The organism is Luteimonas sp. A482, from assembly GCF_054072655.1.
In genome coordinates this window covers 286,982-344,080 of sequence record NZ_JBSVRO010000002.1, presented here as the reverse complement: position 1 = coordinate 344,080, position 57,099 = coordinate 286,982, and the positions used below count along the sequence as shown (strand labels likewise).

The 57,099-nt window shown below is 67.8% G+C and carries 49 protein-coding genes and 3 tRNA genes (2 of these 52 only partly in view); 14 read left to right on the top strand and 38 right to left on the bottom strand.

The genetic code is table 11. From position 1 onward, the window contains the following. Both ACW5DW_RS10180 and dxs read left to right on the top strand, forming a co-directional pair. A protein-coding gene (locus tag ACW5DW_RS10180) for a hypothetical protein (RefSeq protein WP_457018725.1) crosses the window boundary here: on the top strand, positions 1-661 show its 3' portion. The gene continues 431 nt to the left of window position 1, outside the view; 661 of the gene's 1,092 nt are visible here — the last part of the coding sequence; the start codon falls outside the window, past its left edge; its stop codon occupies positions 659-661. A gap of 52 nt (positions 662-713) precedes the next feature. After that, entirely contained in the window at positions 714-2,618 is a 1,905-nt protein-coding gene (dxs, locus tag ACW5DW_RS10175) for a 1-deoxy-D-xylulose-5-phosphate synthase (RefSeq protein WP_457018724.1), read from the top strand. Between the two features lie 48 nt (positions 2,619-2,666). Here the strand turns inward: dxs and ACW5DW_RS10170 are convergent, their stop codons facing one another. The 11 genes from ACW5DW_RS10170 to thrS form a co-directional block, all read right to left on the bottom strand. Next, a complete protein-coding gene (locus ACW5DW_RS10170) occupies positions 2,667-3,761 on the bottom strand; it encodes a TraB/GumN family protein (RefSeq protein ID WP_457018723.1) in 1,095 nt (364 codons plus the stop codon). A 194-nt stretch (positions 3,762-3,955) separates the two neighbouring features. Beyond that, complete coding sequence (locus ACW5DW_RS10165) at positions 3,956-4,153, bottom strand: hypothetical protein (RefSeq protein ID WP_457018722.1); 198 nt, start codon at positions 4,151-4,153, stop codon at positions 3,956-3,958. A 181-nt stretch (positions 4,154-4,334) separates the two neighbouring features. Then, positions 4,335-4,411: transfer RNA gene (locus tag ACW5DW_RS10160), tRNA-Pro, on the bottom strand. Between the two features lie 83 nt (positions 4,412-4,494). After that, positions 4,495-4,851 carry a MerR family transcriptional regulator gene (locus ACW5DW_RS10155; RefSeq protein ID WP_457018721.1) on the bottom strand — a complete coding sequence of 119 codons (357 nt, stop codon included), beginning with the start codon at positions 4,849-4,851 and terminating at the stop codon, positions 4,495-4,497. Then, positions 4,844-5,146 (bottom strand): integration host factor subunit alpha, encoded by a 303-nt coding sequence (locus tag ACW5DW_RS10150; RefSeq protein WP_457018720.1) that lies wholly within the window; start codon positions 5,144-5,146, stop codon positions 4,844-4,846. The genes ACW5DW_RS10155 and ACW5DW_RS10150 overlap by 8 nt, the downstream gene beginning before the upstream one ends. 21 nt (positions 5,147-5,167) lie before the next feature. Next, complete coding sequence (pheT, locus tag ACW5DW_RS10145; protein WP_457018719.1) at positions 5,168-7,555, bottom strand: phenylalanine--tRNA ligase subunit beta; 2,388 nt, start codon at positions 7,553-7,555, stop codon at positions 5,168-5,170. A 113-nt stretch (positions 7,556-7,668) separates the two neighbouring features. After that, positions 7,669-8,664 (bottom strand): phenylalanine--tRNA ligase subunit alpha, encoded by a 996-nt coding sequence (gene pheS / locus ACW5DW_RS10140; RefSeq protein WP_457018718.1) that lies wholly within the window; start codon positions 8,662-8,664, stop codon positions 7,669-7,671. A 273-nt stretch (positions 8,665-8,937) separates the two neighbouring features. Continuing rightward, positions 8,938-9,297 (bottom strand): 50S ribosomal protein L20, encoded by a 360-nt coding sequence (gene rplT, locus ACW5DW_RS10135; protein WP_457018717.1) that lies wholly within the window; start codon positions 9,295-9,297, stop codon positions 8,938-8,940. 13 nt (positions 9,298-9,310) lie between these two features. Further along, positions 9,311-9,508: a 50S ribosomal protein L35 gene (gene rpmI / locus ACW5DW_RS10130; protein WP_141622780.1), complete on the bottom strand. Its 198-nt coding sequence runs from the start codon at positions 9,506-9,508 to the stop codon at positions 9,311-9,313. A 266-nt stretch (positions 9,509-9,774) separates the two neighbouring features. Continuing rightward, positions 9,775-10,296 (bottom strand): translation initiation factor IF-3, encoded by a 522-nt coding sequence (infC, locus tag ACW5DW_RS10125; protein WP_457018864.1) that lies wholly within the window; start codon positions 10,294-10,296, stop codon positions 9,775-9,777. Positions 10,297-10,390: 94 nt separating this feature from the next. After that, positions 10,391-12,295, bottom strand: a complete 1,905-nt coding sequence (gene thrS, locus ACW5DW_RS10120) for a threonine--tRNA ligase (RefSeq protein WP_457018863.1) — start codon at positions 12,293-12,295, stop codon at positions 10,391-10,393. Positions 12,296-12,630: 335 nt separating this feature from the next. Between thrS and ACW5DW_RS10115 the strand changes: the two genes are divergently transcribed. Next, positions 12,631-13,671, top strand: coding sequence for a LacI family DNA-binding transcriptional regulator (locus ACW5DW_RS10115; RefSeq protein WP_457018716.1), 1,041 nt, complete (start codon positions 12,631-12,633; stop codon positions 13,669-13,671). 33 nt (positions 13,672-13,704) lie between these two features. Here the strand turns inward: ACW5DW_RS10115 and ACW5DW_RS10110 are convergent, their stop codons facing one another. Then, entirely contained in the window at positions 13,705-15,477 is a 1,773-nt protein-coding gene (locus tag ACW5DW_RS10110) for an alpha-amylase family glycosyl hydrolase (RefSeq protein WP_457018715.1), read from the bottom strand. Positions 15,478-15,479: 2 nt separating this feature from the next. Continuing rightward, positions 15,480-16,982, bottom strand: coding sequence for an MFS transporter (locus ACW5DW_RS10105; RefSeq protein WP_457018714.1), 1,503 nt, complete (start codon positions 16,980-16,982; stop codon positions 15,480-15,482). Positions 16,983-17,258: 276 nt separating this feature from the next. Here ACW5DW_RS10105 and ACW5DW_RS10100 point away from each other — a divergent pair, with 276 nt between their 5' ends. Together ACW5DW_RS10100 and ACW5DW_RS10095 are read left to right on the top strand one after the other, a co-directional pair. Further along, positions 17,259-18,911 (top strand): alpha-glucosidase family protein, encoded by a 1,653-nt coding sequence (locus ACW5DW_RS10100; protein WP_457018713.1) that lies wholly within the window; start codon positions 17,259-17,261, stop codon positions 18,909-18,911. Positions 18,912-19,067: 156 nt separating this feature from the next. Continuing rightward, on the top strand, positions 19,068-21,833 hold the full coding sequence (locus tag ACW5DW_RS10095) for a TonB-dependent receptor (RefSeq protein WP_457018712.1): 2,766 nt from the start codon (positions 19,068-19,070) through the stop codon (positions 21,831-21,833). Positions 21,834-22,167: 334 nt separating this feature from the next. Here ACW5DW_RS10095 and ACW5DW_RS10090 read toward each other — a convergent pair. Together ACW5DW_RS10090 and uvrB are read right to left on the bottom strand one after the other, a co-directional pair. Further along, a tRNA-Val gene (locus ACW5DW_RS10090) sits at positions 22,168-22,242 on the bottom strand. 395 nt (positions 22,243-22,637) lie between these two features. Next, entirely contained in the window at positions 22,638-24,671 is a 2,034-nt protein-coding gene (uvrB, locus tag ACW5DW_RS10085; protein ID WP_457018711.1) for an excinuclease ABC subunit UvrB, read from the bottom strand. Positions 24,672-24,979: 308 nt separating this feature from the next. On the opposite strand from uvrB, the gene ACW5DW_RS10080 reads away from it, so the two are divergent. Beyond that, complete coding sequence (locus ACW5DW_RS10080; RefSeq protein ID WP_457018710.1) at positions 24,980-25,543, top strand: GspH/FimT family pseudopilin; 564 nt, start codon at positions 24,980-24,982, stop codon at positions 25,541-25,543. A 34-nt stretch (positions 25,544-25,577) separates the two neighbouring features. Next, positions 25,578-25,654 (top strand) — tRNA-Asn (locus tag ACW5DW_RS10075). An 81-nt stretch (positions 25,655-25,735) separates the two neighbouring features. Here the strand turns inward: ACW5DW_RS10075 and ACW5DW_RS10070 are convergent. From ACW5DW_RS10070 to ACW5DW_RS10045, 6 genes are read right to left on the bottom strand one after another with little or no spacing between them, the layout of a single operon-like run. Continuing rightward, a complete protein-coding gene (locus ACW5DW_RS10070) occupies positions 25,736-26,179 on the bottom strand; it encodes a type IV pilin protein (RefSeq protein WP_457018709.1) in 444 nt (147 codons plus the stop codon). After that, complete coding sequence (locus tag ACW5DW_RS10065; protein WP_457018708.1) at positions 26,169-30,497, bottom strand: pilus assembly protein; 4,329 nt, start codon at positions 30,495-30,497, stop codon at positions 26,169-26,171. The genes ACW5DW_RS10070 and ACW5DW_RS10065 overlap by 11 nt, the downstream gene beginning before the upstream one ends. Positions 30,498-30,533: 36 nt before the next feature. Further along, complete coding sequence (locus ACW5DW_RS10060; RefSeq protein ID WP_457018707.1) at positions 30,534-31,184, bottom strand: pilus assembly PilX family protein; 651 nt, start codon at positions 31,182-31,184, stop codon at positions 30,534-30,536. Further along, entirely contained in the window at positions 31,181-32,182 is a 1,002-nt protein-coding gene (locus ACW5DW_RS10055; RefSeq protein ID WP_457018706.1) for a PilW family protein, read from the bottom strand. Before ACW5DW_RS10055 ends, ACW5DW_RS10060 begins: the two co-directional genes overlap by 4 nt. Beyond that, positions 32,179-32,724, bottom strand: a complete 546-nt coding sequence (gene pilV / locus ACW5DW_RS10050; RefSeq protein WP_457018705.1) for a type IV pilus modification protein PilV — start codon at positions 32,722-32,724, stop codon at positions 32,179-32,181. Before pilV ends, ACW5DW_RS10055 begins: the two co-directional genes overlap by 4 nt. 14 nt (positions 32,725-32,738) lie before the next feature. Beyond that, positions 32,739-33,269 carry a GspH/FimT family pseudopilin gene (locus ACW5DW_RS10045; RefSeq protein ID WP_457018704.1) on the bottom strand — a complete coding sequence of 177 codons (531 nt, stop codon included), beginning with the start codon at positions 33,267-33,269 and terminating at the stop codon, positions 32,739-32,741. A 145-nt stretch (positions 33,270-33,414) separates the two neighbouring features. Here ACW5DW_RS10045 and ACW5DW_RS10040 point away from each other — a divergent pair, with 145 nt between their 5' ends. Then, entirely contained in the window at positions 33,415-34,458 is a 1,044-nt protein-coding gene (locus tag ACW5DW_RS10040; protein WP_457018703.1) for a sensor histidine kinase, read from the top strand. Positions 34,459-34,473: 15 nt separating this feature from the next. On the opposite strand, the gene ppnN is transcribed toward ACW5DW_RS10040, so the two are convergent. The 5 genes from ppnN to grxD all read right to left on the bottom strand — a co-directional run bounded on the left by ppnN (position 34,474) and on the right by grxD (position 41,153). After that, on the bottom strand, positions 34,474-35,874 hold the full coding sequence (ppnN, locus tag ACW5DW_RS10035) for a nucleotide 5'-monophosphate nucleosidase PpnN (RefSeq protein ID WP_457018702.1): 1,401 nt from the start codon (positions 35,872-35,874) through the stop codon (positions 34,474-34,476). 100 nt (positions 35,875-35,974) lie between these two features. Further along, positions 35,975-39,289 carry a TonB-dependent receptor gene (locus tag ACW5DW_RS10030; RefSeq protein WP_457018701.1) on the bottom strand — a complete coding sequence of 1,105 codons (3,315 nt, stop codon included), beginning with the start codon at positions 39,287-39,289 and terminating at the stop codon, positions 35,975-35,977. A 234-nt stretch (positions 39,290-39,523) separates the two neighbouring features. After that, on the bottom strand, positions 39,524-40,123 hold the full coding sequence (locus ACW5DW_RS10025; protein WP_457018700.1) for a YhgN family NAAT transporter: 600 nt from the start codon (positions 40,121-40,123) through the stop codon (positions 39,524-39,526). After that, the gene (locus ACW5DW_RS10020; RefSeq protein WP_457018699.1) at positions 40,120-40,836 is read right to left on the bottom strand and encodes an SDR family NAD(P)-dependent oxidoreductase; all 717 of its coding nucleotides are present in this window, start codon (positions 40,834-40,836) and stop codon (positions 40,120-40,122) included. The genes ACW5DW_RS10025 and ACW5DW_RS10020 overlap by 4 nt, the downstream gene beginning before the upstream one ends. Then, positions 40,833-41,153: a Grx4 family monothiol glutaredoxin gene (gene grxD / locus ACW5DW_RS10015; protein ID WP_457018698.1), complete on the bottom strand. Its 321-nt coding sequence runs from the start codon at positions 41,151-41,153 to the stop codon at positions 40,833-40,835. The genes ACW5DW_RS10020 and grxD overlap by 4 nt, the downstream gene beginning before the upstream one ends. 105 nt (positions 41,154-41,258) lie before the next feature. Here grxD and ACW5DW_RS10010 point away from each other — a divergent pair, with 105 nt between their 5' ends. Continuing rightward, a complete protein-coding gene (locus ACW5DW_RS10010) occupies positions 41,259-41,846 on the top strand; it encodes a Fe-Mn family superoxide dismutase (RefSeq protein WP_457018697.1) in 588 nt (195 codons plus the stop codon). 120 nt (positions 41,847-41,966) lie between these two features. On the opposite strand, the gene ACW5DW_RS10005 is transcribed toward ACW5DW_RS10010, so the two are convergent. Further along, complete coding sequence (locus ACW5DW_RS10005; protein WP_457018696.1) at positions 41,967-43,118, bottom strand: 5-(carboxyamino)imidazole ribonucleotide synthase; 1,152 nt, start codon at positions 43,116-43,118, stop codon at positions 41,967-41,969. A gap of 7 nt (positions 43,119-43,125) precedes the next feature. Beyond that, the gene (purE, locus tag ACW5DW_RS10000) at positions 43,126-43,629 is read right to left on the bottom strand and encodes a 5-(carboxyamino)imidazole ribonucleotide mutase (protein ID WP_457018695.1); all 504 of its coding nucleotides are present in this window, start codon (positions 43,627-43,629) and stop codon (positions 43,126-43,128) included. A 57-nt stretch (positions 43,630-43,686) separates the two neighbouring features. Here purE and ACW5DW_RS09995 point away from each other — a divergent pair, with 57 nt between their 5' ends. From ACW5DW_RS09995 to ACW5DW_RS09985, 3 genes are all read left to right on the top strand, one after another. After that, positions 43,687-43,956 carry a Trm112 family protein gene (locus ACW5DW_RS09995; protein WP_457018694.1) on the top strand — a complete coding sequence of 90 codons (270 nt, stop codon included), beginning with the start codon at positions 43,687-43,689 and terminating at the stop codon, positions 43,954-43,956. Beyond that, a complete protein-coding gene (nadC, locus tag ACW5DW_RS09990; RefSeq protein ID WP_457018693.1) occupies positions 43,953-44,825 on the top strand; it encodes a carboxylating nicotinate-nucleotide diphosphorylase in 873 nt (290 codons plus the stop codon). The genes ACW5DW_RS09995 and nadC overlap by 4 nt, the downstream gene beginning before the upstream one ends. Positions 44,826-45,022: 197 nt before the next feature. Continuing rightward, positions 45,023-45,358: a DUF3301 domain-containing protein gene (locus ACW5DW_RS09985; protein WP_457018692.1), complete on the top strand. Its 336-nt coding sequence runs from the start codon at positions 45,023-45,025 to the stop codon at positions 45,356-45,358. Positions 45,359-45,549: 191 nt separating this feature from the next. Here the strand turns inward: ACW5DW_RS09985 and ACW5DW_RS09980 are convergent, their stop codons facing one another. The 6 genes from ACW5DW_RS09980 to ACW5DW_RS09955 form a co-directional block, all read right to left on the bottom strand. After that, a complete protein-coding gene (locus tag ACW5DW_RS09980) occupies positions 45,550-45,960 on the bottom strand; it encodes a ClpXP protease specificity-enhancing factor (RefSeq protein WP_457018691.1) in 411 nt (136 codons plus the stop codon). Positions 45,961-46,052: 92 nt separating this feature from the next. Continuing rightward, complete coding sequence (locus ACW5DW_RS09975) at positions 46,053-46,688, bottom strand: glutathione S-transferase N-terminal domain-containing protein (protein WP_457018690.1); 636 nt, start codon at positions 46,686-46,688, stop codon at positions 46,053-46,055. 148 nt (positions 46,689-46,836) lie between these two features. Next, the gene (locus ACW5DW_RS09970) at positions 46,837-47,583 is read right to left on the bottom strand and encodes a cytochrome c1 (RefSeq protein WP_457018689.1); all 747 of its coding nucleotides are present in this window, start codon (positions 47,581-47,583) and stop codon (positions 46,837-46,839) included. Further along, positions 47,576-48,835, bottom strand: a complete 1,260-nt coding sequence (locus tag ACW5DW_RS09965; protein WP_457018688.1) for a cytochrome b — start codon at positions 48,833-48,835, stop codon at positions 47,576-47,578. The genes ACW5DW_RS09970 and ACW5DW_RS09965 overlap by 8 nt, the downstream gene beginning before the upstream one ends. Position 48,836: 1 nt before the next feature. Next, positions 48,837-49,469, bottom strand: a complete 633-nt coding sequence (gene petA / locus ACW5DW_RS09960) for a ubiquinol-cytochrome c reductase iron-sulfur subunit (RefSeq protein ID WP_457018687.1) — start codon at positions 49,467-49,469, stop codon at positions 48,837-48,839. 326 nt (positions 49,470-49,795) lie between these two features. Further along, a complete protein-coding gene (locus ACW5DW_RS09955) occupies positions 49,796-50,746 on the bottom strand; it encodes a lytic transglycosylase domain-containing protein (protein ID WP_457018686.1) in 951 nt (316 codons plus the stop codon). Positions 50,747-51,011: 265 nt separating this feature from the next. On the opposite strand from ACW5DW_RS09955, the gene miaB reads away from it, so the two are divergent. Then, entirely contained in the window at positions 51,012-52,424 is a 1,413-nt protein-coding gene (gene miaB / locus ACW5DW_RS09950) for a tRNA (N6-isopentenyl adenosine(37)-C2)-methylthiotransferase MiaB (protein WP_457018685.1), read from the top strand. A 155-nt stretch (positions 52,425-52,579) separates the two neighbouring features. On the opposite strand, the gene ACW5DW_RS09945 is transcribed toward miaB, so the two are convergent. The 4 genes from ACW5DW_RS09945 to ACW5DW_RS09930 are packed head-to-tail and all read right to left on the bottom strand — an operon-like array spanning position 52,580 to position 56,299. Further along, entirely contained in the window at positions 52,580-53,677 is a 1,098-nt protein-coding gene (locus ACW5DW_RS09945; RefSeq protein ID WP_457018684.1) for an ABC transporter permease, read from the bottom strand. Continuing rightward, a complete protein-coding gene (locus ACW5DW_RS09940; RefSeq protein ID WP_457018862.1) occupies positions 53,674-54,600 on the bottom strand; it encodes an ABC transporter ATP-binding protein in 927 nt (308 codons plus the stop codon). The genes ACW5DW_RS09945 and ACW5DW_RS09940 overlap by 4 nt, the downstream gene beginning before the upstream one ends. A gap of 47 nt (positions 54,601-54,647) precedes the next feature. Then, a complete protein-coding gene (locus tag ACW5DW_RS09935) occupies positions 54,648-55,622 on the bottom strand; it encodes an HlyD family secretion protein (protein ID WP_457018683.1) in 975 nt (324 codons plus the stop codon). Further along, a complete protein-coding gene (locus ACW5DW_RS09930) occupies positions 55,619-56,299 on the bottom strand; it encodes a TetR/AcrR family transcriptional regulator (RefSeq protein WP_457018682.1) in 681 nt (226 codons plus the stop codon). The genes ACW5DW_RS09935 and ACW5DW_RS09930 overlap by 4 nt, the downstream gene beginning before the upstream one ends. Before the next feature lie 102 nt (positions 56,300-56,401). Here ACW5DW_RS09930 and ACW5DW_RS09925 point away from each other — a divergent pair, with 102 nt between their 5' ends. Next, positions 56,402-57,099: the 5' portion of a PhoH family protein gene (locus ACW5DW_RS09925; protein WP_457018681.1), read on the top strand. It continues 280 nt past the right edge of the window; the window shows 698 of its 978 coding nt (coding positions 1-698); its start codon is at positions 56,402-56,404; its stop codon lies off the right edge, out of view.

The window sequence follows — 57,099 nt, the reverse complement described above, 5'->3', positions numbered from 1 at the left end:
CGGACCGATCCCGTCTCCGGCACCCGAGCCCATCGACACGCAGCCCGTCGCCGAGCCTGCTCCGGCATCCGCAGAGCCCGCGACCCAGCCCCCGCAGGGCGCCACCCTGTTCGTGCGGCTCACGTCAGGCGAGCTCGCCGGCCTGCGTCGTTATCGTCGACCCAGCGGCCCCACCCTGCTGATCGATGCCGGCGCACGCACCTATCACGGGCCGGCCGCCCTCAAGCCGCTGATGCCCTACTTCGAAGGCGAGGTCTCCGAGGCCGCGCTGGAAGTCGTGGACGCGGCGACCTTCGAGCGCGAGGCGGCCGCTGCCGGCCCGCCGCAGCCGCTGGCGCGCCTGGTCTGGGTGGGGGCGCTGGCCAGCGGCCAGGGCAGCCTGCTGCCCGGCCATGATCCGGGCGCCAAGTACCGGCTCAACCGCTGGCCGCAGACCGAACGCGAGTTTCCGCGCCATTTCCGCATCGCCACCGCGATGATGAGGGCGCCGGCCACGCTGGCCGAAATTGCCGCAACCAGCGACATCGCGCTGGAGGAAATCGTCGACTTCGTGAACGCCAACCTCGCCACGGGCGCGGCCGAGGCGGTCGCCGAGGCGGCGCCCGAACCCGTGCCGCAGGCGCGCTCTGGCGGGCTGCTGGGCCGCCTGCGCGGTCGCTGACCCGTCGCAGCGCCTGCACGTCGCGCAGGCGGTGCAGGATTACAATGTGCAGATGATCGATTCCAAGCGCTATCCGCGCCTCGCGCGCGTCGGCAATCCCGCCGAACTGCGCGCATTCGACGAGGCGGAACTGCCCGCCGTCGCCGACGAGCTGCGCAACTACCTGATCGAATCCGTCGGCAAGTCCGGCGGCCACTTCGGCGCGGGCCTGGGCGTGGTCGAACTGACCACCGCCCTGCACTGGATCTACGACACGCCCGAGGACCGCATCGTCTGGGACGTCGGCCACCAGTGCTATCCGCACAAGATCCTGACCGGCCGCCGCGACAGCATCCACACCGTCAAGCAGGCCGGCGGCGTGGCGCCGTTCCCCAAGCGCGAGGAAAGCGGTTACGACACCTTCGGCGTCGGCCACTCCAGCACCTCGATCTCGGCCGCGCTGGGCATGGCGATCGCCAACGCCCGCGCCGGCAACGAGCGCAAGGTGGTGGCGGTGATCGGCGACGGCGCGATGACCGCGGGCATGGCCTACGAGGCGCTCAACCACGCCGGCGGCATGGACCCGGAGCCGGACATCCTGGTGATCCTCAACGACAACCGCATGTCGATCAGCGAGGCGGTCGGCGGCATGACCCGCATGCTCGGCCGCATGACCGGCAGCCGCACCCTCAACGCGCTGCGCGAAGGCGGCAAGAAGCTGCTGGGCGACAAGAACAAGCCGCCGGCGAAGTTCGTGCGCCGCTGGGAAGAGCACTGGAAGGGCATGTTCGTGCCGTCCACGCTGTTCGAGGAAATGGGCTTCCACTACACCGGCCCGATCGACGGCCACGACGTGAAGGCGCTGGTCGGCGCGCTGAAGACGCTCAAGGGCATGAAAGGCCCCCAGCTGCTGCACGTCATCACCACCAAGGGCAAGGGCTACGAACTGGCCGAAGGCGACCAGATCGGCTACCACGCGGTTTCGCCATTCGACCCGACCACCGGCGTGGTGGCCAAGGGTGGCGCGAAGAAGCCGACGTATACCGACGTTTTCAGCGACTGGCTGTGCGACATGGCCGCCGACGACGAGCGCCTGCTGGGCATCACCCCGGCGATGCGCGAGGGCTCGGGCCTGGTGCGCTTCTCGAAGGAGTACCCCGATCGCTACTTCGACGTCGCCATCGCCGAGCAGCACGCGGTGACGCTGGCGGCCGGCATGGCCTGCGAGGGTGCCAAGCCCGTGGTCGCGATCTACTCGACCTTCCTGCAGCGTGGCTACGACCAGCTGGTGCACGACGTGGCGATCCAGAAGCTCGACGTGCTGTTCGCGATCGATCGCGGCGGCGTGGTCGGCCCCGATGGCGCCACCCACGCCGGCAACCTCGACCTGAGCTACCTGCGCTGCGTGCCCAACATGGTGGTGATGGCGCCGGCCGACGAGCGCGAATGCCGGCAGATGCTGTCGACCGGCTTCCGCCACGAAGGCCCGGCGGCGGTGCGCTACCCGCGCGGCACCGGCCCCGGGATTGCCGTGGGCGAGGCCCTGGACACCCTGCCGATCGGCAAGGCCGATCTGCGCCGCCGCGGCGCGCACGTCGCCCTGCTCGCCTTCGGCGCGCTGGTGCCCGCGGCCGACGCTGTGGCCGCCGAACTGGGCCTGACCGTGGTCAACATGCGCTTCATCAAGCCGCTCGACCGCGCCCTGCTGGTGGAGCTGGCGAAGACCCATGCGGGCTTCGTCACGCTCGAGGACAACGTGGTGATGGGCGGCGCCGGCTCGGGCGTGCTCGAGCTGCTGCAGGCCGAGGGCATCACCCTGCCGGTGCTGCAGCTGGGCCTGCCCGACGCGTTCCAGCACCACGCCAGCCGCGAGGACCTGCTGGCCGAGGCCGGGCTGGACGAAGCCGGCATCCGCACCGCCGTGCTGCGCCGCTGGCCTGCGCTGGGTGAACCTGCGCGCAGCGCGGCGACCGGCTGAGGCACGACAAACAAGGGGCGCCGACCGCGTGGCGGCGCCTGGTTCGCCTCAGCCTGACGCGTCGCCGTCGGCTGGCGGTGCCTGCTCCGGCACGGCGACCACCTGCGGCGCCTCGACTTCGTAACCCTTTGCGGCGAGCTGTGCGAGGTAGCCGTCGGGCGCGGTCACCAGCGACAGCGGCAGCATGGCCAAGCTGGTGGCGTGTTCCGCCAGCGCTTCCTCGGCCGCACCCAGCCACATCGCAGCCAGCCGCGGACGCACGTCATCGATGCCCAGCCGCTGCGCGAGCCCACTGCCGGTGACCGCATCGATGCAGGCCCTGTACTGGTTCTCCACCGGCAGCGCACGCAGGGTGTGGATATCGCCGGTGGCCCATGCGTTGGCCCGCTGGCGCATTGCCTCCAGGTCGGTCTCGATGCGCGCCAGCGTGCGGGCGAAACAGTCGGTGTCGGCCAGCGTGGTCGACTGGAACTCACGGATCGCCGCCTTCGGATCCTCGACCTCGACCTTCAAGTTCACCGCGCGCAGCGTGATGCCATAGCGCTTGGCCATGCGCCGTACCTCCTTGTCGACGACATCCTCGCGCGCCAGTCCCGAGCGGCGCATCGCCGCCTCGTACAGCTCCTGCGCGGCGAAGATCGGACGCCAGCGTTCCACGCCGCGATCGCCGCCGAGATAGCGCTGCTTGAGCGGCGACCAGCGCGCGTAGAGTTCGGCCGGCACCACCTCCTGCAGGCTGCGCCCGTCCGGATTGCGTCGTGCCTTGAGCAGGGACGGAACCAGCATCAATCCGCGGAACATGCCTACGCCGGCATCGAGCGTGAACGAGGGCGGCAGCAGCACCTGCTGCGAGCGCGCCACCACCGATTCAACCCCGGCCGACTCCCACTCCATGCGTTTGGGCAGCGGCGACAGCGTGGCCAAGACGTACAGCGTGTGCCCGTCCTTGCGCACCTTCCACAGGCCGGGACCCGGCAGCGCGCCGGAGACGACTATGGTCTGGTGGTCGACGATGTCCGGACCGGTATCGGGCCCAGCTGCGCCCGCTGCTTCCACCTCCACCGGCGGCACGGGCTGCGCCTGCGCTAACACGATCGGCGGAAACAACAGCAGGGCGAGGCACAGCATCCTGATCGGTCGCATCGAACATCCCTGTTGCAGTGGCAAGCGGCCAACGGCGCTCAGCGCTGGACCACCGCCAGGCGCTGCAGTTCCCGCGTCAGGGGATCCAGTAGTTCCAGGTTCCCGATGCAATGACATACGCAGCTTCGTCCACGGCCGCGATACGGCCATGGACGGCACCGCAGTTGCCTGGATCCCTCCGGTGGCGCGCGAAGTCAGCGCTTGCGATCCCCGCGGTCGCCCTGTCCGGACTTGACTGTGGTCTTGGCCGGCTTCCTGACATCCTGGGACAGGGAGCGCCCGAGGTCGTCGCTTTCCTTGAACCTGCCTTCCGCGTCGCGTCGCACCAGCCGCTTGTCGCCATTGGGTGCGATCAGTTCACGCTTGCCGCTGCCGCTCTTCTTGGTCGCCACTGCCCGTCTCCGTGATCAACGACGGCGGCAGCGTACGCACGCACCGCTTGGCGCCGTGTGAAGCCATGCCTGCACGGCGCAGTGCCGTGGCAGGTAGACCCTTGCAGCCGCGCAGGAACGAAAAAACCCCCGACAGGATCGGGGGTTATTCGTATCGTCCGGACGTTGCCGGACGGTGTGTTGGTCGGGGTAGCCGGATTTGAACCGACGACCACTTGTCCCCCAGACAAGTGCGCTACCAGGCTGCGCTATACCCCGGATTGGCTGGCGATTATACGCGACGCAAGGGCCCGCGGGTCCGCCGGCGCCTGATCATTGTGTGGCGTCCGGCCGCAGTGCGGCTACCGCTTCAGCAGGACCAGGACTTCCTCCAGCTCCATGCGCACCTGGCGCACGATCTGGCTGCTCATCGCCGATTCCTGCTTGGCGTCCTCGCCCTCCAGCCGCAGGCGGGCGCCGCCGATGGTGTAGCCCTGCTCGTACAGCAGGCCGCGGATCTGGCGCACCATCAGCACGTCGTGGCGCTGGTAATAGCGGCGGTTGCCGCGGCGCTTGACCGGCTTGAGGCTCGGGAACTCGGTTTCCCAGTAGCGCAGCACGTGCGGCTTGACGTCGCACAGCTCGCTGACTTCGCCAATAGTGAAGTAGCGCTTGGCCGGGATCGCCGGGAGTTCGCGGTTGCTGCCGGGGTCAAGCATCGCGCGGCCCGATATAGGTTTCCACGCGTTCCTTGAGCTTCTGGCCCGGGCGGAAGGTGACGACGGTGCGCGCGGAGATCGGGATCTCCTCGCCGGTCTTGGGGTTGCGACCCGGGCGCTCGTTCTTGCGGCGGAGGTCGAAGTTGCCGAAGCCGGACAGCTTCACCTGCCGCCCCTTTTCCAGGCCCTCGCGCAGCACGCCGAAAAACGCGTCGACGAACTCCTTCGCCTCGCGCTTGTTGAGCCCGACTTCTTCGTAGAGCTTTTCGGCCATTTCCGCCTTCGTCAACGCCACGCCATCCCCCCGAGTGCCACGTCAGCTCCTGATCCTGGCGCCGTGCTCGTGCTGCAGCGCTGCGATGACCGCAGCGACCGCAACATCCACGTCACCCTCGGTGAGAGTGCGCGAATTATCTTGGAGAATCAAGCCAGTTGCGAGACTTCTGAATCCTGGATCGACCCCTTTGCCTACATAACGGTCGAACAGACGGAGCTCGGCCAACAGCGGGCCGGCGGCCTGGCGGACGGTGGCTTCCAGCGCCGACCAGGGCACGCCCTCCGGGGCGACGAACGCGAGATCCCGGCGTACCGACGGGAACCGGGACAGCGCGGTGGCGCGCGGCACGGCGCGCATGCGCAGCGGCTCCAGGTCTAGCTCGAAGGCCAGCACCGTGCCTTCCAGGTCCAGCGCCCGCAGCAGCCGCGGATGCAGTTCGCCGATCCAGCCCAGCCGCCGGGGCGCGTCGCCGTCGACGCGTACGACCTCGGCGCTGCGGCCCGGATGCCCATGCGGCGCATCCGAGGGGCGGTAATCCAGGCGCGCGCCGGTGCAGGCGGCAAGTGCCTCCAGGTCGCCCTTCAGGTCATGGAAATCCACGCCACGGACCGCCGCGCCCCATTGCTCGGCTTGCGCGCCGCCCTGGATCACCGCGGCAATGCGCGGCGTCTCGATCGGCGCCTCGCCATCTGCCGACGCGGCAAACACCTTGCCCAGCTCGAACAGGCGCACGCGCGACTGCTGGCGCGACAGGTTGCGCGCCGCGGCGGCCACCAGGCCGGGCAGCAGCCGGGTGCGCATCACGCCCAGTTCGGCGCTGAGCGGATTGGCCAGTGGCACCCCGCCCGCCTGCGCCTGCCAGGTGTGCAGCAGCCCCTCGTCGACGAAGGCGAAGTTCACCGCCTCGAAGTAGCCGCGCGCCGCCATCTGCGCGCGCAGCTCGTCCTCGCCCGCACGGGTTTCGCTCGGCACGGCGATGCGGGCCGCGCCCGCGGGCAGCGTGGTGGGGATCGCGTCGTAGCCGTGGATGCGGGCCACTTCCTCGATCAGGTCTTCCTCGATGGCGATGTCGAAGCGGCGGCTTGGCGCCACGACGTCCCAGCCCTCGTTGGTCGTCTTCACGTCCATGCCCAGCGCGCGCAGGATCCGGGCCACCTCGGCATCGGCGACGTCCAGGCCCAGCACGCGGGCCAGGCGGGCGCGACGCAGCGTGATCGCCTGCGGCTGCGGCAGGTGCGCCTCGAGCGCCGCCTCGACCACCGGGCCAGGCTGGCCGCCGGCGATGTCGAGGATCAGCCGCGTCGCCACTTCCATCGCATCGCGCGGCAGTTGCGGATCCACGCCACGTTCGAAGCGGTGCGCGGCATCGGTGTGCATGCCCAGGCGGCGGCTGCGGCCGATGATCGCGGCCGGCGCGAAATGCGCGGCCTCCAGGAACACGTTGCGCGTGGCATCGGTGACGCGGGTATCGAAGCCACCCATCACGCCGGCCAGCGCGACCACGCGATCGGCGTCGGTGATGGCGAGGAACTCGCCGTCCAGCACCGCATCACGGCCATCGAGCAGCTTGAGCGTTTCGCCCGTGCGGGCGCGGCGCACGCCCACCGGTCCCTTGAGCAGGTCGCGGTCGAAGGCGTGCATCGGCTGTCCGAGTTCGAGCATCACGTACTGGGTGACGTCGACCAGGAAGCTGACCGGGCGGATGCCGCTGCGGCGCAGGCGCTCGGCCATCCACGACGGCGTTGCCGCGGTCGCGTCCACGCCTTCGATCACGCGGCCGAGATAGCGCGGCGCATCGGCCTGGGCGCCGAGTTCGATCGGCAGCGTGGCCGCGATCGTGGCCGGCACCGGCTCGGCGTCGAAGGGGGCCACCTCGCCGCCGAGCGCCGCTGCGACATCGAAGGCGATACCGCGCAGGCTGAAGCAGTCGGCGCGGTTGGGGGTGAGCTTGATCTCGATGCTGGCGTCGGGGAGGCCGAGGTAGTCGGCGAGCGGCGTGCCGACCGGCGCGTCGTCGGGCAGCTCCAGCAGGCCGGCGGCGTCGACGTCGATGCCCAGCTCCCTGGCCGAGCACAGCATGCCGTTGGAGGCGACGCCGCGCAGCTTCGCGGCCTTGATGGTGAGCTCGCCGACCGTCGTGCCGATGGTGGCCAACGGCGCGACCAGGCCGGCACGCGCGTTGGGCGCGCCGCAGACGATCTGCAGCGGCTCGCCGGTGCCGGCGTCGACCTGGCAAACCTGCAGGCGGTCCGCTTCCGGATGCTTTTCCACAGAGACGATACGCGCAACCACCACGCCATCCAGCGCCTCGCCCAGCACCGTCACGTCCTCGACCTCCAGGCCGATCGCGGTGAGCACCTCGACCATGCGCGCACGCGTGGCGTCGGTGGGGACGTGTTGCCGGAGCCAGTTTTCGGAGAACTTCATTCCGTCACTCTCTCATTCTGTCATTCCGGGCGAAGCGAGGAATCTCCGCCGGCTTGCTGAAAAACAGATCCCTCCCCCGGATCGGGTCCGGGGTCGGGATGACAACCTGTGGGTCAGGCGAACTGCCTGAGGAAGCGCAAGTCGTTGTCGAAGAACGCGCGCAGGTCGTCGACGCCATAGCGCAGCATCGCCAGGCGCTCCACGCCCATGCCGAAGGCGAAACCGGTGTAGCGCTCGGGGTCGATGCCAACCGCACGCAGGACGTTGGGATGCACCATGCCGCAGCCCAGCACTTCCAGCCAGCGGGTGCTGCCGTCGGGGCGCTGCCAGGCGATGTCGACCTCGGCGCCGGGCTCGACGAAGGGGAAATAGCTGGGCCGGAAGCGCATCTCGAAATCGCGCTCGAAGAAGGCGCGCACGAACTCGGCGAGCGTGCCCTTGAGGTCGGCGAAGGTGGAATGCTCGTCGACCAGCAGGCCTTCGCACTGGTGGAACATCGGCGAGTGGGTCTGGTCGGAGTCGGAGCGGTAGACCTTGCCCAGCGCGATCATCCGCAGCGGCGGCGCATGCTGGCCCATGTAGCGCACCTGCACGCCCGAGGTGTGGGTGCGCAGCAGGCGGCCGTCGCCGAAGTAGAAGGTGTCGTGCATGGCGCGCGCCGGGTGGTGCGGCGGGAAGTTCAGCGCCTCGAAGTTGTGCCAGTCGTCCTCGATCTCCGGGCCATCGGCGAGGTCGTAGCCGAGGCGGCCGAAGATGTCGGCCATGCGCTGCATGGTGCGGCTGATCGGGTGGATGCCGCCGCGGCCGGCGTCGCGCCCGGGCAGGGTCACGTCGATCGATTCGCCGGCCAGGCGCGCATCGAGCTCTGCATCCTCAAGCGCCACCTTGCGCGCCGACAGCGCCTGCCCCACCGCATCTCGCACGCGGTTGATCGCCTCGCCCACCGCCTTGCGCTGTTCGGCGGGCAGCGCGCCCAGCGACTTGAGCTGGGCGGTGATGCTGCCGCTCTTGCCCAACAGCGCCACACGCAGCGACTCGAGCGCGTCGGCGCTGGGTGCGGCGGCGATATCGGCCAGCGCCTGTTTCGACAGTGATTCGATGTCGCTCATCGAGCTTCCTCAGTTCCGGACCCGGTCCGGTCTTGCCGACGATCGAGCCATCTGCCCCCTGTCATCCCCGATCCCGGACTTGCTCCGGGAGAGCGATCCGGCGTTGGCTGGACGGCAGCACCGTGGGGTGACAACACGGGAATGACGAGCGCGCAGTGCCCGGACCCTGAAAAAACGAATGGGGAAGGACTTGCGCCCTTCCCCATGCGTGTACAGCTTGTCTCCCGGCCACCGCCCGCGCCAAGCGCCGACGGCCGCGACGGGACACGTGCATTACGCCGCGAGCGCGCCCTTCGCCTTTTCGGTCAGCGCGGCAAACCCGGCCGCGTCGTGCACGGCGATGTCCGCCAGCACCTTGCGATCCAGGGTGATGCCGGCCTTCAGCAGCCCGTTCATGAAGCGGCTGTAGCTCAGGCCATTGATGCGGGCCGCCGCGTTGATGCGGACGATCCACAGCGAGCGGAAATTGCGCTTCTTCAGCTTGCGGCCGATGTAGGCGTACTGCTCGGCCTTGATGACCGCCTGCTTGGCGACGCGGAAGACCTTGCGACGGGCGTTGTAATAGCCCTTGGCACGGCCGATCACCTTCTTGTGGCGACGACGCGCCTGCACACCACGCTTTACTCTTGCCATTATTCAGCCCTCCTCAAAGGTACGGAAGCATGCGGTTCAGACGGCCCGCGTCCTCGGCACGAACATGGTTCGTCTGCCGGAGGTTGCGCTTCCGCTTGGTCGCTTTCTTGGTGAGGATGTGGCTGCGGTTGGCGTGGCCTGCCTTGTACTTGCCGGAAGCAGTCTTCCGGAAGCGTTTGGCCGCGCCCCGATGCGTCTTGATCTTGGGCATTGCGATTCCTTGGGGTCGTTTCTAGTACTGGCCCGGGCGGCGTCCGCGATTGCGGAAGCTCTTTCCGTCCTGCCTGGCCGGTGTGTAAGCCGCTGATTCCCGAAGGAAGCAGGGCAGGTCCAAAGTGTTGCGTACAGCGCCCCGGAGAACCGGGCCGGCCATTATGCCTGCTGGCGAGCGGGCCTGCAATTCCGGGGTTCGCCGCTTGCCGTTGCCCTCCCCGCAGCCGGGGAGAGACGGTCGGTATCGCGGGGCTTCGCCCGGGACTACTTCTTCTTCGGGGCGATCATCATGACCATCTGCCGGCCTTCCAGGCGCGGGCGCGATTCGATGACGATGTCCTCGCCGAGGTCGGCCTCGATCCGGGCGGCCATCTCGCGGCCGAGTTCCTGGTGGCTCATCTCGCGGCCACGGAAGCGGATGTTGACCTTGATCTTGTCGCCTTCCTCGATGAAACCGCGCATCTTGCGCAGCTTGATCTGGTAGTCGCCGTCGTCGGTGACCGGGCGGAACTTCACTTCCTTGATCTCGACCTGTTTGGACTTCTTCTTGGCCTCGTTGGCCTTCTTCTGCAAGTCGAACTTGAACTTGCCGAAGTCCATGATCTTGCACACCGGCGGATCCGCATTGGGCTGGATCTCCACCAGATCGAGGCCCTCTTCCTGGGCCTTCTGCAATGCTTCGTCGCGCGACAACACGCCGACCATCTCTCCGTCGGAACCGATCACGCGTACGCGCGGTACGCGGATCTCGTTGTTACGGCGATTCTGCTTGTCCTGGGTGCTAATACTGCGTCTCCGGAATGGGGGTGGCGGGCGGCTCGGGGCACCCGCCGGGGGTGTAGGTACGGATTTTTAACGGATTCGGGCCACGATACAACCGTCAGTCGCGGGTTTCCGACAACAGGCGCGCGGCGAAGTCCTCGACCGGCATGCTGCCCAGGTCCTCGCCCGCGCGGGTCCGGACCGCGACCGCCCCGACCTCCTTCTCGCGATCGCCCACCACCAGCAGGTAGGGCACCCGCTGCATGGTGTGCTCGCGGATCTTGTAGCCGACCTTTTCGTTGCGCAGGTCGGATTCGACCCTGAATCCTTTGGAATTCAGCAGCTTGGCGACATCGGCCGCAGCATCCGCCTGGGCGTCGGTGATGTTCATCACCACCGCCTGGACCGGCGCCAGCCAGGCCGGGAACGAGCCTGCGTGGTGCTCGATCAGGATGCCGATGAAGCGCTCCATCGAGCCGACGATGGCCCGGTGCAGCATCACCGGGGTCTGCCGCTGGCTCTGTTCATCCACGTATTCAGCGTCCAGCCGGCCCGGCATCATGAAGTCGACCTGCATGGTCCCGAGCTGCCAGGTGCGCCCGATCGCGTCCTTGAGGTGGTATTCGATCTTGGGGCCGTAGAACGCGCCCTCGCCCGGCAGCTCCTGCCACTCCACGCCCGAGGCACGCAGCGCGTTGCGCAACGCATCCTCGGCCGTGTCCCAGGTGGCGTCGTCGCCCAGGCGCGGTTCGGGGCGCAGCGCGATCTTGATCTGGATGTCTTCGAAGCCGAAGTCGGCGTAGACACGCAGCGCCTGCGCGTGGAAGGCGCGTACTTCGTCCTCGACCTGCGCGGCCGTGCAGAACACGTGGCCATCGTCCTGGGTGAAGCCGCGCACGCGCAGGATGCCGTGCAGCGCGCCGGAGGGTTCGTTGCGATGGCAGGCGCCGAATTCGCCGTAGCGGATCGGCAGGTCGCGATAGCTGTGCAGGCCCTGGTTGAACACCTGCACATGGCCCGGGCAGTTCATCGGCTTGAGCGCATAGGTGCGCTTCTCCGATTCGGTGAAGAACATGTTGTCCTGGTAGTTGTCCCAGTGGCCGGACTTCTTCCACAGCTCCACGTCCAGGATCTGCGGGCAGCGCACCTCGCCGTAGCCGGTCTCGCGATAGACGCGGCGCATGTATTGCTCCACGACCTGCCAGATCGCCCAGCCCTTCGGGTGCCAGAACACCAGGCCCGGCGCCTCTTCCTGCAGGTGGAACAGGCCCTGCGCCTTGGCGATGCGGCGATGGTCGCGCTTTTCGGCTTCCTCGATGCGCTGGATATAGGCCTTGAGCTGCTTCTCGTCGGCCCAGGCGGTGCCGTAGATGCGCTGCAGCTGCTCGTTCTTCGAATCGCCGCGCCAGTAGGCGCCAGAGATGCGGGTGAGCTTGAAGGCCTTGAGGAACCGCGTGTTGGGCACGTGCGGGCCGCGGCACATGTCCACGTATTCCTGGTGGTGGTACAGGCCCATCGCGGTGATCTCCGGCGCCATGTCCTCGATCAGGCGCAGCTTGTAGTCTTCGCCGCGGGACTTGAACACCTCGATCACTTCGGCGCGCGGCGTCATCTTCTTGATGACGTCGTAGTCCTGCGCGATCAGCTCGCGCATGCGCTGCTCGATCGCCGCCAGATCATCAGGCGTGAACGGGCGCTCGGAGTGGATGTCGTAGTAGAAGCCTTCCTCGATCACCGGCCCGATCACCATCTTCGCGTCCGGATACAGCTGCTTGACCGCGTGGCCGACCAGGTGCGCGGCGGAGTGGCGGATGATCTCCAGGCCTTCCGCGTCCTTCGGGGTCAGGATCTGCAGCGTCGCGTCGCGGTCGATGAGGTCGCTTGCGTCCGCCTGGCGGCCATCGACCTTGCCGGCCACGGTGGCCTTGGCCAGGCCCGGACCGATCGACTGGGCGACGTCCATGACCGTGACGGGATGTTCGAACTCGCGGCGGCTGCCGTCTGGGAGGGTGATGGTGATCATGTCGGGCATCTGGAATCGGGAGTCTTGAACCGGCAGAACGGCAGCATCGCTGGACCGGATGGGGAAGCCGGTGCTACGGCCTCGCACGTCGCTGTTCGCGATGTCCGCGGCCGCCGGCCACAAAAAAAGCGCCACAAGGGCGCCCTGCGGGTGGCCTAGGGGGTACTCAGCGCTGGGCGGTGGTAGTGCTCATGTCGCACGCTCGGCCCGCGTTTCCGCAGGCCACCTCGTGGCGGATCTCCCGCGATTCTACCCCGTATCGGCGATTGTTGCGCTGCACCGCGGGGTGCGCGTGGTCGGTGGCATGATGCTGCGAGCCATCTGCAGCGGGCCGCATGAACATCCGGGGAAAAGCCACTTCGCTCGATATCGCGCACCTGGCGGGCGTGTCCCAGCCAACGGTTTCGCGCGCCCTGCGTGGCAGCCCGATGGTGAACGAGGAGACCCGGCGGCGGATCATGGCGATCGCCGAGGAACTCAATTACAAGGTCGACAAGAACGCCTCCAACCTGCGTGCGCAGCAGTCGGGCACGCTGGCGCTGCTGCTGTTCGAGGACCCGACCTCGGACGAATCGCACATCAATCCCTTCTTCCTGCCGATGCTGGGTTCGATCACGCGCGCCTGCGCACGTCGCGGCAAGGACCTGCTGATCTCCTTCCAGCAGCTGTCCAACGACTGGCACGCCGACTACGGCGACAGCCACAAGGCCGATGGGCTGATCCTGCTGGGCTACGGCGATTACCTCGCCTACCAGGGCAAGCTGGCCACGCTGATGTCGCAAGGCACGCCCTTCGTGCGCTGGGGCGCGGTGCTGCCGGGGCAGCCGGGCCTGTCGATCGGCTGCGACAACATCGGTGGCGGACACCAGGCCGGCACGCACCTTGCGGCGATCGGGCGCCGACGCGTCGCCTTCCTGGGCGATGCCTCAAGCCACTACCCGGAATTCCTGGAGCGCTACGAAGGCTGCGACGCGGCACTTCGCGAAGCCGGTTCCGGCCTGGACCGGGCGCTGCAGGCGGACGCCGAAAGCTCGGAAGACTCGGGCTACGCCGCCGCACAGGTACTGCTCGGGCGCGGACTGCCCTTCGACGCGGTGTTCGCGGCCAGCGACCTGATCGCGATCGGCGCCATGCACGCTCTCGCCGAGCGTGGACTTCGCATTCCCGAAGACGTGGCTGTGGTCGGCTTCGACGACATTCCCACCGCGCGCATGGCGACCCCAGCGCTGACCACGATCAACCAGAACACCACCCTGGCCGGGGAGCTGCTGGTGGACAGGCTGGTTGCCCTGGTGGAGAGGACAGCGGCACAAAGCGAGCGGCTGCCCGCAACGCTGGTGGTGCGGCGTTCGAGCTGCGAGTCGACTGTGGCCTGAGAGCAACCGCGCGCAGGGCGTGGTGCGTAAGCGTCAGCCGTCGCTGCCCCCGGCGTCGACCTGTCCGCCTGGCCGGTGCGCTGACATCGCCTGCATCAGCAGCTGCAGCAGGCCGGCATCGTCCAGCGGCGCGTCGTACAGCAGCACGCGTACGCCGTGCGCCGGGACCTCGATGTCGACGCGCGCGGCGATCTGCACCGGGCTGCCGTCGAAGCCATCGCGCCAGATGCCGTGCTGCACCGGTCCGTCCAACACGATCTGCGCTGCGGTATCGCCCTTGTTGAGCAGCACCAGCGCGGTCTGTGCGATGCCGCCGTGCTGATGGACGCGGTAGAAGGCGGCCTGGTCGCCTTCCAGCTTGAGGTTGAGCTGGAGTCCGCGCTGCAGCGCCGGTGACTCGCGGCGCAGTCTCGCGATGCGCTGCAGCGAGGCATGGATCGGGCTCTGCGCAGCGGCATCGATGCGCGCCTGTCCGTAGTAGTTGCGGTTGCCGGCGTGCTCGGCGCGGCCGCGCATGAAGCCGGTTTCCGAGCCGTAGTACAGCACCGGGATCCCGCGCGCGGTGAACAGCCAGTTGTGCGCGTCGATGAAGCCCTCGTCGCTGGCGTCCATGCGCGGCATGTCGTGGTTGTCGTAGAAGGTGGCCAGGTCGTAGGGATTGGCATACGGGCCGCCCTGCAGGTGCAGCGCCGGCGCCAGCCGCTCGTAGCCCGCACGCTTGCGGCCGAACACCTCGTCCATCGCCTGCTTCATCGGGAAGTCGAGCACGCTGACCTCGCCGTGTCCCTTGTGCGTATGCACGGCGATATTGCTGGCCTCGTAGTCGAAGGCTTCGCCGAACATGAAGAAGCCCGGCCGCTTGCGGCGGATGCGGTCGCTGAACTGCTGCCAGAAGCTGCCCGGCATCCAGCCGATGGTGTCGATGCGGAAGGCGTCTGCGCCCTGGTCGATCCAGTGCTCGTAGGCGCCGGCCAGGTACTCGAGTACCTGCGGATTGGCCGCATCGAAGTCGCTGAGCTGGGCCAGGTTGCCGTCGTAGATCGAACCCTGCGCGCCGTCCACCGGACCGACGTTGCTGTAGAAGGCATGCAGCGGATTGCCGGCCGGATCGAGCTGCTGCGGCGGCAGGTTCTGGTGGTCGGCCAGCAGCTGCCCGTCGCGGCCATATACGCGACCGAACATCGGCTGGTCCTTCGGCATCGTCCATGCGGGCGAGCCGTGGTTGCCGACGATGTCCAGCACCAGCTTCATGTCGCGCGCATGCATCGCGCGCGCCAGGTCGGGGAACTCCATGCCGGGACTGGGCAGGTGCTCGTCGACGCGATGGAAGTTCACGCCCCAGTAGCCGTGGTAGCCGGACTTGCCGCGGTCGCTGAGGCTGCTGTCGCAGCCGGGCGCAGTGCCGCCAGTGAAGGCCTCGTCGGGGTTGTCGACGATGGGCGTGATCCAGACCGCGCCGAAACCCATGCCGTGGATGTAGTCGAGATTGTCGGCCAGTCCCCTGAAGTCGCCGCCCAGGTAGCCGATGTTGCCGGCGACGCCATCGCATGGCGGCAGCGGGATGTCGAAGCTGCGGTTGGCACCACCCTGGTCGCGATAGTCGTTGCCTGGATCGCCGTTGACGAAGCGGTCGGTGACTACGAAGTACACGGCATGGCTTGCGAACGGCTCGAGCGTGCCGTGCAGTTGATGGGAAGCGACGGAGTCGCGTGCCGCAGGCGCACGATTGGGCGCTTCTGTCCGCGCGCCACCGCAGGCGACAGTCAGGCAGGTGCTGGCGAGGACGGCGAGGATCGACGGACGCATGGTCAGGCTCCGGTGGCGGTGCGCGGCAGGGCGTGCGAGAGCGGCAGGCGCACGCGCAGCGTGCACAGCCCGGCAATGAACAGGCAGGCGCCACCAAGCACGAGCACCCGCAGAGGATCGCCGTCGAACAGCTTGGACAGCAGGACGCCCAGTGTGCTGACCGCGACCAGCTGCGGGATCACGATGAAGAAATTGAAGATGCCCATGTAGACGCCCATCTTCGCGGCCGGCAGGCTGTCGGACAGCATCGCGTACGGCAGCGACAGGATCGAAGCCCACGCAAAGCCCACGCCCACCATCGACAGCAGCAGCCACTGCGGATCGCGCACGAATGCGATCGACAGCAGGCCAAGGCCGCCGAGCCAGAGGTTGAGCAGGTGGCTGCCGCGCAGGCCGATGCGCCGCGCCAGCCACGGGATCGCGATGGCCGCGAACGCAGCGAAGCCGTTGTAGGCCGCGAACAGCACGCCCACCCAGTTGGCGCCTTCATTCCAGGCAGCCGACGCGGTGTCGGTGGTCGCGTAGTGGTGCCGCGTCACCGCCGCGGTGGTGTAGATCCACATGCAGAACAGACCGAACCAGGAGAAGAACTGCACCAGCGCCAGCTGCCGCATCGTGCCGGGCATCGCATGCAGGTCGGCGGTCAGCGTCGGCAGCATCGCGTCCCGCCGCAGCCGTGGCGCGAGCAGTCGCAGCAGGCCATAGGCCAGCGGCAGCGCAGCGAGCACGTACAGCAGGCGGTCCCAGCCCAGCAGCCAGACCGCGAGCACGCCCGCCGAGCCGACCAGCAGCCACGGCAGGCCGCCGCGCGCCGGAGGTACTTGCGCCGTATCCGCCGCGCCGCTGCCCTCGGGCTCGGCATCATCGAACGAACGCAGTACCTCGGGCGGATATTCGCGCGTGCGCAGGATCGTCCACAGGATCGCCAGCAACAGCACGGTGCCGCCAGCGTAGAAGGCGTAGCGCACGGTGTCCGGGACCTCGCCGGGCGCCGCGTTGTTGGGCACGCCCCATTTCGCCAGCAGCCACGGCAGCAGGCTGGCCACCACCGAACCTATGCCGATGAAGAAGCCCTGCATGGCATAGCCGATCGGGCGCTGCCTGGGCGACAACTGGTCGCCGACGAAGGCGCGGAACGGTTCCATCGACACGTTGAGCGAGGCGTCCAGGATCCACAGCATGCCCGCGGCGATCCACAGCTGCGGCGAGTTGGGCATCACGAACAGGGCCAGCGTGGAGAAGATCGCGCCCCACAGGAAGTAGGGACGGCGACGCCCGAGCCGCGTCCAGGTGCGATCGGAGAAGTAGCCGATCACCGGCTGCACCAGCAGGCCGGTCAGCGGCGCGGCGATCCACAGCCCCGGCACCTGCTCCATGTCCGCGCCGAGCGTCTGGAAGATGCGGCTGACGTTCGCGTTCTGCAGCGCGAAACCGAACTGGATTCCGAGGAACCCGAAACACATGTTCCAGATCTGCCAGAACGACAGCTGCGGCTTGCTCGCCATGCGAACCCTGCTCCCCGTGTGCGCCGCCCGCATTGTCACCGCTTTGTCGGCGGTCGTGCTTGCAGCGCGGCAGCAGGCGGTGGCCGTTCACGGACTCGCCAGAACGACACTCCATGCCTTGTTTTCAGGCCTATCGTGCCGACGGCAGGCACGGGCGCCGTGCGCGCACGCACGTTTCATGCATACGTATTCATACGCCAACACGGCCCTCGACAGGCTTCAAGGCACAGCCGCTGTGGAATAGTGCCGTCCGTCCAGAGCAGGTCGGAGTCACGTGTGGCAGCGGACGTTTCAACAACGGAGTGGTGGCGTGGCGCGGTGATCTACCAGGTCTACCCGCGCAGCTTCAGGGACACCGATGGCGACGGCGTCGGCGATCTGCCTGGCATTGTCGAGCGGCTCGACTACATCGCCTCGCTGGGCGTGGACGCGATCTGGATCTCGCCGTTCTTCAAATCACCGATGGCCGATTTCGGCTACGACATCGCCGACTACCGCGACGTCGATCCGCTGTTCGGCACGCTGGCGGACTGCGACCGCCTGCTGGCGAAGGCGCACGGCCTCGGTATCCGCGTGGTGATCGACCAGGTGCTCAGCCACACCTCCGACCAGCACGAATGGTTCCGCGAAAGCCGCATGGATCGCGACAACCCGAAGGCGGACTGGTACGTGTGGGCCGACCCGCGCGAGGACGGCACACCGCCCAACAACTGGATGTCGCTGTTCGGCGGCATTGCCTGGCGCTGGGAGCCGCGCCGCGAGCAGTACTACCTGCACAACTTCCTCGCCGCGCAGCCGGACCTGAACTTCCACAACCCGGACGTGCAGGCAGCGACCCTGGACAACGTGAAGTTCTGGCTCGACCGCGGCGTCGACGGACTGCGCCTGGACGCGATCAACTTCTGTTTCCACGACCGCCAGCTGCGCGACAACCCGCCCAAGCCCGCACACCTGCGCGCAGGCCGCGGCTTCAGCACCGACAACCCTTACGCCTACCAGTACCACTGGCACAACAACACCCAGCCCGAGAACCTGCCGTTCCTCGAATCGCTGCGCGCCCTGCTCGACCGCTATCCCGGCGCCACCACGCTCGGCGAGATCTCGTCGGAAGACTCGCTCGCCACCACCGCCGAGTACGTCAACCCGCAGCGCTTGCACATGGGCTACAGCTTCGAGTTGCTGACCAACGACTTCAGCGCCGCCTACATTCGCGACACCGTCGAGCGCCTGGAAGCAGCGATGACCGACGGCTGGCCTTGCTGGGCGATCTCCAACCACGACGTGCAGCGCGCGGTGACGCGCTGGGGCGGCGCCGACGCCGGCCCCGATTTCGCGAAGATGCTGGTCGCACTGGTGTGTTCGCTGCGCGGTTCGGTGTGCCTGTACCAGGGCGAGGAACTCGGCCTGCCGGAAGCCGACGTCCCGTTCGAAGCGCTGCAGGATCCCTACGGCGTCACCTTCTGGCCGAATTTCAAGGGTCGCGACGGATGCCGCACGCCGATGCCGTGGGACGACAGTGAGCTGGCGGGATTCACCGTCGGCAGGCCGTGGCTGCCGGTGCCAACGGAACACCTTGCGCTGAGCGTCGAGGCGCAGGATGCGAAGCCGGAATCCGTGCTCAATGCCACGCGGGCATTCCTTGCGTGGCGCCGCAACCAGCCGGCGCTGGTAGGAGGCAGGATCCGTTTTCTCGATACGCCCGAACCGGTGCTGGCGTTCGTGCGGGAAAGCGATACCCAGCGGATGGTTGTCGCGTTCAACCTGTCGAACGAGGCCACGACGCTGCACCTTCCGCTGGACCTGGGGGCAGCGATCACGCTCGATGTCGAAGGGCTGCCACGCTGCGACGTTCGCGCAGGCAACGTCGATCTCCCACCACACCGCGCGTGGTTCGGCTCTCTCGACGCGGATACGCAAGGTCTCGCCTGATCCATCCATCTTGTGGCTGGATCCCGCATGAATACGTATGCAGGACGGCCCCGGCGCTGTGCACCACGCCTACCATTCAACCATGCAATCAGCACGAGCGCCGGCGCGTCGTCGGCGTCTTGATTCGCAGAACCAGCATTCCTTCGGGAGGGGACAATGTTGACACCAGAACGCAACCTGTTGAGCGTGGCACTGGCATCGGCCATCGCGCTGGCAGCGTCGAATGCGCACGCGCAAACCGCTGAGGTGGACCAGGATCCGCAAACCGCCAACGACGTGATGGAACTCGAGACCGTGATGGTGACGGGCATCCGCCGCGGCATCGAGGACGCGATCTCGACCAAACGCGAAGCCACCTCGATCGTCGAAGTAATCTCGGCCGAGGACATCGGCAAGCTGCCCGACGTCAGCATCGGCGAGTCGATCTCGCGCCTGCCGGGCGTTTCCGCGCAGCGCGTCGCCGGTCGCGCCCAGGTCATCAGCGTCCGAGGCCTGTCGCCTGACTTCTCGACGACGCTGCTCAACGGCCGCGAGATGGTGAGCACTGGCGACAACCGCAGCGTCGAGTTCGACCAGTACCCGTCGGAGCTCGTGAGCGGCGTGACGATCTACAAGACGCCCGATGCCGGGCTGATCGGCCAGGGTCTGTCCGGCACGCTCGACATGCAGACCGCGCGCCCGCTGAACTTCAGCGACACGGTGGTCGCGGTCAGCGGCCGCTACCAGGAGAGCTCGCTCGGCTCGGCCGGCAACGTCGGCGACGACGGCAGCCGCTTCAACGCAAGCTACATCGACCAGTTCGCCGACGGCACGTTCGGCGTATCGATCGGCTGGTCGCACTCGAACACGCCGATCCAGGAGAACCAGGTCGGCCTTTACGAGCCGTGGCAGGCGATCGGCGACAACTGGCGCCCCGGCGTCGCTGCAGGCACCTACTACTCCGACGGCATCAAGGCCCTGCGCCGCACCGGCAAGCTCGAGCGCGACGGCGTGATGGCGACGCTGCAGTACCGTCCGTCGAACGCCTGGACCAGCACCCTGGACCTGTTCTACTCCAAGGCCGAGCAGGTCGATACGGCCAACCAGTTTGAAGTCCCGCTCGGCGATTACAACGGAACGGGCGGCGCGGTCCGGCTCGACGTCACCGACCCGCGCATCAACGGCAACAACACCTTCACCGGCGGCACCGCCAACAACGTCTATCCGCTGGTCCGCGGCATGTACAACAGCCGCGAGGACAAAATCGAAGCCTTCGGCTGGAACAATGATTTCAGCGTGGGCGCGGCACGCGTCGTCGCCGATATCAGCTGGTCGCGCACAACGCGCGACGAGCTGGGTCTGGAGAACAATACGCAGCTGATGCCGCAGCCCCAGCTCGACAGCCTCCAGCTCGACTTCCGCACCGACGGCTTCTCGCAGCTGGTGCCGGGTCGGGACTATTCCAATCCCGATGCGCTCTTCCTCACCAACACGATCTACGGCTCCGGCTATGGCAAGACGCCGCGCGTCGAAGATGAACTGACCGCGTTCAAGCTCGCCGCCTCGCTGCCGCTGGACGGTTTCGTGTCGGACCTCGACATCGGCCTCAACTACGCGGACCGTTCCAAGAACAAGCGCCAGCCGGAGGGCAGCATCAACCTCGGGCCGCAGGGCGACACCCCCATCGCGGGTGACCTGCAGTACGGTCTGGTGGACCTGGGCTTCGCCGGCGTGGGCTACATCCCCGCGTGGAACGTGCCAGGGGCCGTTGCCCGCTACATGACCTTCGATCCCGTCGAGGACCTCGACTACCTGATCCCGAAGGCGTGGGCTGTCGACGAGCAGATCAGCACCGGCTTCGCGAAGGCCAACATCGACACCAACTGGGGCAACGTCGGCGTTCGCGGCAACTTCGGCATCCAGGTCCAGCATGCCGACCAGTCGTCCAGCGCGAACTACTGGGACGGCTCGCAGCCGGTCGGCAGCCAGGTCATCCCGATCACCAAGGGCAAGACGTATACCGACATCCTGCCGAGCCTGAACCTCGCATTCCTGTTCGAGAACGACAGCACCTTGCGCGTCGCCCTGGCCCGCCAGGTCGCGCGTCCGCGCGTCGACCAGCTGCGCGCATCGATGGAGTTCGGCGTCGACACCTCGACCGGCATCCCGGGCGCCAGCGGCGGAAACCCCGAGCTCGATCCCTGGCGCGCCAACGCCTTCGACATCTCCTACGAGAAGTACTTCGGCAACCGCGCCTACGTGGCCGCCGCCTACTTCTACAAGGACCTGCGCAGCTACATCTACACGCAGACGCGCGACGGCTACGACTTCACCGACCAGGTCGCCTCATGGCTGGAAGCCAACGGCGCGACCCTGCCGCCCGGCATCGTGGTGTCGAACGAGGGTCGCTACTCGGCGCCATTCAACGGCTCCGGCGGCAAGCTGCAGGGCCTCGAGCTGTCCGCTTCGCTGCCGCTGGACCTGGTGTTCGGCGACGCGATGCGCGGCTTCGGCGTCATCGCCAGCGCGAGCTTCAACGACAGCGACATCACCATCCTCGCGCCGGAAAACGAGAGCAGCGTCGGCACCGATCCGATCACCCTGCCCGGCCTGTCGGACCGCGTCTACAACCTGACCGCCTACTTCGAGCGCAATGGTTTCGAAGCGCGCGTCAGCCAGCGTCGCCGCTCCGACTTCATCGGCGAGATCGGCAACTTCTCCGGCGAACGCACCCTGCGCTACGTGGTCGGCGAGAACATCACCGACGCCCAGGTGAGCTACAGCTTCGGCGCCCAGAGCGCGCTGTCCGGCATGACCTTGCTGCTGCAGGCCAGCAACCTGACCGACGAGTCCTACCGGACGTACTCGGGCAGCAAGGACCGCCCACTCGAACGCATCGAATGGGGTCGTACCTATGTCCTCGGCATGAACTACCGGTTCTGATTCCCTCCCACCGGACATGCCCGCCCCCGCCGGATTCCTCCTCCGGCGGGGGTTTTTTCTGTTCCCGCCCTGCCTGTATCCGGACTGCCGCGCCCGTCGGCGCGCGCGGCGATGAGACCGCCGATCCGGCGCCACGGCTCGTGCCGGGTGCGATTTCCAGACCGGCGTCCCGGCGGGAGCCGGGCGGATGCAGGCTGCATTACGCCGGCGCTGCAGCCGGGGGTCGCCGCCGAAGCGGAAGAACAATGGCGTGCGCCATCAGCATCCCGCGGACGCGCTGCAGGACAGCACAGGGCCGCAGGATATGCAGAAGCTTAGGAATCCACGCATCGCGTGGTGGGCGGTGAGGGTTTCGAACCCCCGACCCCTACCATGTCAAGGTAGTGCTCTACCGCTGAGCTAACCGCCCGAAAAGCGCGATCGGGCGAGGCCCGATGCCCCCGCCCGCGGAAGGGCTGGAGGACCCGCCATCGCGGCGGGAGACGAATTCTAGCGGAACCTGGCGGCGGTTGCCATCGGGTGCGCGCTTCGCGCGTGCCCCCATCCCAACCTTCCCCCGCGAGCGGGGGAAGGGGCCAACCGCGCCTTCCCTCCCCGCGAGCGGGGGAAGGGGCCAACCGCGCCTTCCCCTGCTTGCGGGGAGGGCCAGTCGCTCCCCGGGCCCGGGGGCCATCACTCCCTCCCCCGCTTGCGGGGGAGGGCTGGGGTGGGGGCCACCGGTCGCAGGAACCCCGACGAAGTCGCCACCGTCTTGCCCCCATCCCGGCCTTCCCCCGCGAGCGGGGGAAGGGGCAGAGCGGCCGCTCACCCCGCCAAGGTTGCCTCCCTGATCTTCCGGATCTCGTCGCGCACCCGCGCCGCATCCTCGAACTCCAGGTCGCGGGCGTGCTGGTACATCTGCTGTTCCAGGGACTTGAGCCGGGCGGCGAGCTTGGCCGGGTCGAGCGTGGCGTAGTCCTCGGCCTGGTCAGCCACGCGCCTGGCCCTGCCAGCGGCGGTGCGGGCCGCGGCAGGCTCGTCGCGAGCGCCTTCCATGACGTCCATCACCGCACGCACCACCGACTGCGGGGTGATGCCGTGCTCGGCGTTGTACTCGACCTGCTTCTGCCGACGGCGGTCGGTTTCGTCGATCGCGCGCCGCATCGAATCGGTCACCCGGTCGGCGTACAGGATGGCCTTGCCGCGCAGATTGCGGGCGGCGCGGCCGATGGTCTGGATCAGCGAACCGGTGGAGCGCAGGAAGCCTTCCTTGTCCGCGTCCAGGATCGCCACCAGCGACACCTCCGGCATGTCCAGGCCTTCGCGCAGCAGGTTGATGCCCACCAGCACGTCGAACCTGCCCAGGCGCAGGTCACGGATGATCTCCACGCGCTCCACCGTGTCCACGTCCGAATGCAGGTAACGCACGCGCACGTCGTGCTCGCCCAGGTATTCGGTGAGGTTCTCGGCCATGCGCTTGGTGAGCGTGGTGATCAGCACGCGGTCGCCCATCGCCACGCGCTTGGTGATTTCGCCCAGCACGTCGTCCACCTGGGTGGCGACGGGGCGAATCTCGACCTCCGGGTCGATCAGGCCGGTCGGGCGCACGAGCAGTTCCACCACTTGCCCTTCCGACTTCTCGATCTCGTACTTGCTCGGCGTGGCCGAGACGAAGATCGTGCGCGGCGAGCGCAGCTCCCATTCCTCGAACTTCAGCGGCCGGTTGTCCAGCGCCGAGGGCAGGCGGAAACCGAACTCCACCAGCGTCTCCTTGCGCGAGCGGTCCCCCTTGTACATCGCGCCCACCTGCGGCACGGTCACGTGCGATTCGTCGACCACCAGCAGCGCGTCCGGCGGCAGGTAGTCGAACAGGCACGGTGGCGCCTCGCCGGGCATGCGGCCGGTGAGATGGCGCGAATAGTTCTCCACGCCCGTGCAGTAGCCGACCTCGGCCATCATCTCCAGGTCGAACTGGGTGCGCTGCTGCAGGCGCTGCGCCTCGACCAGCTTGTTCTGCGCGTAGAACTGCTCCAGCCGCAGCGGCAGTTCGAGCTTGATCGCCTCGACCGCCTCCAGCGTGGTGCGCCGCGTGGTGACGTAGTGCGACTTGGGGTAGATCGTGTAGCGCGCCAGCGTGCGCTTGGTTTCGCCGGTCAACGGATCGAACTGGGTCAGCTTCTCGATCTCGCCGTCGAACAGCTCGATGCGCAGCGCCTCGTCGTCGGACTCGGCCGGATGCACGTCCACCACCTCGCCGCGCACGCGATAGGTGCCGCGGCGCAGTTCGGTGTCGTTGCGCGCGTACTGCATCTCGGTGAGGCGCCGGATCAGCTCGCGCTGGTCGATGCGCTCGCCGCGCACCATGTGCAGCACCATCCGGAAGTATTCGTTCGGATCGCCCAGGCCGTAGATCGCCGAGACCGTGCACACGATGATCGCGTCGCGCCGCTCCAGCAGCGCCTTGGTCGCCGACAACCGCATCTGCTCGATGTGTTCGTTCACCGAGCTGTCCTTCTCGATGAAGGTGTCGGTGGACGGCACGTACGCCTCGGGCTGGTAATAGTCGTAGTAGCTGACGAAATACTCGACCGCGTTGTGCGGGAAGAACGACTTGAACTCGCCGTACAGCTGCGCCGCCAGGGTCTTGTTCGGCGCCATCACCAGGGTCGGCTTCTGCACCTGCTGGATCACGTTGGCGATCGTGTAGGTCTTGCCCGATCCGGTCACGCCCAGCAGTGTCTGCCGCGCCAGCCCGCTCTCGAAGCCCTCGACCAGCTTCTCGATCGCCTGCGGCTGGTCGCCCGCCGGCTGGTACGGCGCGACGAGCTGGAAGCTTGCGGGGTGAAGAGCTGAGGTCATGTGGGTCCAGTGTAGGAGCGGCTTGAGCCGCCGCGATCGTGTAGGAGCGGCTTCAGCCGCGATCAAAACCGCCAGGAGACAGGCCTCGGCGGCCATCGCCCGGCGCCCGTCCGCCGATTTGCGCGGCCAGCCCGGCCCGGCGGGTTTCCGGGCCGGTTGCACCCATCCTCCACGTGCGCCGAGAGGCGGCCCTGCTGGAAATGGGGCCAGGCGGGGAGTTTTCCTACCCCCGTCTCCTTTGCGGCCCGACTTCGCATCCGTGCACCCCTCCACACACTGGCGTACCGCAGGCCAAGGAGGGCTCCGCGATGCAGCAAAAAGTGAACGGCTTCACACTGGTGGAGCTCATCGTAGTGGCGGGAATCCTCTCCATCCTCGTCACGATCGTCCTGCCCGACATGGCCCGGTTCCTGGACCGCAGCCGATCCTCCACCACCCTGTCCAACCTGCGCGTGGACATGGCGCTGGCCAGGACGAACGCCATCATGCGGCGCATGCAGGTGGTCGTCTGCCCCCGCGAAGCCGGGCAACTGAGCTGCAGGAGCGGCGGCGACTGGAGCGAGGGCTGGCTGGTATTCCTCGATCCCGATCGCGACCGCCAACCGGGAGCACCCGCCGATCTGCTGCAGATCCGCGAGCCGCCCGCCCGGAGCCGCAACCTGCTGTCGCTCGCGTCCAACCGAGACTATCTGCGCTACCAGAGCGACGGCCGGGCCGCCAACGCCAACCTCACCCTGCAGGCCTGCGCGCGAGGCCGCTTCACGGGGACGCTCGCGGTCAACAACGTGGGGCGGGTGCGGAGCGAGCGGCCAGCGGCCGACGAGCCCTGCCCCTTCGATCTGGCCGAGGTGGTGGCAGGCGGCTCTCCTTGACCCCGGCCCACGACACATTAGAATAGCCGTCCCCGCCCGAATAGCTCAGCCGGTTAGAGCACTTGACTGTTAATCAGGGGGTCGTTGGTTCGAGTCCAACTTCGGGCGCCAGACATGCAGATACCACAAGGGCCGCGGATTCCGCGGCCCTTGTGCTTTGTGGCTACCGGCAACGCCGACAGAACCGGTCCGTTACCAGCATTCGGTCGCGTTGGTTGCCGCACCGCCCTCGGTACGCGTTCCTTGATCGTTGATCGTCAGGGTTCCGCACTTTGGGTCGTCCTGCCGGCCAGTCACTGGCACAGCCTGCAATGTGAACGTCCGCGCCGTCGTCGGGCTAGCCGCGGGAACACTGAACGTGTAGAAGCCGTTGATCTCGGGATCGCAGCCTCCCGGGACGCCTGCTCCCACATAGGTCAGATTCGTCGTGTAGAAGCGCTCCATCAGCTGCGCCTTCTCCTGCAGGCAGGCCGCCGCGGCCGCCCGCCGTGAGTTGATCACGTACTCCCGGTAGTTCGGATACGCGATCGCGGCGAGGATCGCGATGACGCCAACCACGATCATCAGCTCGATCAACGAGAACCCAGCCGCGCGGCCAGAGAACCCACGGCGCGGCATGACCTGATTACTGTGCATTCAACAACTCCCTCCAGGACACGCGCCTGATGTTGGCCGCTCCCGAGCTGGTCTTGATCTGGGAATAGCTGCCGTCGTCCAGGCTCGTGTACATGTACTCGCCGAGGAAGATCGGGTTGTTCGGGCCGCTGTCATAGGCCACGCCGGAGTAAGGCGTTTCAGTGTCGCCGCCGTGGTAATCGCCATCGCTGCCGACGGATCCGTCGCCATCGATATCGAAGAACGGGTTCGACAGCCTGCCGCCGGTGAATGGGTCGATCGCCATGGTGAAGCCCTTGCCCGCGGGCGCGCATGGGTCCGTGGAGTCCGGGAACCGCGTGGTGCCGATCAGGGACATACCCTGGAAGAAGTTGGGCAACACCATGCGTTCGCCGCGCGTCACCGGGTCGCCGCCAGCGGTCGCGGCAGGCGACACGAGATTGATGTACCAGCCGTTCGTGCCCGCGGCGCCGGCCCGCTCGATCACGCGCCCGACACTGTCCTCGGCGGTAATCCTGACAGCGTTCAACGAGGTCTTCGCAACGGTGGATCCACGATCGATGATCCCGTACCAGCTCTGGACGTTCGCGTTGGCGGTTTCGTTGATGTCGGCCATGCTCAGGTATTGGCCGGTACCGAAGAACACCCAGGTGTCCGGCGGGCTGTAGGGGTTGGACGCCACCAGCGGAGCGGCCGTGATCGGCTGCGTCGTGCCCGCGGCGAACAGCCTGGTCGCGGTGCCGCCACTGCGCACATCAAACTTCCAGAGGTTGCCCTCCATGTCACCGGCGTAGACGGAGTCGAAGTAGCCATCCCGCGGCGCGCCTTCGCTCGCCCCGTATGCATCCCAGACATTGACGGCCGACAGCCCATTGTTGCTGCCGATGCCGGTGTCCATCGAACCCTTGTTCACGCCACTGATCGCATCGAGCATGATCAATGCCGACCTTTCCGCCTGGTTGTTGGCCCCGTTGCCCAGGAACACGCGCCAGTCTCCTGCAGCGACGGCCGCGATGATCGGGCGACCCAGGGCGTTGCCCATCAGGGTGCCGATGGCGGCGTCGTCAGAACGCTTTTCCCACAGCAGCGAAGGATTTGTCGGGTCGGTCACGTCCAGGGCGAAGATGCTCTTGCCGCCGCGCCCCATCGTGGCAACGAGGATCGTCTTCCACGTCGTGCCATCCTTCACGTCGGCAACGGTGATCTCGCCGTCCATCGAATAGGCGTGGTCGTACTCGGGATGCCAGTTGGGATACTTGTTCGTCGACACATCGAGCTGGGTGAGGACGGACATCGCTTCGGTCGGCATGAAGGCGAACAGCTCCTTGCCGCCATCGCCCGCGCTGGTCGTGTCCAACGCATCCGGCGCCTGGAAGGCGTGCAGCATGCCGTCGTTGGCGCCGACATAGACCACCGGATCGCGACCGGCCTGCGCCGCCACGAACGTGGCATAGCTGGTGTCGTCGCTGTAGAGGTTGGCGTTGGGCCGCCCCACGTACACCGGCTGCGAGTTGATGATGTCGCCCAGCATGCCGCGCCGGTTGCGGAACTGACGCAGGCTGCCCGTGACCACCGACTGGCGCTCATGCACGCGTTCGCCGAGCACGTAGCGGAGCTGTTCATTGCTGATGGTCGTTGTCGAACTCCATGCAGCGGGGCGCACCACTGTCGGACTCGTCAGGCTGGTGTAGTTGCTCCAGTTGCTGATGAAGTTCGTGAGCGTGCCGCTGCTGTTGAACAGGATCTTGCGCTGCGTGTAGTTCCAGTAACTGGTGCCGCCACCGGCGGCAGCGGTATTGATCTTCGGCTCTCCGGCCGCATGGCCAAGCCAGTCCGATGCATCCCACTTGTTGGTCAGGGTACCGGTGCTGACGTTCACGTCGGCGGCGATCAGTTGCCCGCCCCAGCCGTTGGACACGTACTTGGCCTGGTAAGTGCGCGAACCGGCTTCCAGCCTGGTGGAGTTGGAGGCGAACGAGCCACCGGAGCCGGTGATGTCGTCGGCGATCTTCTGGAATGCCGCATTCAGGCCGTCGATCATCGCCTGGCCGTTGTTCGCCAGGTACATGTTGTTGGGAAGGTGGAAATCGCCGGTGCCGCCCAACCCTGTCTGGGCCTTCGCCGTCTGCGTCGCTGCGGTCCACGCTGCGCGGTTGGTGGTTTCGAACCAGTTGTCGGCCGGACGCGCGGCGTTGCCGTTCTCGTCGTACGACGTCTCCGGGATGGTGAAGCCGCCGTACTTGGTCGCCAGGTAGTACTGGTTGGTCTTCTTTGCCTTGAGGTCGTTCAGCTCGACCACGTCCACCCAGTAGGTGCTGATCGACTGGCCCTTGGCCCGTGCAGGCGTCGTGCTGAGTGTCGTGTTGGGCACGTCCGGACGGATGTCTGTCACGTGCCCCCAGTAAGCCAGCGCCGCCGTCGAGTTCTGGGCACGCGTATCGCGATCCGCAACCACCATGTGGTTCAGCCACGTGTCGACGAAGCCGGTCGCAATGTCGCCGCTGCCAGAATGGTCCTTGCTTTCGTTCTGGGTCGCGGTGTCTCCGATCCCCAGGAACACGTTGGCCTGACACTGGTACAACATGGGATCGCGGTCGGTGCCGACCGTCCGCAAATCGTCGGGATCCGCGTTCCAGCGCGTCACGGCAGTGTTTGCACCCGTGCCATACCAGTTGTCGATCACCGGAAGCCCATCCGCGTACTGGTAGCGGGTGAGATTGGGACTCACACCGGCCAGGTTGCTGTAGGCGGACACGTTGCCGACACCGCGCAGGTAGCGCAGCGCGGTGTGGTACATCTCGCTGAGATTGTCGTACGCCTTCAGCGTCGCCATGCCGGTATTGATCTGGCCAAACCGGTTCAGGTAATTGATGACGCCGCTGTACTGGATCGTGCAGCCGCTTCCGTCAGGAGCGACCGATCCGCTGGCGCAGGCACCGACGCGCGTCGAAGTCGAGCTGCTGTCAGTGCTGTCCGGGTTGTTGATGATCTTGCCCGTCGCCAGGTCCCATTCGGCGTTGTCCACGCCCGAAATGCGGCCCACCCGATCCGGGTACGGCTTCTCGGTGCCGGCGGTTTCCGCTGCCGTCACCGGGCCGATCAGCTTCTGCCGGGCACGCATGACGCCGCCGCGCCGGCTCGAGCCACCGTCCTGGGTGAGGTAGGCGAACAGGCTGTAGCGGGTCTTCTTCGAGTTCTGCTGCAGCAGGCCTTCGGGCTTGTAGTTGCTGCCGTAGCGGGTGCAGAGGCTGCGGGTGTCGAGGCTGCCATCGCAGACTTTTACGCGCATGCTGAGGGCATAGGCCTGGTTGCGGCCGTATGTGGTGTGACGATAACGGGTTGCATTGGTGGGATTGACCCATTGATTCCGGTTGTTGTAGCAACGGCCATTAGAAAGGGTGGGATGGCTGGCCGGGCAGGTCTGGATCGTTGTGGCTTCACAGCCGAACTCACCCACGCCGCAGGCCGTGTCGTTGATGACGGTGGTGGTGTCGGAGTTCGGCAACAGGTTGTACTGCGGGTTGTAGGGGACCGCCGTCACCGCGGTACCTGCGGGAGCCTGTTGCACGTCGCCCGTGACGGGCCGCGCAAGTGCCGCGGGCGCGTTCCATGCCTGCGCACTTCCCATCTCACCGGACGAAGACGGTATGAACCACATTTGGCTGCGCAGACCACCAATGCGCGTTCGCAGCGTGCTGGTCTGGACCGGCGTCGAGTTGCCAGCGTTGCTAGCCAGCCTGCGAAGTGGTGTGTATCCATTCTCCCACCGGTCCGAGTTCGCCTTCTCCAGATACGTGACGTTGTTCATCTCGCTGTAGCCGGCGGCCGGAGTGCCGTCCGCGGGCCGATGCACGCGGTAGCCGCCCGTCAGCGCCAGCCGGAAGGTGTCGATGGCCTGCATCGCGGACCAGTTCAGGAAGTTGCCGCTCCAGAGGCGCTGGGAAGGCGTGCCCCCGGTCTGACCGGCGCAACTGTGACCACTGCTGGTGGCTGAATGCGGATAGAAATACCTGTTCGCCTCGACGACGTCGAAGTGGTAGGCGTAGCAAAGTCCCGAATTGAAGTAACCGGCATAGGCAGTAGCCGATGCATAGTTCGCAGTTCCCTCCGCCACGCCTGGCGCGTTGGCATGCGTCACCACGGTCGGCCATTCCACCGACGGCAGCAGCACCAGGTTGCCCGGAACGCTGTTGGTCACCGTCAGCGGCTTGTTGTCGATCGCAACGCCCGACAGCGCGGAGGTCGAGCTGAACACGGCGAACAGTCCCACAAGGACGGCCACAAGGCGGTGTGCGCCGGTGCGGCCGGGTCGAGCGACCTGCCTGGTCATGCGTTCCATATCGTTCTCCACCACTCTTGTGTCGGATCGCACCGGTTACCGGGCGACCACGTTGCCCTGCAGCACCACCACCGACCGGTCGGCGTTGCCGGCCGGGGCGTGGCTGCGCGCGAAGACGCGATACATCGCTTCCTGGATCACGCCACCGCCGCCGCCGCCGTACTGGATGCTGCCGGCGCTGGCACCGAGCCCCAGGTCATCGGCGCTGTCGCGCAGGCCCATGTACTGGATGTAGTACTGGGGCGCGCCGGCCGAGGTGTCCGTAATGCCCAGCGCGGCGTTGGCAGTGCCCAGACGGTCGTTGGCGTTGAACCAGCAGTCCGTCCCCTTGGTCGCCGCCGCCGTGCAGGTCGTGCCGGCGGTGTACACATTGGCCGGAACCGAACACAGGCTTGCAGTGATGGTGCCGGGGTGTGCCGCGTCGTCGCCGCAGCGCACGCCGACCACCCAGCCCTTGCCGTCGGCCAGCACCGATGCCCGCACCGCGGCTTCTGCTTCGCGCAATGCGGATTCGGCCTGCTGGAAGGCGAGGCTGCGGTCGTACATGTTGGCGCTCATGCGCTCTTCGAGCAGCGTACCGCGCATGACCGCCAGCCCGAGGATGGTCATCACCAGGAGCAGGATCAGCACGATGACGAGGGATACGCCCGACTGGCGTGCGCCGGGATGGGCGACTGGCCTGTTCATAGGGTCCGGTTCCGCAGGTTGACGACGTGATTGACCGTGCGCACAAGCGGCTGGCCGGTGGTGCTGCCCGCGCTGGTGGCTTCGGCCTCGCGCATGGTGAGCGCGATCCGCACCGCGCGGATGGCGTTCCAGTCGGCGGCGGTGGTCAGCGAGGACGCATCGACGTAGCCCGCACTACCCAGGTACTGCACCTGCATGTCCTGCACGCCCGGCACCACCTCTTCCTGGGCGCCATCGTTGACCCGGCGACACAGCGAGTAGCCGTTGGCGGCGACGCCATCCGGGTCGCAGACATACCAGCGCACGCCCTGCAGGCGGCTGACGGTGGAGAACCTCGGGAACAGGTAGGCGGTACCGGCGACGCAGATGCCCGCATTGGGCTGGGGGAAATAGCTGCAGGCGTTGACGCCAGTGCCGAAGGAGACCGCGCCGTTGGCGCCCGTGACGCTGCTGGCAGCGCTGGCCCGGAAGATGCCCAGGACACGCATGTCGCAGACCATGATGACGTCATTGGCGGCGAACTGCGGCTCGCCAGGCGTGTAGGTCACGCTGGTGGCGCCAGTCGCCATGTCGGTGGTGAGCGTCCGCACGTCCTGGTCCATGCGCAGCACCTGGATCGCGTCGGTGGTGGCGACCTGGCCGGTCAACCCACTGCCCTCGAAGCCATGCAGCGGCCGCGTCGAGCCGACGAACCAGTTGCTGGACGTCGGCGTGGACGTCGATGCGTTGGTGATGATGTTGCCCGCCGCCATCTCCGCGTCGCAGGGGCTGCCGCCGGCCTCGCGGATGTCGCGCGCCATCATCTCGAACGCGGCCTGCGAACTCTCCTGGATGCGGCCCAGCCCCTGGGTGGCAGCGAATGCGCGCTTGTTCGACTGGAAGATTCCGATCGCCGCGGCCGAGACCAGCAGGCCGATCAGCATGGCGATCATCAGCTCGATCAGGCCCAGGCCGGACTGCCTGCGCTGCGGGCTGGAAAGACGGATCGAGGCGCTCATATTGCCGCCACCGTGACAACGCGCCGCTGGCTGCTGCCTTCCCGGCCGGCCGCGGTACCGGTGCCGCGGCTGTCGTCCCACTGCACCGTGATCGTGCAGGTCGCACCGTCGATGGTATTGGCCACGCAACTGACGCCTCCGCAGGTGCTGGTATCGGTGGCCGCGTTGGCGGCACTGACCATGGAACTCTTCAAGGATCCCAGCCAGGCGTTGACGTCGGTCCGGGCCGACGTCTGACCCGCGGTCTCGCTTCCACTGGCCGTCGCCGCGGCGCACTGCGGGTTGGTTCCGGGCGTGTTGTAGTAGCCGGCCAGCGCATTGGCCCGGTTGGACCGGACCACGTCGAGGATGGCGTAGCTCTGGATGACCGCCTGGGTGCGCTCGAGCGAGCTTTGCCCGTTGCGCAGGGCCACCGCCTGCATCGCGGCGATGCCAAGCAGGCCGATGCCCATGATGAGCACTGCCACAAGCACTTCGATCAGGCTCATGCCCTGCTGCCTGCGGCGGCACGCCGCCGCCCGACTGCGTCGATTGCGATTCATTGTCGATCCCATTCTCACGGACAAGCGCCCCCTCCGTTCGCCGCGGCCGTGGCGACCCGCCCTGCAACCGTCACACTGACCACCCGTTGATTCTCGGGCGGACTGGCGGTCGGAATGCAGACGGTGATCGCCGCGGCAGTGGCGAAGCCGTTGGGCCGGTAGGTGATGGAGTCCTCGTCGGCAGTGATCTGCACCGGGCTGCGGACCGCTGCGCGCCTGAGGATGCTGTCATCGCTGTCCAGGACCGTCAGCCATTCGGTCCAGGTGCCGTCGCAGGTCGCGCCATCCGAGCTTCCGCACACCGAGACCCGCGCGTTCCTGCGGATCGCCTCGCTGCGCGCGTACTGCAGCGACGCCACCAGCTCGTTGGCGTTGGAGCTCAGGCGATTGGAATTGATCACGGAGGTCAGCGACGGATAGGCAACGACGGCGAGGATCGCGACCACGGCGACGACGACCATCAGTTCGATCAGGCTGAAGCCGGCGCCGCGACGCGGCAGCCCCCTGCCCCTGCGCGGGTCGACCGTTTGCTGGAAGATTGGCATACCACTCCCCATGTGGACGGCATACCCTAGTCCGGGGCACTTCAGGCAACCAGCACTTCCGGGACGAACGGCGCGATCCGGGGCGTGGATGGCCGAAGTGGCTACAGGTCTTCCATCGAGGCATCCGAACGGGCCCCGTCCCTGCATGACTTTTTCCAGCAAGCGCCACGCCACCTCCGCCCCCCTGGACACGCTGTGGCAGGCCGGCACGGTGATCTGGGTCGTCCTGGCTGGCGAGGCGCTCGCGCTCGTGCTGACGCTGGCCCCCGGCGCCACCGACGAGCCGATCGCCTATTTCGGCATGGCATCGCTTGGGGTGCAGTGGGTCTTCCTCACCACGATGGGTCTGCTGTACCTGCTGCGGCGGCGACTGGCTGGCGCCACGCCGGTCGCAGTGGCGCGTGCCGCCCTGGGCGCACTGCTGCTGAGCACCTGGCTGGTGAGCGCGCTGGCGTGGTGGACGCTGCGCGATCTGTGGCCAACGCCGCACGGGGGCTGGCTTGCGTTCGCGCTGCGGCTCACCGCGATCGCGCTGACGGTGGGGCTGCTTGGCCTGGCCGCGTTCCGGGGCCAGTGGCGGGAACGGCAGCTGGCGGTACGCGCCAAGCAGGCCGAGGTCGACGCGCTGCAGGCACGCATCCGCCCGCACTTTCTGTTCAACGCGCTCAACACCGGCATCGCGCTGGTGCACGCGCGGCCGCAGGCGACCGAGCAGTTGCTGCTGGACCTGGCGGACCTGTTCCGCGCGGCGATCTCGGGCCGCGAGCAGGTGCCGCTGGCCGAGGAGCTGGCGTTGACGCAGCGCTATCTGGAGATCGAGCGACTGCGCTTTGCCGACCGGCTGCAGGTGCACTGGGACATCGCGGAGCCGCCCGACGCGCTGGCCGACATCACCATTCCGCCGCTGTCGATCCAGCCGCTGGTCGAGAACGCGATCAAGCACGGGATCGAGCCGAGCCGGAGTGGCGGCCATGTCGCGATCTCGCTGCACAAGACGCCGACATCGATTGCCATCGTCGTTCGTAATTCATTGCCGACGGAGCAGGCGCGGTCTTCCGCCGGGCACGGAATCGGCTTGAACGCGGTGCGATCGCGCATCCAGGTGTTCACCGGCGGACTCGGCGGCGTGGAGGTCCACGCCACCGATGGCGAGCACGTGGCGACGCTCACCCTGCCGAGGCGGGGCTGACGCGGTCGCGAACGATCAGGCCTGCGCCACCACCTCGTAGCACGGCCTGTATTGCCCGGAGATCTTCATGCGCCGCTGTTCGATGAATGCCTGCAACAGCGCATCAAGTGCCTGCATGATGTCCACGTCGCCATGGATCTGGAACGGGCCGTGCTGCTCGACGCGGCGCATGCCTTCTTCCTTGACGTTGCCTGCGACGATGCCGGAAAACGCGCGGCGCAGGTCGGCGGCGAGGTCCTGCGGGCGGCGGCCGTGGCGCAGGTCGAGCGCGGCCATGGCCTCGTGCGTGGGCACGAACGGCTGCTGGCAGTCGAGCGGAACGTCCAGGCCCCAGTTGAAGTAGAACGAGTCCTTCTGCGCGATGCGGTACTCGCGCACGTCTCGGATGCCGGTGCCCATGCGCCGCGCCACTCTCTCGGGGTCGGCGATGATGATCTCGTAACGCCGGGCCGCGGCGTCACCCAGGGCCAGGCGGATGAACTGGTCGATCTGCTCGAAGTACGGCGCGGCCGCGGTCGGGCCGGTGAGGATGAAGGGGAACGGCAGGTCGGCGTTCTCCTCGCGCAGCAGGATGCCGAGCAGGTAGAGGATCTCCTCGGCCGTGCCGACGCCACCGGGAAACACGATGATGCCGTGGCCGAGCCGGACGAACGCCTCCAGGCGCTTCTCGATGTCCGGCATGATCACCAGGTGGTTGACGATCGGGTTGGGCGATTCGGCCGCGATGATGCCCGGCTCGGTGATGCCGATGTAGCGGGTGCGGCGGCGGCGCTGCTTGGCGTGGGCGATGGTGGCGCCCTTCATCGGGCCCTTCATCGCACCCGGGCCGCAGCCGGTGCAGATGTCGAGGCCGCGCAGGCCAAGTTCGTAGCCGACGTTCTTGGTGTACTGGTACTCCTCGCGGCCGATCGAGTGGCCGCCCCAGCACACCACCAGGTTCGGATCGGCCGGCCGCAGGATGCGCGCGTTGCGCAGCAGGCCGAACACGGCGTTGGTGAGGCCGGCGGATGTCTCCAGTTCCGCATCCAGCTCCGGGGCGAGTTCGATCGCGGTCCAGGCCAGGTCGCGCACGACCGCGAACAGCAGCTCGGCCACGCCACGGATGATGTGGCCGTCCACGAAGGCCATCGCTGGCGCGTTGTTCAGCTCGATGCGTACGCCGCGGTCCTGCTGCAGGACCTGGATGTCGAAGCTCGGATACAGCTCCTGCGCGGCGCGCGGATCATCCGAGGCGCTGCCGCTAGTCAGCACCGCCAGCGCGCAGCGGCGCAACAGGTCGTGCATGCCGCCGCTGGACGCGTCCTTGAGCCGCGCGACCTCGTCGCGCGAGAGGATGTCCAGTGCGCCGCTGGGATAGATCCGGGTGCTCACCACCGGCAGGGAAGTGGTTGCCGCTTCGCTTGTGGGCTGTTCCATTCGTGCTCTCTCGTCAGGCTGGCGACTGTAGCGCAGCCGCCCTCGCAAACGGAAACGGCCGGGTTGCCCCGGCCGTTTCGGTGTCGCAGACCGCGGGCGGTCAGAACTTGTAGCGGAAGCCCAGCTGCAGCGACCAGCGCGACTCCCAGTCGGTCCAGACCGGCGAGGTGACGCCATTGCGGTTCGAACTGCTGACCGGATCGCTGTTGAAGTCGTAGATGTAACGACCGGTCGCTGCGTCGACACCCTGGAAGCCCACCGCAACGCGATCGCCGTACGGCGAGTTGTACTGGATGCGGCCCCAGTCCTTGTTGATCAGGTTGCCCACGTTCATCACGTCCAGCCAGATCTCGGACTTGTGGCCCTTGAAGAAGCCTGGCAGTTCCTGGCTGATGCGCAGGTCGAACTGGTTCACCCAGGGATTGCGGAAGGTGTTGCGTTCTGCGACCGCGCCGCCCTGGCGGGCGAGGCCGTTCTCGGCAACCCAGTCGAAGAACGCCGCCTCCATCGCCGCACCACCGGTGAAGATCACCTCACCCACGGTGCCCGGCACGTACAGAAGATCGTTGGTGTAGCCGTCTCCATTCATGTCGTTGGCGAAGCGCCAGCTGTGCGGCGCACCCGAGCGGCCCTCGTAGAACACCGAGAAGATCGTCGCGTAGTCGTCGAAGAACGACTTGCGGAACTGCATGGTGCCGGTGATGCGGTCGCGGATCTCGTAGTTGGAAGTCGCGGCATCGTCGGAGTTGGGGTCGAAGATCGCCTTGTTGGACCAGTTGGAAATCGCTCGCGAACTGGTCAGCGGGTTGACCTCGGTGGCGTTGGTGTAGGTGTAGTGCAGCGACCAGCCCCAGGTGTCGAGCAGAGGCTTGTTCAGTCCGACGGTGAACTGCGCGCTGCGGCCGTTGTCCGTATTGGTCATCAGGATGACGCCGTCACCGGCCCAACCCGTCACGTTCTCGTAGCCGGGGATGGTGTCGGCCAGATCGGCCACGCCGGCGCCGCCGTTTGCGCGCGAGCGGTTCGAGGAGCCCGGTGGCGCATAGACATTCGTGGTGTAGAAAGTCCGGCCATCGTTCTGATCATCGATGTATGTGGGTGCACCCAGGTCCAGGCGCTCGAAGTGCAGGCCCTTGTTGACGCGGGTATACAGCAGCTCCGCGGACGCCACGATGCCGTGCCACGGCAGTTCCTTGTCGAGGGCCAGGTTGGCCTTCCACACCGACGGCTGCTCGAAGTCGCGGTCCATCAGGTTGACCATCATGCCGTAGCCGCTGGCCGGATCCGGCCTGGGCATGTTGTCGACGTCGTCCAGTTGCACCGGCAGCCAGCCGTCGGTCGGATTGCGGTCGTTATAGCCGATCAGGCCGAAACCGGTGTTCTGGTAGGAGTTGCCCACCCACACGTTCGCGGCCGAGCCCTGGAACAGGCCGACACCGCCGCGCAGCTGGGTCGGCAGGTCGCTGTCGAAGGTGTAGTTGAAGCCGAAACGCGGCTGGACCAGCGCGTCGTCCATGTTCTCGCGGTTGTCGTAGCCGTAGTACTCCTGCACCAGCAGGTTGTGCACCGGCACGTCGTCCATGCTCGGCAGGTCGACGCGCAGGCCGAACATCAGGGTCAGGTTGTAGTTGACCGCCCAGCTGTCCTGCACGAACAGGCCGGTGTTGGCGTGCTTGTAGCGCATCGCCACCGAACTGAGGTCGTTGCCCGGCACGGGTGCGTTGAGGTCGTACACCGAGTACTCGCCGTCGCGGAACGCGTCGAGGCCGGCGAACACGTAGGTCCCCCAGATGTTCTGGGCGTACAGGTTGTAGACGTCGTTTTGTTCCCAGTCGAAGCCGAACTTGAGCGTGTGGTCGCCGACGAACCAGGTCGCGGCACCGAAGGCGTTGTCGGTGGTGGTGTTGATCTGGTTGCCGTGGCGGAATTCGTCGGCACCGAAGTTCAGGTACGGCGGGGCAACCAGGCTGGCGCCGTCATCGTCCTGCCCGAACGTGACGACCACCTGCGGGAGGCGCGAGTAGACGGTGCTGAGCGAGTCGTAGGTGCGGCGGCCGACCTTGAACTCGGTGCTGAAGCTGTCCGTCCAGTCACTGAACAGTTGCACGACCGAGGTTTCGACATTCTTGTTGACGTCGTACCAGCGGCTGTTGAGGCCAAGCGCCGGACCCGAAGTCCCGACGTTGTGGCTGTTGTAGTTCATGCTGTTGCTGGAACCGGCCAGGTTCGGTTCCACCTGCTCGAGCTTCGAGAAGCGCGCGGACAGACGGTGGTTGTCGTTGATGTTCCAGTCGATCTTGGCCGCGTATTCCTCGACTTCGTTCTTGATGCTGGGCGGCGATTCCATGCTGCCGATGTCGACGTTGTAGACCTCGCGCGCGATCTGCTGCGCCTCGGCGATCTGCTCATTGGTGACGTTGACCACGGTGTTGGCGCCGGACCCGATTGGACCGAACGAGGAACCGGCGCGGTCGCGGCTGAACTTCTCGTAGTTCACGAAGAAGAACAGCTTGTCCTTGATGAGCGGGCCGCCGAAGGTGGCGCCATAGGTCTGCTCATCGTTGAAGCCGGTGAAATCGGCACCGGACACGGGGTGCTCGCCCCACCAGTCGCCATCGCGGTAGGCGCCGTAGATCGAGCCATGGAACTCGTTGGTGCCCGACTTGGTCACCGCGTCGATCACCGCGCCGGTGGCGCCGGTGATGGTCGTGTCGTAGTTGGAGATGTCGACGTTGATCGCCTCGATGGCGTCCATCGACACCGGCTGGCGCATGGTCGGGAAGTTGTTGGACTCCAGCCCGAAGGTATCGCTGGTGTTGATGCCGTCGATGCGGATGGCGTTGTAGCGCGGATTCTGGCCACCGACGCTGATCTCGCCGCGCGACTTGTCGCTCTGCGCGATGCGCGGATCCATGCGCACATAGTCCTGGATGTTGCGGTTGGCCGACGGCAGCGCCTCGATCTGCTGCTGCGAGATGTTGGTCCCGGTCCCCATCTTGCTGGCGCTGAAGATGTCGGAGCCGCCCGCCACGCCGACGGCCGTGACGGTGCCAAGGGTCGTCACGTCCGCAGCGAGCGATGCGTTGATCGTGTTCACCTGGTTCAGCGCCAGGTACACGTTGTCCTCGGTCCTGGTGCCTTCACCCGACTTGGTGATCGTGATCTCGTACGGGCCACCGACGCGCAGGCCGCGGGCGTTGTAGCGGCCGCTGCCGTCGGTGGTGGCCCGGCTGACCGTGCCCGACTCGACATGGGTAATGACCACTTCCGCGCCCGCGACGGGCTGGCCACCGTTGTCGGTCACCAGGCCGCCGACGCCGGCGGAGGTGCTCTGGGCGAATACGGGCGCTGCGGCGAGCGCAGCGATCAGACCGATCGACAGTTTCGACAGCCGGATGCGGTTGCGGTGGGTCATGTGGTTTGCCTCAATGCGGGGGTGGTCTTGGTGGTGGAAACCGAATGCGCAGCGTGCAAATGCAGCGGCCCGTGAGGCGGGCGTGACGGGGCGTTCGGTTAACTTCAGATTAACACATTAACCGTTGCACATGACAGCAAAAAGACAGTTCTCAAAGACGCGGAAGTGCTTGACCGTGCTCGCTTTGATGGCAGATACGGTGGAGCGGCACCAAGTACTTGTTGCTGCGCAACATCAGCCGGCGACAGGCAGGCGGAGATAGCCGGTCAGCCCGTCCAGCAGCATCTGCACCGAGATCGCCACCAGCAGCATGCCCATCAGCCGCTCGATCGCGGTCAGGGCGCGCGCGCCCACCAGGCGGTACAGCGACGTGGCAGAGAACAGGATCAGTGCCGTTGCCACCCAGGCAAGCAGCAGCGCCAGGCTCCATTCGACCAGGCGCTCGGGCTCCTTGCTGCCCATCAGCATCACCGCGGCCATGCCCGAGGGGCCGGCGACCAGCGGGATCGCCATGGGCACGATGAAGGGCTCGCCGCCGGGGATCTCGCCCATCAGCCCTTCGGGCGGCGGGAAAATCATGCGGATGCCGATCAGGAACAGCACGATGCCGCCTGCGATCGCCACCGCCTCCTGGCGCAGGTGCATCACCTCGAGCGCGTACTTGCCCGCCCACAGGAACAGCATCAGCACGGCCAGCGCGATCAGCAGTTCGCGCGCCAGCACGATGCGCTGGCGCTGCGGCTCGAGCCGGCGCAGCATGCTCAGGAACACCGGGATGTTGCCCAGTGGGTCCAGGATCAGGAACAGCAGCAGGGCGGCCTGGAGGATGGTCACTGCGCATCCGCCGCCGGGGCGAGCAGGTCGACGCAGGCGTCAGCGAAGCCGGCCGGGTCACGCGCCAGGCGGTCGCTGTCGGCGGCATAGGCACGCGCCCGCAGCGGCGTGCGCATCGGGCCTGGACGCAACGCGCGCACCCGCAGCGGCGTGGAGGCGGTTTCGGCATCCAGCATCGCCACCAGTGCCTCCAGCCCGTGCTGGGCGATGCCGTAGCCGCCCCAGTACGCTGGCGCCGCGCAGGGCGCCGGATCGATCACGAACACCACCGTGCCTGCGTCGGAAGCGCGCAGCAGCGGCAGGCAGGCCTGGGTGAGCCACCAGCGAGCGGTCAGGTCGACGTGCATGGCGCGCGCGAAGGCGGCGGGATCGGTGTGCTCGAGCGGCGTCAGGCCGGCGAAGTCGGCGGCGCAATGGACCAGGCCATCGAGGTGGCCGAAGCGGTCGCCGATGCGGGTGGCGAGTTCGGCGTAGTCGTCCGGCGCGGCGCCTTCCAGGTCGAGCGGGTACAGCAGCGCCTGCCCGCCGGCCTTCTCGATGGCGTCGGCCACCTGCTCAAGCTTGCGCGACTTGCGCCCGAGCAGCACCGGCATCGCGCCGGCGGCCACGCAGGCCAGCGCCACGGCACGGCCGAGCCCGCCGTGGCCCCCGGTGACCAACACCGCGCGGCCATCGAGCGGACGGTCCGCGGGCGTCGCGGGCGCCCCGCTCACGTCTTCTGGACTTCCGCAATCATGCGCGCCAGCTCGCCGCTCTCGTGCAGCTCCAGGGTGATGTCGCAGCCACCGATCAGCTCGCCGTGGATGAAAAGCTGCGGGAACGTCGGCCAGTTCGAGAAGCGCGGCAGGTTGGCCCGGATTTCGGGCTCGGCCAGCACGTTGACGGTGTGGATGCCGCTTGCGCCGGCCGCCTTGAGCACCTCGATCGTGCGGCTGGAGAAGCCGCACATCGGGAACTGCGGGGTGCCCTTCATGAACAGCACGACGGGATGGTGTTCGACTTCGGCCTTGATGCGGTCCAGCGGCGTCATCACGCTACTCCTGTGCGGCAGCGCGCGACAGCGGGCCACCGGAATTCGGTTTTGCGTATTGTATGCCGCGCTCCCCTGCTCCGCCGGCCATCCGGACCCGACGCCATGCCGATCGAACCTCGCCCGCTGCCCTGCGACCCTGCCACTTTCGCGCCGCATTTTCCGGCCGAGGCCGTGGAGCGGCACCGGCGCGCGCAACAGGCCGGCGTCGATGCGCTGAACGCGCTGCTGGGCGAAGCCGCCGCCGACCCGGCGCCGGAACTGACCGACCTGGTCCGTGACGCCAGCGGCGCCCTCGCCGCGCACGCCGCACAGGCCTGGGCCGAGGATTTCCATTGGGCGGCGCTGCGGCCGCCCGTCGGCGATGGGCACGATGAACCCGGTGGCCCCTTGGGCGATGCGATCAGCCAGGCCTTCGGCGACGTGAAGCGAATGCGGGAGCGCTTCGCCGAGGCCGCCACGCGCCTGTCCGGGGCAGGCTGGCTGTGGCTGGTACAACGCCGCGACGGGCGCCTGGCGATCCTTGTCGCGCCGCAGTCGACCACGCCGCTGACCGGCAACGACACGCCCCTGCTGGCCTGCTGCCTGTGGCCGCACGCCTACGCACAGAACCAGGCCGACCCGCGCGAACGCTATCTGGCCGCGTTCTGGCAGCTGGTGGACTGGAAGACAGTGGCGACACGGATGCGCTGAGGGGCTGCCGCGGCTCCGGCCCCCACCCCGGCCCTGCCCCGCAAGCGGAGGAGGGCCGGGGTGGGGGCCAGGCAGGCGGCGCGATCCAACCGACAAGGCGCAGTGCTTCTCCGCCGCGCCTCAGCCGTTCTCCGCCCCCAGCGCGCGCAGCACCGGCGCCACCTGCTCCTCACGCCCGAGTGCCGCGCCCACGTTGCGCAGCGCGTGTGCGAGCGCGGCGGTGTCATCGGCGCGCAATGTCGCGTGGCCGACCTTGCGGCCTTCGCGCGGCTGCTTGCCGTAGTCGTGCCAGTGGCCGCCCGGTTCGCGCAGGACCACATCGGCATCGGGCATCGACCCGATCCAGTTCAGCATGCAGGCATGGCCCAGCGACCGGGTCTCGCCCAGCGGCAGCCCCAGCACGGCGCGCAGGTGGTTCTCGAACTGCGAAGTGTCCGCGCCCTCGATCGTCCAGTGCCCCGAGTTGTGCACGCGCGGCGCCATCTCGTTGGCCAGCAGCACGCCGTCGCGGCAGAACAGCTCCAGCGCGAACACGCCCACGTAGTCGAGACGTTCGGCCAGTGCGCGTGCATGCGCGTGCGCCTGCGCGACCAGCCCCGGCTCGCAGTCCGCCGGGGCCAGGCTTGCCGACAGCACCCCATCCACGTGCCAGTTTTCGGTCAGCGGCCAGGTGCGGAATTCGCCATCGCGGCCACGCACCGAGACCACGCTCAGTTCGCGCTCGAAAGGCACGAAGGCCTCGAGGATCAGCCCGACCTTCTGCGCCTGCGTGCCCAGCGCCTGCCAGGCGGCCTCGACATCGTCCAGGGTGCGGATCCGGAACTGGCCCTTGCCGTCATAGCCCAGCCGGCGCGTCTTGAGGATGGCGGGGATGCCGACCTGGGCGACCGCGGCATCGAGGGATTGGCGCGTGTCGACGTCGACGAAGTCGGGCAAGGGGATGCCGAGTTCGCGGAACAGCGTCTTCTCGGCCAGCCGGTCCTGCGCCGTCGCCAGCGCGCGCGGCCCGGGGTGCACCGGCACCCGCTGCGCCAGCCACTCGGCGCTGGCGGCCGGCACGTTCTCGAAATCGAAGGTGGCCACGTCGATGCGCGAGGCGAACTCAGCCAGCGCCACCTCGTCGCGGTAGTCGCCCACCAGCAGCGGCGCGCACTGGCCCGCGCAGGCATCGGCAGCGGTATCCATCATCAGGAAACGCAGGCCCAGCGGCGCACCCGCAAGCGCCAGCATGCGCGCGAGCTGCCCGCCGCCCAGGATGCCGACCGTGGTCATCGACCGCTCACTGGCGCGGGTCGTCGGCGCCGGCGACCTCATCGGTCTGGCGCTGGCGGAACTCGGCCAGGGCGGCCGCAACCTCGGGCTGCCCGTGCGCGAGCATGGCCGCGGCGAACAGTGCGGCGTTCGCCGCACCGGCTTGGCCAATCGCGAACGTGGCCACCGGGATGCCCGCGGGCATCTGCACGATCGACAGCAGCGAATCCATCCCGTTCAGTGCGCGGCTCTGCACCGGTACGCCGAGCACCGGCACCGCGGTCTTGGCCGCGAGCATGCCCGGCAGGTGCGCCGCGCCGCCGGCGCCGGCGATGATCGCGCGCAGCCCGCGTTCCTGCGCAGTGGCGGCGTAGTCGAACAGCACGTCGGGCGTACGGTGCGCGGAGACCACGCGCACCTCGTGCGCGATGCCCAGCGCCTCGAGCTTCTGCACGGCGTGCTGCATCGTCTCCCAGTCGGAGCGCGAACCCATCACGACCCCGACCAGCGGGCTTGCAGGTGAAGCGGACATTCGTCGTCCCCGGACCTAAAGACGTATTCTAGCGGTTCATCCGATCGCCTTCCCGCCATGGACCGCAAGCTGCTCGACCTCCTCGTCTGCCCCGTGAGCCGGCAACCGCTGGCCCTGCTCGATCCTGCCGGGCTGGCCGCGCTCAACGCCGCGGTCGCGTCCGGCGGACTGCGCCGCGGCGACGGTTCCGCGCAGTCCTCGCCAATGCGCGAGGCGCTGGTGACGCACGACCGCAAGCTGGTCTACCGCATCGACGACGGCATCCCGGTGCTGCTGGCCGAAGAGTCCATTGCCACCGCGCAGGTCGCGGATTTCCCCAGGGCATGATCGGCGGCGACCGCGCCGCGGTGGACCCGGCGATCATTGCCGATGACGTCGCCCGCGCGCTGGCCGAGGACCTGGGCAGCGGCGATGTCACCGCTGCGCTGTTGCCGGATGCGGACGACCAGGCCTACCTGCTGTGCAAGGAGGACGCCGTGGTCTGCGGGCGACCGTGGTTCGACGCCTGCCACCGCGCGCTCGACCCGGAGGTGCGGATCGACTGGCGCGTGGCCGAAGGCGACCGTGTCGCTGCGGGCACGGTCCTGGCCACGCTGCACGGCCATGCGCGCGCCCTGGTCAGCGCCGAGCGCGCATCGCTCAACTTCCTGCAGACGCTGTTCGGCACGGCCACCGCCACCGCCGCCTATGTTGATGCCGTCCGCGGCACCGGAACGCGCATCCTCGACACCCGCAAGACCCTGCCCGGCCTGCGCGCCGCGCAGAAGTACGCGGTGCGCACGGGCGGCGGCGACAACCACCGCATGGGGCTGTACGACGCGGTGATGCTCAAGGAGAACCACGTGCGCGCGTTCGGTTCGGTGGTGGCCGCGATCGCCGCCGCGCGCGCCGCGCAGCCTTCACTGCCGCTGATCGTCGAGGTCGAAACGCTGGGCCAGCTGCGCGAGGCGCTTGCCGCCGGCTGCGACCGCATCCTGATCGACGATTTCGATGCCGCCACGCGCCGCGAAGCGGTGGACATCGCCCACGCGCTTGCACCCGATCGCAGGATCCCGCTGGAAGTCTCCGGTGGCGTGGACCTGGCGGGCGTGCGTGCGATCGCGCTTGACGGCGTGGACTGCATTTCGATCGGCGCCCTGAGCAAGCACCTGCACGCGATCGACCTGTCGCTCAAGCTCGGCCCTCCGCCCCCATAGGAGCGGCTTCAGCCGCGAACGCGCTCCGAACGGCACGCATGCCCGAAGGCGGGGCGCTTCAGCGACCAGCGCAGCGCCTTGCACCCAAGCGATTCGGGATACATCGATCGCGGCTGAAGCCGCTCCTACCGGGAAGTTCGCGGCGCCCGGCGATGCGTGGATTGCAATCGGCCTGCGCGGGCGCCACATTGCCCGCCATGCCCGACTTCCCTGCCCTGATCGCCCTGATGATCGCCTGCGCCGCCGGTTATGCCTGGTGGAATTCCGCCCGTGCCGCGGCCGAGCGCGCGGCTCAGGTGGGCCGCAACGCCTGCGAGGTGGCCGGCGTGATCTGGCTGGACCAGAGCGTGCACGCCAGCGGGCTGCGGCTGCGCCGCCACGCGGACGGGCGGCTCGGCCTGGAGCGGAGTTTCCGCTTCGAGTATTCCGAGGACGGCGTGCATCGGCACGTCGGGCGACTGGTGCTGCATGGCGACGAACTGGTGCGGTTCAGCGGCCCCACACGGGCTGCGCAGGCGGTGATGCTGCACTGACGGTCGCGGCGGCGGCGGCGGGGTGCCCAGGTTGCGGCGATCGCGGCGGACCTCGGCCTGCTGGCGTCTGGCTGCTTGCGGATCCCGGGGCTGCCGAAATGGATTCCAGCGTTCGCTGGAATGACGGTGGCCGGGCGTTCGCTGGAATGACGGTTACGGGACACGCAGGCCCGGCCCGATGCTGCCCTGGGCTACTTGATCACGCGCAGGTGCGCGCCGCGCTTCGGCGCGTCTTCCCCGGGCGTGTCGTCGGGCGGCGTGGGCTCATCGTCGTGCGGCGGCATGGTTGCGCCGGAATCTTCCGGCAGCGCCATGCCCTGGCCGGTCTCGCGCGCGTAGATCGCCAGCACCGCGGACACGGGCACCGTGACCGGATGGCTGACGCCGCCAAAGCGCGCGGTGAAGCGCACCGCCTCGTTGTCGAGTTCGAGCTTGGCCACGGCACGGTCGGCGATGTTGAGCACCACCCGGCCTTCCTTGACCGTGTGCGGCGGCACGCGCACGCCCGGCAGCTGGGCGTCGACCAGGATGTGCGGCGTCATTCCGTTGTCGGCGATCCACTCATACAGCGCCCGCAACAGGTACGGGCGATGGCTGGTCATGCTGGCGGGAGAGTCTGGCATCGCTGGAGATCGGTGATCGGGGGCCGGAGTGCAGAATCGGATCGCTGCGACCCGGCTCCCGGCCTTCCTGGTCAGGCCGGCAGCACGTTGAGGTGCTTTTCCTGCGGGGTGAGGCTGCGCAGGAAACCGGGATTGCGGAAGATGCGGTTGCCGTAGTCCTCGATCACCTTGCCGTCCTTGGGCAGGGCCACACCGAGCGCCGGCAGGCGCCAGATGATCGGCGCCATCGCGCAGTCGGCCAGGCTCATTTCCGGATTGAGGAAGAACTTGCTGGCCTTGAACAGCGGGATCGAGGCGGTGAGCAGTTCCTTCAGGCGCTTGCGGCCAGCGTCGGCCTGCTGCCTGCCACCAAACTGCACCGCCTGCACCTGCGGCACCCAGTCGTGCTCCATGCGCAGCATCGCCAGGCGCAGGCGCGCCCGCGAGAGCGGGTCGACCGGCATCAGCGGCGGATGCGGGTAGCGCTCGTCCAGGTACTCGCTGACCACGCTGGCCGCGTACAGGACCTGGTCGCGCTCGACCAGGGTCGGCACCGAATGGTAGGGATTGAGGTCGATCAGGTCGGGCGGCGGGTTCTGCGCGTCGACGGGGATCAGGTCGTAGGTGACGCCCTTGGCGGCCAGGACCAGCCGCACCCGATGGCACAGCACGTCGTCGACGGAGGAAAACAGGGTCATTGCATTGCGCATACGTGGACTCGCTGCCATCAACGGCTTCTCCAGCGACCGGAATCCGCCGGTCACATGGTGCCGCCTGCCCACCGCAGGCGGTCACCCGGTCTTCGCCCCGGACGATGTGTCCGGCCGCCGCGGTCGGCCAAATGCCGGACCACGCCGTCCCCGCATCACCAGTGGATCAGTGCACGTCCTTCCAGTACTCGTTCTTCATCAGCCATGCCAGCAGCGTGAGGAACGACAGGAACAGGAGCACCCACACGCCAATCCCCTGGCGCTTGAGCACGGCCGGCTCGCCGGCGTATTCAAGGAAGGCGGTGAGGTCGCGCACGGTCTGGTCGAACTCTGCCGCGCTTTGCGTGCCCGGCGAGGAGATCTCCAGGCGCTCGACCGCCGCCTCGCCCGTCGCCGGATCCTGTTCGGCGAACACCGCGTGCTGCAGGCCCTGCTGCTTCCAGAAGGGATTGGGCATCGAGGCGTTGGGGAACAGGGTGTTGTTCCAGCCGAGCGGACGCGTGTCGTCGAGGTAGAACGACTTCAGGTAGGTGTAGACCCAGTCGCTGCCGCGCACGCGGCTGATCAGGGTCAGGTCCGGCGGCACCTGGCCAAACCACTTCGTCGCCTGCTCGGCTGGCATCGACGAGATGATGTGTTCGCCGAAGTTGGCGCCGGTGAGGTTGAGGTTGGTCATCACCTCGTCCTCGCTCAGGCCCAGGTCCTCGGCCACGCGCGAGTAGCGCAGGTACTTGAGCGAATGGCAGCCGGCGCAGTAGTTCATGAACAACTGCGCGCCCCGCTGCAGCGAGGCGCGGTTGCCCAGGTCGGTGCCGGCCTGCTGCAGGTTGCCGCCACCGGCGGCCAGCGCCGAGAACGACAGCAGCAGCCCGCCGGCGAACGCGGCGATGCGGGTCATGAAGGTCTTAGTCATGCGTCGTCACCCGTTCCGGAACCGGCTTGGTCTTGTCGAGCGCCGTCCACAGCGGCATGGTCAGGAAGAACAGGAAGTAGAACGCGGTCAGGTAGCGGCCGACGATCGTTTCGGTCGCGTCGGTGCCAGGACCCGCGCCGATCTTGCCCAACCAGAAGAAGGTGATCGCGAACAGGCCCAGCAGCACCTTGGACATCAGCCCGCGGTAGCGGTAGGACTTGACCTTCGCCCGGTCCAGCCACGGCACCAGGAACAGGATCGCGATCGCACCAAACATCACCAGCACGCCGGACAGCTTGTGCGGCACCACGCGCAGCATCGCGTAGTAGGGCGTGTAGTACCACACCGGCTTGATGTGCTCGGGCGTCACCAGCCGGTTGGCCTCGGTGAAGTTGTCATGCTCGAGGAACCAGCCGCCGAACGCCGGGGCGAAGAAGATGATGAACGCGCCGACGATCAGGAAGAAGCAGACGTAGAAGCTGTCCTTGACCGTGTAGTACGGGTGGAACGGGATGCCGTCGGCCGGCGCGGTCTTCGACCAGCGGTTGCCCTTCGGGCCCTTCTTGATCTCCACGCCGTCGGGGTTGTTGGACCCGACCTCGTGCAGCGCGCCCAGGTGCAGCACGACCAGCAGCAGCAGCACCAGCGGCAACGCGATCACGTGCAGGGCGAAGAAGCGGTTGAGGGTGGCGTCGGAGGGCAGGTAGTCGCCCATGATCCACTCGGTCAGGCCGTTGCCGATCACCGGCACCGCGCCGAACAGCGAGATGATCACCTTGGCGCCCCAGAACGACATCTGGCCCCAGGGCAGCACGTAACCCAGGAACGCCTCGGCCATCAGCACCAGGTAGATCAGCATGCCCAGGATCCACACCAGCTCGCGCGGCTTCTGGTAGCTGCCGTACATCAGTCCGCGGAACATGTGGATGTAGACCACGATGAAGAACAGCGAGGCGCCGGTGCTGTGCATGTAGCGGATCAGCCAGCCCCACTCCACGTCGCGCATGATGTATTCGACCGAGGCGAAGGCTTCCGCCGCGCTCGGCTTGTAGTGCATCGTCAGGAAGATGCCGGTCAGGATCTGGTTGACCAGCACCACCATCGACAGCACGCCGAAGATGTACCAGATGTTGAAGTTCTTCGGAGCGTAGTACTCCGTCATGTGCTTGCGGTAGAAGGGCATGAAGCCCGGCGCACGCAGGGTGAACCAGTCCCACACGTTGTTGGCGGTGCGTTCGATCACGTTCGACATGTCAAGCGGCTCCCGGATCGACGCCGACGACAATGGTGGCGTCGTCCGCGAAATAGTGCGGCGGCACCACCAGGTTGGTCGGGGCGGGCACGCCCTGGTAGACGCGGCCGGCCATGTCGAACTTCGACTTGTGGCAGGGGCAGAAGTAGCCGCCCTGCCAGTTCGGGTCGAACGGCGCCGGACGGATCTCGGCGACCATTTCCGGCGAGCAGCCCAGGTGCGTGCACAGACCCACCAGCACGGAGATTTCCGGCCTGAACGAGCGCAGCTGCGGGCTTTGCTGCTGGATGTAGGCCGGCTGCTGGTCGGCGTTTTCCGAATTCGGGTCGCGCAGCTGGTCATCGAGCGTCGGCAGTGCCTGGAGGATGGCCTCGGAGCGGCGCACGATCCAGATCGGCTGGCCGCGCCATTCCACCATCAGGCGCTGGCCGTCCTGCAGGGCACTGATGTCCACCGTCACCGGCGCGCCGGCAAGCTGGGCGCGGGCGCTGGGGTTCCAGGACTTGATGAACGGCACAGCCGCGAATCCGGCCCCCACCGCGCCCACTGCCACCGTGGTGGCGGTCAGGAACCTGCGCCGGCCCTGGTGGTCGGGTGCCCCGTCATCGGGGTCGTATACCGCATCGTTGGCCATCCGGCTCTCCGCGAAACTTTCTGGGTCGCTGATTTGATTGTGGCTGCCGCGCGCCCGGTCCCCGGAGGCGGGCGCAAAGAACGGTGAAGTGTAGCGGAACGCTGAATGCGGCGACAATGTCTGCGCTGTCGTGGCGCCTGTTTTCCCTTGTCCGCCAGCGATTTGCCGGGCAACCCGCCATGCGGGACCGCGTCCGGGGGTGCCGGGACGCGCCCTTGGCTGCGCCTGCGTGCGCACAACGGCAATGCGGTCGTGGAGGGCGAGCGCGGGAGCGGGCTTGGCGCCGTCCGTCACGACACGACGGCCCTTGCGACACTCGCCGGAGCTCAGTTCGCCGCGACGTGCCCGCGGTAGCGCTCGGCCAGTTGGGCGACGCGCACCACGTAGCGCTGGGTCTCGCTGTAGGGCGGCACGCCCTTGTGGCGGTCGACCGCGCCTTCGCCGGCGTTGTAGCCGGCCGCGGCCAGGGTGAGGTCGCCGTTGAAGCGCTTCAGCAGCCAGCCCAGGTATTCGACACCGCCGCGGATGTTCTGCCCCGGATCGTAGGAATTGGTGACCCCGAACCGGCGTGCGGTGGGCGGCATCAGCTGCATCAGGCCCTGCGCGCCGGCGCGTGAGAGCGCGTTGGGGTTGAAGGCCGATTCGGCATGCATGATCGCGCGCACGATCGCTTCCTCGACGCCGAATTCGGCGGCGGCGGCTTTCACTTCGGCCGCATAGGCCGTGGTGTTCAGTCGTACGTTGCCGAAATTGACGCCCGGCAGCGGCGCGCAGGCGTAGCAGGTCTCGAAGAAGCTGTAGTTGATCGTGCGGACGGCCGAGGCGCCACCGCTCTTCGGCCGCTGGCTGGTGTAGTGGCGCACGCCGTCCTGGATGTAGGAGTAGACCTGCCCCTGCTGCAGCCGGCGCGTGGATTGCGCCGACGCCGCGGAGGCGGCTGCGACCGGCTTCGGCGCGGCGGCGGCAGGCTGCCGGGCAGTCGAACCCGCCCCGCCCATGAAGGTCGCCGGCGCGTTGTTGTTGTTGATCGACGCCGGGGAACCGGCCACCGGGTTGGCCGGGGAGGCACTGCCCGCCCCCTGCACGGCGGCGGGCCGGGCCGGGCTGCTGCGGTAGTTGCTCACCGCCACGCAGGTGGCGCCCTTGACCCGCTTGCTGACGTAGCTGCGGGCACCGTCTGCGCTGTCGCAGCGGTAGATGGTGCCGGCCCACGACGACGCGGCCGGCGCCAACAGCGCCAGCCCGACGATCGCGACGAGTCCCCACCCCCCTTTCATGCGCGCAGTGTCCACCCTTCCCGCCCGGCTGCCAAGTCCTTGATTGATAAACGGCGCACGGTTTGGAAAGCGGACGCCGCGCAGAAAAGAAGAACCGGGAGGCCCTAAACTGTCGCACCGGCCCGCTGTCATCGCCAGCGCGGCGAGGATCGGTCAACAGATCCCTCGCTGCGCTCGGGATGACAGAGTTGACGCACCAGCCATCCGGCCTGGAAGACCAGCTTCGCTGTTGTGGAGCGCCTCCCCACCGCGCCCCGGAAACGCCATGATCGAACTGCCCGTCCTCACGGATCCGCCCGACACCGCCCCCGCCGCCACCGGCGGGGCGTCCCGCGGCAAGCTCTACATCCAGACCCACGGCTGCCAGATGAACGAGTACGACTCGGCGCGCATGGCCGACGTGCTGGCCGCCAGCGACGGACTGGAGCTGACCACGAACGTCGAAGAGGCCGACGTGGTCCTGGTCAACACTTGCTCGATCCGCGAGAAGGCGCAGGAGAAGGTGTTCAGCCAGCTCGGTCGCTGGAAGGCGCTCAAGGCCGGGGGGCGCGAGGTCATCATCGGCGTCGGCGGCTGCGTGGCCTCGCAGGAGGGCGAGGCGATCGTCAAACGCGCGCCCTACGTGGACCTGGTGTTTGGCCCGCAGACCCTGCACCGGCTGCCGGAGTTGATCCGCGCGCGACGCGAGTCCAAGCGCCCGCAGGTCGACATCAGCTTCCCCGAGATCGAGAAGTTTGACCGCATGCCCGAGCCGCGTGCCGAAGGCCCAAGCGCGTTCGTGTCGATTATGGAAGGTTGCTCGAAGTACTGCAGTTTCTGCGTCGTGCCCTATACCCGCGGCACCGAAATCAGCCGCCCGTTCGAGGACGTGCTGGTGGAAATCGTGCAGCTGGCTGCGCAGGGCGTGCGCGAGGTCAACCTGCTGGGCCAGAACGTCAACGCCTACCGCGGCGCCATGGAGGGCGCGGACGAGCCGGCCGACCTGGGCCTGCTGATTCGCACCATCGCCGGCATCGAGGGCATCGCGCGCATCCGCTTCACCACCTCGCACCCGCTGGAGTTTTCCGACTCGCTGGTCGAGGCCTACCGCGACGTGCCCCAGCTGGCCAACTACCTGCACCTGCCGGTGCAGTCGGGCAGCGACCGCATCCTGGCGGCGATGAAGCGTGGCTACACGGCACTGGAGTTCAAACAGAAGATCCGCAGGCTGCGCGAGGTGCGGCCGGACATTTCGGTCAGTTCGGACTTCATTGTCGGCTTCCCCGGCGAGACCGATGCGGATTTCGAGAAGACCATGAAGCTGATCGAGGACGTGGGTTTCGACCAGTCGTTCTCCTTCATCTACTCACGTCGGCCAGGCACGCCGGCCGCCGACCTGCCGGACGATGTCTCCGACGCGATCAAGCATGCACGGCTGTCGCGGCTGCAGGCCACGATCAATGCCAACGCGGCACGCATCTCGCAGGCGATGGTCGGCAGCGTGCAGCGGGTGCTGGTGGAGGGGCCGTCGCGCCGCGATCCCGCCGAGCTGACCGGCAAGTCCGAGAACATGCGTTCCGTGAATTTCGCCGGACCGGCCCGCCTGGCCGGGCAGTTCGTCGATGTGGTGATCACCGAGGCGATGAGCAACTCGCTGCGCGGGCGCGTGACGGGAGTCGACGGCGGCGAAGCGGATTGAGGTTGCGCGGGGAAGATCTCTCACTGCGTTCGAGATGACAGTCGAACACTGCGTTCGAGATGACAGTCGAACGGTTCAACATGACAGCGGAAGAGCTTGCACGACTGCCCGGAGTGTCATCTCGAACGCAGTGAGAGATCTGCCATACCAGCCGCTCAGTCCAGCCGCTTGCGGAAGCGCAGGATCGCCAGGGTCATCGTGACCAGGGTGAACGCCAGGAGCGCGAGCACGCCCGGCCACAGCTCGACCAGGCTGGCGCCGCGCAGCATCACGCCGCGCACCAGGCGCAGGAAGTGGGTCATCGGCAGCAGTTCCGCGCCCCACTGCACCACGTCGGGCATGCCCGCGAACGGGAACATGAAGCCCGAGATCAGGATCGAGGGCAGGAACACGAACATGGTGATCTGGATCGCCTGGAACTGGGTGCTGGCGCGGGTGGAAATCAGCAGGCCCATGGCGAGGTTGGCCAGGATCAGCAGCAGCGCGGCGATGTAGACATCGAGCAGGCTGCCGCGCAGCGGCACGTCGAACATCCAGACGCCCAGCGCCAGGATCAGCGTGGTCTGCACCAGTCCGATCACCGCGTAGGGCAGCACTTTGCCGATCATCAGCCCGGCGCGGCTGAGCGGCGTGGCGATCAGCAGTTCCATGTTGCCGCGCTCGCGCTCGCGCACCACCGCCATCGCGGTGAACATGGTCATCGTCATGGTCAGGATGATGCCGATCAGTCCCGGCACGATGCTCACAGCCGAGCGGCGCTCCGGGTTGTAGAAGCTCACCACCTCGATCTGCGCAGGCGGCGCCTGCGCGCGGCGTCCGTTCACTGCTTCCAGCGGCAGCTGCGCCAGCTGCACTGCGGCCGCCTGCACCACGGTATCGGTGCCGTCGACCATTACCTGCACTGCAGGCCTGCCGTCGGCCAGACGCCGCTCGTAGTCCGGCGGCAACACGATCGCTACGCTGAGACGCCCCCGCCGCAGCTGTTCCATGGCCTGGGCCGGACTGTCGCCGACGCCGGTGATCTCGATGATGCCGGTCGCGCGCATGTCCATCACCGCCGCGCGCGAGGTCGCGGTGTTGGCCTGGTCGATGATCATCGCGTCGAGGTTGCGCGGGTTGAAGTTGATCGCGTAGCCGAACATCAGCAGGTCGATCACCGGAATCGCCACGATCAGCAGCATGCTGATGCGGTCGCGCCGGATCTGGCGCAGTTCCTTCAGCACCACCGCCCACAGCCTGCGCCACCACTTCATTGCTCCTCTCCGCCCTCGTCGCGCCCGCGGGTGGCGGCGACGAACACGTCCTCGAGGTTGGCCTCCGACGGCAGCACCTCGGCCTCCAGCGCCGCTTCACGCAGCGCGCGCGCCACCGCCTCGGCGCTGTCGCGGCCGGGCGCCGAGAGCACGCGCAGGGTGTTGCCGATCTGCGCAACGCTCAGCACGCCAGGCAAGCTGGACAGCAGCCGCTGCGCGCGGCGCGGATGGACCGCGCGCACCTCGACGCTCCGTCCTCGCAACTCGGCGGCGAGTTCGCCCGGGGCACCGTCGGCCACCAGCACGCCGCCATCGAGGATGGCGATGCGGTGGCAGCGCTCGGCCTCGTCCATGTAGTGGGTGGAGACCAGCAGGGTAGTGCCGGCGTCGGCCAGCTCGAAGAGTTTTTCCCAGAAGTCGCGTCGCGACTCGGGGTCGACCGCGCTGGTCGGTTCGTCCAGGAAGAGCAGCTCGGGCCGGTGGATCACCGCGCCGGCCAGCGCCAGGCGCTGTTTCTGGCCGCCGCTCAGTGTGCCGGCCAGCTGCCGCTGGCGATCCTCGAAGTGGTACAGGCCAAGCAGCTCGTCGACCCGCGCGCGCGTATCGGCACGCGACAGCCCGTACACGGCGGCGAGGAATTCCAGGTTCTCGCGTACGGTGAGGTCCTCGAACAGCGAGAACTTCTGGGTCATGTAGCCGATGCGCAGGCGCAAGGCGTCGGCCTGATCCGGGATCTTCAGCCCCAACACCTCGATCTCGCCTTCGGTTGGCGTGAGCAGGCCGCAGAGCATCCGGATGGTCGTCGACTTGCCCGATCCGTTGGGGCCGAGGAAACCGTAGACGTGGGCGCGCGGGACGGTCAGGTCGACATGGTCGACCGCGGTCAGCGCGCCGAAGCACTTGACCATGCCGCGCGCGCGGATGGCGGCGTCCGCATCCACCGCAGGTCCGGCCGCGATCGCGTCGACGCTCACGGCTGGAATTCCACCCGCAGCGGCAGGCCCGCCGGCAGTTCGGCCACGCCCTCGCCTTCCAGCTGCACCTCGGCCAGGTAGCTCAGGCGCGCCGCGTCCTTGCCGGTGAGCGCGTAGTACGGAGTGAACGTGGGTTCGCTGCGGACCATGCGCACGCGGCCGCGATAGCTGCGCTCGCCCTGGGCACCGACGTGCACGGTGGCGGCATCGCCGACCTCGACACGGGCGCGCAGCGGCTCGGGCACGTAGACGCGCGCATAGGGCGCGTCGCCGACCAGCATCACCGCCAGCGGCGCACCGGGCGAAGGCTCGTCGCCGAGGCGATACGGCAGGCTGTCGACACGGCCGGCGCGCGGCGCGACCACGTCGAGCTTGCCAGTGGTCACCGACTGCGCGCGCAACTGCGCTTGCGCGGCCGCCAGCGCGGCTTCGGCCTGGGCGATCTGTTCCGGACGCACGCCGCGCTCGAGTTCCGCCAGCGCGGCGCGCGCGGCCGCGACCTGGGCGTCGGCGCTGGCTGCGGCCGCGCGTGCACGGTCGACCTCGGCGGCTGCCACCAGTTGCTGCGAACCCAGTGGCTGCAGTCGCGCGGAGTAGGCGCGTGCATCGCGCGCCTGCGCCTGTGCGGAGTCGAGGTTGGCGCGCAGCTGGTCGATGTCCTCGCTGCGCGCGCCGTTGCGCAGCTCCGCCAGCACCTGCCGCTGGCGCGCGACGTCGGCCGCGACGGCAGCCAGCTGCGCATCGCCGCGCGACGGCTCCAGGCTGAGGATGCGCGCGCCCGCCTCCACGCGCTGGCCCTCGCGCACGGCGATCTCGACGATGCGCTCGGCGGCGGGCGCCGGCAGCGCGATGCGGTCGTACTCCAGCGTGCCCAGGGCCTGGGGCACGTCCGGGCGGCAGGCCGACAGCAGCAGCGTGGCCACGAGCGCGCAGGCGGCCAGCGTGGCGCGGGGGGATTTCGAACGGGTCATTCGGGCAGCTCCATGCCGCGCAGGAGCAGCGCGACGGCGTGATCGCGGATGTGGTCGATGCCTAGGTCGCTGCTGTCGAAGATCTGTCGCCAGATCGGCGTGCCGGCGGCTGGAAACAGGGTCAGACCGAGCAGGGAGACCATCAGCAGCCGCGGGTCCAGCGCGGGGTTGAGCCGGCCGGCGGCCTGCTCCTGCGCAAAGCGCCCGGCCAGCACGCCGGCGATCTGCGGCGCCAGCCGCTGCACCAGCAGGTCGCGCAGGCTGCCGCCTTCGCTGACCACCTCGCGGATCCACAGCGCCGGCAGCCAGGCGTACCTGCGCACCATGTCGCACAGGGCATCGACGAAGGCGGTGAGCACCTCGCGCAGCGGCGCGTCGGGCATGCCCAGCAGCAGGTCGCGGATCTCGATGAACACCGGCATCAGCCGCTCGGCGGTCACCGCCTCGCGCAGGCCGGCGGCATCGCCGAAGTAGTAGTGCAGCAGCGACGGCGTGACCCCGGCCTCATCGGCGATGTCGCGCAGGGTGGTCGCGGCGATGCCGCGCCTGACGTAACAGGCCAGGGCGGCATCCAGCGCCAGCGCGCGACGGTCGGCGTCGTCGGGCGGGCGCCCCGGGGCGCGTTGCGCGGGGCGCCCGGTGCTGCCGGGGTGCTTGCGGGGAGGTTTGCTGTCCATGCCGGCAATATTAATTGCCTGATCAATTAATGCTCGAATGCGGGCTGAACGGACGCCTCGGCGACACGGCGTGATGACCGGGTGCGCTACTCTCCGCCGCCTATGGCAACCCAGACCCAGCGCGACTTCACCCTCGACCCACCCGACACCGAGCGCCTCGCCAACCTGGGCGGGCCCTTCGACGGCCACCTGCGCCAGATCGAACTGCGGCTGGGGGTCGAGATCGCCAACCGCGGCAATGTGTTCCGCGTCTCCGGCCCCGATGCGAGGATGGTCGCGCAGGCCGAGCGGCTGCTGCGTGACCTGTACGAAGAGGCCGGCGCCGAGACCTTCGACAGCAATGCGATCAACCTGCGGCTCAACGAAGCCAACGTCGACCGCGCCGGCGACACCACGCCGCAGGACGTGGCCATCCGGGTCAAGCGCGGCACCATCCGCGGCCGTGGCGCCAACCAGGCGAAGTACCTGCACGCGATCGCCACCCACGACATCAACTTCGGCATCGGCCCGGCCGGCACCGGCAAGACCTTCCTCGCGGTGGCGATGGCGGTGGAAGCACTCAATGAATCGCGGGTGCAGCGCGTGGTGCTGGTGCGCCCCGCGGTGGAGGCCGGCGAGAAGCTCGGCTTCCTGCCCGGCGACCTCAGCCAGAAGGTCGACCCCTACCTGCGCCCGCTCTACGACGCGCTCTACGAGATGCTCGGCGTGGAGAAGGTACTCAAGCTGCTGGAGCGCAACGTCATCGAGATCGCGCCCCTGGCCTACATGCGCGGGCGCACCCTCAACGACGCCTTCGTGAT

Bases quoted from the DNA above. Each gene is read 5' to 3' on its own strand.
- rplT (WP_457018717.1), bottom strand. From the start codon at position 9,297: ATGGCAAGAGTAAAGCGTGGTGTGCAGGCGCGTCGTCGCCACAAGAAG.
- purE (WP_457018695.1), bottom strand. From the start codon at position 43,629: ATGTCCGCTTCACCTGCAAGCCCGCTGGTCGGGGTCGTGATGGGTTCG.
- ACW5DW_RS09995 (WP_457018694.1), top strand. From the start codon at position 43,687: ATGGACCGCAAGCTGCTCGACCTCCTCGTCTGCCCCGTGAGCCGGCAA.
- ACW5DW_RS09980 (WP_457018691.1), bottom strand. From the start codon at position 45,960: ATGACCAGCCATCGCCCGTACCTGTTGCGGGCGCTGTATGAGTGGATC.
- ACW5DW_RS10105 (WP_457018714.1), bottom strand. From the start codon at position 16,982: ATGGCGAGCAAGCCGCAGCTGTCGTTCTGGCAGATCTGGAACATGTGT.
- ACW5DW_RS10110 (WP_457018715.1), bottom strand. From the start codon at position 15,477: ATGCGTCCGTCGATCCTCGCCGTCCTCGCCAGCACCTGCCTGACTGTC.
- uvrB (WP_457018711.1), bottom strand. From the start codon at position 24,671: ATGACCTCAGCTCTTCACCCCGCAAGCTTCCAGCTCGTCGCGCCGTAC.
- miaB (WP_457018685.1), top strand. From the start codon at position 51,012: ATGATCGAACTGCCCGTCCTCACGGATCCGCCCGACACCGCCCCCGCC.
- nadC (WP_457018693.1), top strand. From the start codon at position 43,953: ATGATCGGCGGCGACCGCGCCGCGGTGGACCCGGCGATCATTGCCGAT.
- grxD (WP_457018698.1), bottom strand. From the start codon at position 41,153: ATGACGCCGCTGGACCGCATCAAGGCCGAAGTCGAACACCATCCCGTC.
- pheS (WP_457018718.1), bottom strand. From the start codon at position 8,664: ATGAGCGACATCGAATCACTGTCGAAACAGGCGCTGGCCGATATCGCC.
- ACW5DW_RS10040 (WP_457018703.1), top strand. From the start codon at position 33,415: ATGACTTTTTCCAGCAAGCGCCACGCCACCTCCGCCCCCCTGGACACG.
- ACW5DW_RS09955 (WP_457018686.1), bottom strand. From the start codon at position 50,746: ATGAAAGGGGGGTGGGGACTCGTCGCGATCGTCGGGCTGGCGCTGTTG.
- ACW5DW_RS10170 (WP_457018723.1), bottom strand. From the start codon at position 3,761: ATGCGACCGATCAGGATGCTGTGCCTCGCCCTGCTGTTGTTTCCGCCG.
- rpmI (WP_141622780.1), bottom strand. From the start codon at position 9,508: ATGCCCAAGATCAAGACGCATCGGGGCGCGGCCAAACGCTTCCGGAAG.
- ACW5DW_RS10080 (WP_457018710.1), top strand. From the start codon at position 24,980: ATGCAGCAAAAAGTGAACGGCTTCACACTGGTGGAGCTCATCGTAGTG.
- thrS (WP_457018863.1), bottom strand. From the start codon at position 12,295: ATGATCACCATCACCCTCCCAGACGGCAGCCGCCGCGAGTTCGAACAT.
- ACW5DW_RS10060 (WP_457018707.1), bottom strand. From the start codon at position 31,184: ATGAACAGGCCAGTCGCCCATCCCGGCGCACGCCAGTCGGGCGTATCC.
- ACW5DW_RS09935 (WP_457018683.1), bottom strand. From the start codon at position 55,622: ATGACCCGTTCGAAATCCCCCCGCGCCACGCTGGCCGCCTGCGCGCTC.
- petA (WP_457018687.1), bottom strand. From the start codon at position 49,469: ATGGCCAACGATGCGGTATACGACCCCGATGACGGGGCACCCGACCAC.
- ACW5DW_RS09945 (WP_457018684.1), bottom strand. From the start codon at position 53,677: ATGAAGTGGTGGCGCAGGCTGTGGGCGGTGGTGCTGAAGGAACTGCGC.
- pheT (WP_457018719.1), bottom strand. From the start codon at position 7,555: ATGAAGTTCTCCGAAAACTGGCTCCGGCAACACGTCCCCACCGACGCC.
- ACW5DW_RS09975 (WP_457018690.1), bottom strand. From the start codon at position 46,688: ATGGCAGCGAGTCCACGTATGCGCAATGCAATGACCCTGTTTTCCTCC.
- ACW5DW_RS09985 (WP_457018692.1), top strand. From the start codon at position 45,023: ATGCCCGACTTCCCTGCCCTGATCGCCCTGATGATCGCCTGCGCCGCC.
- ACW5DW_RS10070 (WP_457018709.1), bottom strand. From the start codon at position 26,179: ATGCACAGTAATCAGGTCATGCCGCGCCGTGGGTTCTCTGGCCGCGCG.
- ACW5DW_RS10065 (WP_457018708.1), bottom strand. From the start codon at position 30,497: ATGGAACGCATGACCAGGCAGGTCGCTCGACCCGGCCGCACCGGCGCA.
- dxs (WP_457018724.1), top strand. From the start codon at position 714: ATGATCGATTCCAAGCGCTATCCGCGCCTCGCGCGCGTCGGCAATCCC.
- ACW5DW_RS10115 (WP_457018716.1), top strand. From the start codon at position 12,631: ATGAACATCCGGGGAAAAGCCACTTCGCTCGATATCGCGCACCTGGCG.
- ACW5DW_RS10095 (WP_457018712.1), top strand. From the start codon at position 19,068: ATGTTGACACCAGAACGCAACCTGTTGAGCGTGGCACTGGCATCGGCC.
- ACW5DW_RS10010 (WP_457018697.1), top strand. From the start codon at position 41,259: ATGCCGATCGAACCTCGCCCGCTGCCCTGCGACCCTGCCACTTTCGCG.
- ACW5DW_RS10155 (WP_457018721.1), bottom strand. From the start codon at position 4,851: ATGCTTGACCCCGGCAGCAACCGCGAACTCCCGGCGATCCCGGCCAAG.
- ACW5DW_RS09965 (WP_457018688.1), bottom strand. From the start codon at position 48,835: ATGTCGAACGTGATCGAACGCACCGCCAACAACGTGTGGGACTGGTTC.
- ACW5DW_RS10030 (WP_457018701.1), bottom strand. From the start codon at position 39,289: ATGACCCACCGCAACCGCATCCGGCTGTCGAAACTGTCGATCGGTCTG.
- ACW5DW_RS10055 (WP_457018706.1), bottom strand. From the start codon at position 32,182: ATGAGCGCCTCGATCCGTCTTTCCAGCCCGCAGCGCAGGCAGTCCGGC.
- ACW5DW_RS10045 (WP_457018704.1), bottom strand. From the start codon at position 33,269: ATGCCAATCTTCCAGCAAACGGTCGACCCGCGCAGGGGCAGGGGGCTG.
- ACW5DW_RS10005 (WP_457018696.1), bottom strand. From the start codon at position 43,118: ATGACCACGGTCGGCATCCTGGGCGGCGGGCAGCTCGCGCGCATGCTG.
- ACW5DW_RS09930 (WP_457018682.1), bottom strand. From the start codon at position 56,299: ATGGACAGCAAACCTCCCCGCAAGCACCCCGGCAGCACCGGGCGCCCC.
- ACW5DW_RS09970 (WP_457018689.1), bottom strand. From the start codon at position 47,583: ATGACTAAGACCTTCATGACCCGCATCGCCGCGTTCGCCGGCGGGCTG.
- pilV (WP_457018705.1), bottom strand. From the start codon at position 32,724: ATGAATCGCAATCGACGCAGTCGGGCGGCGGCGTGCCGCCGCAGGCAG.
- ppnN (WP_457018702.1), bottom strand. From the start codon at position 35,874: ATGGAACAGCCCACAAGCGAAGCGGCAACCACTTCCCTGCCGGTGGTG.